The following is a 51,136-nucleotide window of genomic DNA, read 5'->3' on the forward strand; positions in this document are numbered from 1 at the left end:
GGAACTGCTGGATGGCCTGCTGGCCGAGGCGGGTATTGCTGCATCCAAAGTGAACGGTTATGAGATTGAGGAGTACACCCACTCGGCGGTGGCGGCCTATGTAGCGGCGGGAATGGCGGATGCAGGCTTCGGTGTCGAGGCAGCTGCGCAGCGTTTTGGACTTGATTTTGTGCCGCTGGCCACCGAAGACTACTTGCTGGCCTGCCACAAACGCTCCCTGAAAGAGCCTAAATTTGACGACTTTTTGCAAGCGCTGCGCAGCGCTTCCTTCCAGGAGGCGGTGCAGCGCCTGCCGGGTTATAGCCCGAGCCAGTGTGGCTGCGTGATCGAGCTTGCCAGCTTTTTATAAGGTCGCGCTGGTTGGAAGAGTGTCAGAGGTAGCTACGTTGGTGTAAGTATCATGAGTATCGCATTTAAACTATAGGCTCTCTCTTTAGCTAGAGAGGGCCTATATTTCAGCAATATCATTTAGTGGCTTGCGGTTATTCTAAAAGGTAGTGACCCACAAAATGATGTTAGGAAATAGTGTAAATACTCCTATGGCGCCAAGTAAAATAAGCCAGTAAGGCAAGGAGGCCTTTGCTGCAGATGTTAAATTAACTTCATTTTTAGAAATGGATGATAGGACAAAAAGATTGAGTCCTACGGGCGGCGTTATCATACCGATCTCTATAAGTAGCGTGACAATAATACCGAACCAGATGGGGTCGAACCCTAAGCTTGTGATCATCGGGAAGGTGATGGGGAGGGTCATGAGGAGCAGTGATATACCATCAAAGAAACAACCTAGCACGATATAGACGATGACGATCATCAGCAGTATGCCATATGGGCCTAGCCCAAAGTTGCCAATCGTTTCGACTGCAGTACGAGGAATGCCTAGTAGGCTGACGGCTTGAGAAAGGATCACTGTACCAATCAAAATCATACCGATAGCGGTAAACATGATCGAGGCGTGCTTAAACGCCTGCCATAGTCTTTTGAAGGTTAAATCGCCCCATGTTAAACCTAAAACGATACTGGCCACTACGCCCAAAGCCGCCGACTCCGTAGGCGTCGCGATCCCCAGGTAAATAGTTCCCAGCACGAAGAAAATAAGTACGGGAAGAGGCCATATCTCCTTGAGTCCAGTTATTACGTGCTTGAAGGTCACTTTCTCTTTAAACGTAGGGGTTACTGGCTCGCCAATTTTAGAGCGGATCATGATCCATGTGGAAAAGGCGGCAGCAATGAGTAAGCCTGGCAGCATACCAGCGATAAAGAGTTGGCCGATAGAGACGTTTTGAGTCGCTCCGTAGATGATCAATGCCAAGCTGGGAGGAATGAGAAGCCCAAGGGTGCCCCCTGCAGCTAACGTACCCACCACTACACTTGGCTTATACCCACGTTTTGTCAGTTCAGGATAGCCAACTGCGCCTATGGCGGCTGCGGTAGAGGTGCTTGACCCGCTAACCGCACCAAACAGCGTGCAGACGGCGATGTTGGTATGGAGTAATTGCCCTGGAACACGCGCGAACAGAGGGGTTAGGCCGTTATAAACGCGTTTTGACACGCCGCTTGCGAGAAGTATTTCACCTAAAAATATGAATAGAGGAACTGCGCTTAGCGTAAAATCCGTTAGCATGTTCCAAGTTGCGTTAATCGCCAAGGGGGTGGCGCCGTTAGCTTGAAAGTGAAGCAGGAGTAGACCCGTAAGCCCCAGCGCCGCCCCTAGGATTGCGCCACTGGTTAAAAATAGAACTAGCGCCCCGCTCAAGAGTAACCAGCTCATATCGCATCCTCCGCTGAGGCAGTGTCTGTCGTGGGCTGTTTAAAACCATGGCTGAGCTGAACCAAGATGCACAGCATCATGGAGAAAGGCATGATGGCCATCCACGGCCATAAGAGAATGCTACTGATATCCGTACGCGAATTGAGCGAGAACGAGAAGTTCATGAAATTCCAGGACTCAAAGGCGAAGATGGCGCAGAACGTGAGTAATACGACGACGCCAATAAAGTCCATTATCCTCGCGATCCCTGCTGGCATCAGGTTGACGAGTATCTCTATGCGTATGTGGCGGCCCTTATTGAGCACATAAGGTAGACAAAGGAAGGTCAATGTTAAGAACAGCAGCCCCGCCAGCTCATCGGAAAAACGCAAAGGATGACCACCCAGATAGCGCATCAAGGTGCTGACGAATATCAGTGCCGTCATCGCGATACCGCTCATGACGCCCAATAGAAAGAAGGCATAGGCGGTATGGTTCAGTACAGTGTTGATTTTTCTCATCATCACGATTAGCTCCAAAAAGAAAGAGCCAATAGGTATTGGCTCTCGATTGGTTTATGTACCCATTACTCTTCGGAGATCGCTTGGGTGACTGTCTCGTAGTAGCGTGTGCCGTCCTCGCCTGCGTTTTCCGCCATGGCTTGCCACGCCTGCCAAGCGGCGTCTACAAAGGTTTCGACGTCATCATCTGAGAAGTCGGGAAGCATGGTGATTCCCAATTCTTTACGCTCTTGACGCGCCTGCGCTTCGCGCTCTGGATCAACAGCAGTGGCGCGGGTCTCGTTCCAAATCTCTTCACCGGCTTCTTCCAGAGCCTGACGTTGGTTGTCGTTGAGGCGGGATAGCGCTTGTTTACTGATACCAAAGAGCCATGGGGAGGCTGCCCAAGGGTGTAAGCAAGACTCGTACTCGGTGACTTCTTGAAGCGAAACGGTGGGGGCCACGGTAGATAAGTAATAGGCACAATCTACAACGCCTGTTTGAAGTGCCATATACATATCGTTTTGCGGAATGACTTGAGCTGAAATGCCCAATAATTCAAAAGTATCCACAAGGTGTCTGGACCAGACGCGGACTTTTTTATCCTCTAGGTCTGCCAAGGAGTGTACCGGCTCTTTGCAGTGCAAACCTACATCGAAAATAGGAGCAACGACGCCACCAACGATTTGAATATCCCAATCTGAGAAGCCGTCTTCATAGAGTTCCCTGATTACATCAAGAATTTCGTCATGTTGGGAAGATTCCGTAATGGCGCCCTGAGCATATACAGATGCCAAGGCAGGCGCATCACGTGTGTAATATTCACCATACAGTAGTGCCATATCGACCATGCCCTGCTGCAATACTCTCAGCATGTCGGCTTCTTTAAGACCTAAGGCGCCTGCATGGTAGACTTCGATGTCAAGCTCGCCATCTGACTTTTCACTCACTAAGCTAGCGAATCTGTTGATCTGCTCTGCTTCAGGGCGAGATTGTGAAAGCCCGCTATGGAATTTCAACGAGATGTTCTCTGCCTGGACACTCCCGATGGTTGTTAAGGACAAAAGAGTTGCAGCGCCCAGAGTAACTTTTTTGCTTTTAGGATTATTCATAAGTTTATTTCTCAGAGGACAGGGGGATGGATTTTCATCTTGAATCAGTTACGACTTTCGAAAAGGTATTTTTTGCGACACTAAGGGCCTAAATAGCGACATTTGATGAACTTTTAAAAAGTACGTGGCGATGGGTATGTTTTTGTTATCTGACGAAGTAAGGCGAGAGGAAGATTCGCGCCGCGGGACGCTAGAGGCTAAGGTTGTGTTAGTAGTAGGCTCATGAGTGAAAATGACAAAGCCATCTCTACCCAGTGCGATATCGAAAAGTTCAGTGAAAGCCGACTGATGTAATACTCGATTGGCTAGTACGGCTGAAATTCGTACTTTTACTATAAGGTATTTAAATAATATAACTATTTTTTACTTTTTAACCAGCCATGTAGGGTTCGTGTAAATTGTTCAACTTGATACAAGGTTGGGCAGGTTTTACATGGTTGGGTTTGAGATCTTGTGGTGTTGGTGAATTCTAATTATCCTGATTTTATTGGTTTATTTTTCCATGGCGTGATTTTTGCTTAACAATAACTATGACTTAAAAAATTGAGGTTCATCATGAAGGATAAATTCTCAAGCATATTGAAAAATAAAAACATGGCTTACATTTCTTCGACTGACTCTTTAGGGAAGCCTAAGATAACAAAAAAAGTAGCTTTTATACTGCTAGAGAATTTTTCAATGATGGCTTTCACTGGCGCTGTGGATGCACTCGTTACAACGAATTTAATGCAATCTACTACGATGTATGAGGTCTTGGTGGTGGGTAGCGAGGCACCTGCAACGGTTTCTGACTTAGGTATTGAGGTGGCCGCGGATTATTCGTTAGACAAGTTCGATGCTACAAGCCTCAATATTGATGTGTTGATTGTATGCGGTGGCCTGCGTGTACTTCCTAAAACAACCCTCCTACTGCGCAGCAAACTGAGGCATGCCGACAGCAAAGACATGATGTTAGGAGGGTTATGGAACGGCGCCTACTTCCTTGCAGAGGCAGGATTATTGAACGGCTACCAGTGTGCTTATCATCCTGATGGCCGCGCGATGATGGCAGAGCAGTTCTGGGATGTATCGGTATCTAGCCGTAGCTTTATTGTGGATCGTAATCGTATCAGCTGTGCCGGGGCGAGTAGCTCATTGAGCATGATGCTTGAAGTAGTCAGAACTGATTGTGGCAATGAGGTGGTCAGTGCAGTTGAAGAAATGCTTAGCTGTGATAAGGGCTTAGACTCCCCAGATATTTCAACGATAGGTGTCGATCAAAACCTCACTCTGCCAGAAAAATTGAAAATATCGCTGCAATTGATGAAAAATAATATTGAAGAGCCTTTATCCATATCCGAAATAGCTAATTGGGTTAATATTTCGAGACGCCAGTTAGAACGTATGTTTGGTAATTACGTTAATGCTAGCCCTTCTCGATACTATATGGAACTTCGTCTAACGCGTGCGCGCCAGCTCCTTCAGCAAACTAACAAGCCCGTTGCCGAAGTGGCAGTTGCCACCGGTTTTGTGAGTATCTCTCATTTTCGCAGCTGTTTTTTCCAGCTCTTTGAAGTAACACCGGGACAGTTTCGAAAGTCGTGCCAAGCTGGCGAACATTCAATGTGAACTTCTTATTTGAATTCAAGATGAATGCACTGAGGCCAGATAAGCGCCACCTTAAAAAGAGAGCCAATAAGGCTCTCTTTAAAAAGTGCAAACGCTGGCTTAACCACCCGACCAACCCAACATAATCGGCACGTAAACCACTAACAGCAGCACCCCGATGAGCCCCAGCAGGTAAGGGATGATTGCGCGGGTAATGCGCTCCAGCGGTAGCTGGGTGATTGATGAGGCCACATAGAGGTTGATCGCCACCGGTGGGGTAATCATACCGATGGAGAGCCCCACCACGATAATCAAACCAAAGTGGATCGGATCAATCCCCAGCTGCAGCACCAACGGCAACAGCACCGGGGTGAGGATAATCAGCGCACTGGCGGTCTCAATAAACACCCCAGTGAGCAGAATAATCCCCACGATCAGCAGCATAATCACATAAGGGTTGGTAGAGAGCGACAGCACGGCCTGGGCAATCGCCCCCGGCACTTGCCAGCTAGACAGCGTCCAGCTCAGCACCGCCGACATGGCAATCACCAGCATAATCACCGCGGTGGTCATCGCTGAACGGATCAGCAGCTTATAAACCTGCGGCAGGGTTAGGTCACGATACACAAACAGTGATACCAGCATGGCGTAGTTCACCGCCACCACGGCCGCCTCTGAAGGGGTGAAGATGCCCGAGAAGATACCACCCAGGATAATTACCGGCGTCATCAATCCCCAACTGGCGTCTTTAAAGGTCGTCCAGATGGTTGCCAGCGAGAGTGGCGTACCTTTGGGGTACTGGCGCTTATAGGCTTGAGCAATGGCAATGGTCATTAATCCTAACCCCATCGCCAAACCCGGCAAAAAACCGTTTAAAAACAGCTTGGAAACGGACTGCTGAGCAATCACCGCGTAGATGATCATCGGCACCGAGGGCGGGATCACCACCCCGATGGTACCGCTGGCGGCGATCAAGCTGGCTGCTGAGGCCGGGTCATAGCCTTTGCGTTTTAGTTCAGGCACCAGACTGGAACCCACCGCTGCGGTGGTCGCGGCGCCAGAACCGGAGATTGCCGCAAAGAACATGCCCGCCATCACCGAGACCACCGAGAGCCCGCCGCGCATAAAACCGACCAGCGAATCGGCAAAGCTGACCAGCTTCTCGCTCACCTTACCCTGGGCCATTAAATCCCCAGCGAGGATAAACATCGGGATCGCCACCAGGGCAAAGGAGTTGATGCCCTGGAACATCTGCTGGGTGACCACCATCAGCGGCACGCCGGATTGATAGAGCGCATAGAGCGTGCTGGCGCCAATCGCAAAGGCAATTGGCACGCCCAGCAGCATAAACAGGAAGAACAGCCCAAACAGCAGCAGCGTCATAGCGACTCCTCCTGGGGTTGGGAGGTTTCACCGTTAATCAGCAGCTCGATGATATCGACCAGCGCATACCACGCCATAATCGCTGCGCAGATCGGCATCACCGCGTAGACGTAGGTCATCGAAAGCCGCAGCGAGGCGGATTTCTGAAAGCTCTGTACCTGCATATAGCGGTAGCCGATAACGATCAGCGTGATCATGAACGCCAGCACTACCAGCAGGGCGGCAATACGTGCGATTTGGCGCAGGCGGCCGGGCAGGGCATCCACCACAAAGGTCACGGCAATATGCCGCCCGCGCTGAAACGCCAAGGTGCCGGCTAAGAAGGTGATCCACACCAGCAGAAAGCGGGCGACCTCTTCAGTCCAGCCGACGGCGGTGAATAGCACACGAGAGACGATCTGCAGGGTAATCACCCCAATCAGCGCCGCCATGCCCGCAAAGACCACGGGCTGTAGAATGGCGTCCAGAAAGCGTTCAGTACGCTGTAGCAACATTACCAATGGGTGCGTGTGAGTGGGCACTTACTTCACTTCCTCCTGGATGCGTTGCAGATAGTCGCCGAACTGATCACCATACTTTTCATACACCGGGGCAACGGCTTCCTGAAATGCGGCGATATCGGGCGACTCATTAATTTCCATACCTGCCTCAGCTAATTCGGCTAACTGCTCGGCTTCCATGATGGCATTTTGTTCTCTGGCATAGCTAGAAGCTTCGCTGGCGGCGTCAAGCACGATCTCCTGAACCTCCTCTTGAAGGCCGTTCCAGGCGGGTAAACTCATAATGAAGATCGCTGGCGCATAGATATGCCGTGTCATGGTGAGGTAGTCCTGGGTTTCCGCCAGGTTAAAGGCATGGATGGCGTTAACCGGGTTTTCCTGACCATCAATCGTGCCTTGTTGCAGGGCGGTCAGCGCTTCTGTCCAGGCCATGGGCACGGCATTGGCGCCGAGTTCCCGGAACGTATCCACATAGACCTCGTTCTCGATGACGCGCAGTGTCAGGCCTTCGAGATCCTGGGGCGCATTAATCGCGTGCTGGCTATTGGTGATATTGCGAAAACCGCGCTCAGCAAACGCCAGCCCTTTAAGGTTCACATTCTCTAATTTACCCAGTATCTCCTGGCCGATCTCACCATCCAGCACCGAGTAGGCAGATTCGGCGGAAGGGAAGAGGAAAGGCAGCTCAAACACTGAGAACTCATCAACGAAGTTGGCCACGGGCCCGTTGGTGATCACGCCCATATCGACAGTGCCGATCTGCATGCCTTCCAGAATGGTGCGCTCGTCTCCCAGAGAAGCGTTGGGGAAGATCTCGACAGAGACCGCGCCGTCGGTCTGTTCGCTGACTAACTGCTGAAACCGCTCGGCGGCGATATGGTAAGTATCTTCTGTATTTACCACGGTCGCTAAGCGCAGATTGGTAGGCGTTATTTCCTCGGCGTGGGCCATTAGCGGTAAACCAAGCAGGCCAGCGCATAGCAATATCAAGTTTAACTGTTTGAATTTACTTGTATAACAGGATGCGGCGTGAGCGGTGAAGCGGGCGTTGTGATTCACATTATCTCCTAGTGGTGGCTGTTCTTATTGTCTTATTGGGCTTCATCTATATCACATCGAACTAACAGGGCAAATTACTTATTTTCATTCCGCTATTCGCGATAATAATCCAAAAAATCTTTATAGATCTGGGGCTTGAGAGTGGTGATGGTTAGCGCTAGCCTGCAAACATTACGATTGATTAAATGCCTTGGAAGGTAATTGTAAGGCTTAGTCGGTGGCTAAGTCTTGCTGCCCTTGTTCTTGCTAACCATTTTCTTACTAACCATGGCAACGCCAGCTAAAACAGGAATAACCAATGGATAAGTTGCTTAACGACCTAGTAGCGGTAGTCGGCCCAGAAGGCGTGCTGCTCGGTGAAGATGTCTCCCAGCGTAGCGTCGACTGGTTTACCGGGGCGCCCTGTCGTGCCAAAGCCATTGTAAGGCCCCGCAACACCGAACAGCTTAGCAAAGTCATGGCCTTATGCTATCAGGCCGACCAGCTGGTGGTGACCCATGGCGGCATGACCGGCATTGTGCACGGTGGGGAAGCCAGCCCTGAGGAACTGGTGGTTTCCTTGGAACTGATGAACCAGATCGAAGAGATCGACCTAGTCGGCTCTACGATTCAGGTTCAGGCTGGGGTGACGCTCCAGCGTGTGCAGGAAGCCGCGGCGGAGATCGATATGCAGTTTCCGCTCGACCTTGGCGCCCGGGGCTCGTGCACCATTGGCGGCAATATCGCCACCAATGCGGGCGGAATACGGGTCATTCGCTACGGCATGATGCGCCAGCAAGTGCTGGGGCTGGAGGCCGTACTTAGCGATGGCACCGTGGTCAGCTCGCTGAACAAAATGCTCAAGAATAACGCTGGCTATGACCTCAAACAGCTATTTATCGGTAGCGAAGGCACGCTGGGTATCGTCACCCGCGCAGTACTCCGGCTGCAGCCACATATGCCCAGCGAGCAAACCGCATTGGTTGCGGTGCCCTCCTTCGATGCCTTGACCCAGCTGTTACGCAGGGTCTCCCAAGAGCTCGCCAATAGCCTTAGCGCCTTCGAGGCGTTGTGGAATAGCCACTACAAGCTGGTGACCACCGAGAGCGGCAAGCACGCGCCCCCGCTGGCCGACGACTCGCCTTTCTACGCGATCATCGAAACCCTGGGGCTAGATGACGCCCAGGATGCGGAGCATTTCTCTGCGATTCTGCAAAAGGCGATGGAAGACGGCTTGATCACCGATGCCGTGCTAGCCAGTTCCGGTGCCCAGCGCCAGGGCATCTGGGCGATCCGGGAGGATATCGAAGTGCTGGTGCACGAGCTGAAGCCGATGTTCTCCTATGATATCAGCCTGCCGATTCCCCATATGGACGCGTACGTTGATACCCTGGAACAAAACCTCAAGGCGCAGTTTCCCCAAACAGGTAAAATGATTGTGTTCGGCCATCTTGGAGATGGCAATCTGCACATTATGATCACGGTGCGCGACGACAGCTCGCAGAGCCGCCGCCAAGTCGAGCAATTGGTTTACTCGCCTCTAAAAGAGTACGGCGGCTCGATCTCTGCCGAGCACGGCATTGGTCTCGAAAAACGCGATTACCTCAGTATTTCCCGCTCCAGCGAGGAGATCGCTTTAATGAAGCGCATGAAAGTCGCACTGGATCCCAAGCTACTGTTGAATCGAGGCAAAGTCGTGGCGGTGGAGTGAGTTTGGCGGTTTGATTAAGGGTCGCCCAGGGCGGAGGGGGCTGGTGTCATCAGCTCCCGGGTTAATTGCCGCAACCAGTGTATGCCAGAATCGTGATCCTTCCTTTCATCCCAGCACAGGCAGACTTTGAACGCCGGTACGTCCAGGGGCAGAGCGTAGAACTTCAAGCTATTGTTGCGGCAAATGACCCTGGCCGCGCTCTCTGTCACCACACAAAGCAGTGCTGTGGATGCCAATATTTCCTGCAGAGGATTGATGTAGGGCGTCTTGGCGACGATTTTCCGCTCTAACCCCAACTCCCTCAGTTTTTCATTAATTAACAGCGGGCTGTCTTCACGATGGGACAAAGCGACCTGGGGGGAGTTTAAAAAAGCCTCAAGGGTAATGGCGCTACTCTCGCCATGAAATGTCGCATCACCCACACAGCCAATCACATCGTCAAACAGGTACTCATGATGCGAGGTGAGCGGCAAGGTTTCGAACTGCACCACCGCCAGGTCGATATCGTGCTCTTGAAGGACTTGTTGAGCACCTTCTGCGCTCGCGATGCGCGTGGAGAGCATGTTGAAACACAAATCTGGCGCGTGTTCCAAGCAGTGCTGAATAAGCTTGGGTTGTAGCTGTTGGCTGACATAGTCCACCAAACTGACCCGAAACTCCCGCTTTGATGTGGCAGGCGAAAACTCGTTACTACTGTGAACTGCCTGATCAAGGTAGAACAGCCCTTTGGCTACAGCTGCATCCATCTGCCGGGCAAGCGGGGTCGGTTGCATGCCGTCCAATGTCTTGATGAAAAGCGGGTCGTCCATTAATAGGCGGAGCTTTTTCAGCGAGTGACTAACGGCCGGTTGCGTCAGGCAGAGCGCTTGTGCGGTGAGCGTCAAACTCCTTTTCCAATACAGCGTGTGAAAAACCAATAGTAAATTGAGGTTTATCTTATTGAGCCTGTTCGCTAGCTTCGTATGGGTGGTGTCAGCCATCAGGCGTGTCTCTTGATTGGAAGGGCCGTCCCGGCGCGGGAACGGCCCTCAGCCCCTGCTGTAAAAGCACTGTATCTAATGTCGGGCTTGCCTCGATGGGAAGCGAATTACTTGAGTGCTTCCTGGATGCGCGGCAGGTAATCACCGAACTGTTCGCCGTATTTCTCATATACCGGCGCAACGGCGGCTTGGAAGGCCTCCATATCGGGATCGTCGTTGATCTCCATGCCTGCATCGCGCAGGGCCTGCAGCTGTTCGCTTTCCATCTCTGCGTTCACCTGGCGCTCATGCTCCGCTGCTTCCTGTGCCGCTGCTAGCAGTACCTCTTGGGCGTTTTCAGGCAGTTGGTTCCAGGCGGGCATACCCATCACAAAAATCGCCGGGGCGTAGGTGTGGCGGGAGAGGGTCATGTAGTTCTGGGTTTCGTCCAGGTTGAACGAGTGAATGACGTTCACCGGGTTCTCCTGACCATCAATGGTGCCCTGCTGCATGGCGGTGAGGGCTTCAGTCCACGCCATGGGAATCGCGTTGGCGCCCAGCTCGCGGAAGGTGTCGGTGTAGACCGGGTTTTCCATCACGCGGATACGCAGGCCGTCCAGATCTTCCGGCGAGTTTACGGCACGCTCGCTGTTGGTCAGGTTACGGAAACCGCGTTCGGCGTAGGCCATGCCTTTCAGGTTCACCTCAGAAAGCTTATCAAGCAGCTCCTGGCCAATCGGGCCATCGAGCACTTCGTAAGCGGCTTCCGGGGAGGGGAACAGGAACGGCAGTTCGAATACCGCCATCTCTTCGACAAAGTTGGCCACCGGCCCGTTGGTAATCACGCCCATATCCACGGTGCCGATCTGCATGCCCTCTAATAGCGTGCGTTCGTCACCCAAGGTGGCGTTGGGGTAAATCTCGATATCTACCTTGCCGTCGGTGCGCTCTTCCACCAGCTCTTCAAATTTGGTGGCGGCGATATGGAAGCCATCCTGCTCATTGACCACGTGGGCCAGGCGCAGAGTGACGGGATCCATATCAGCAAAATCAGCGGCGTTCGCGGCGCTTACCAGCGCCAGTGAGATGCCCAGTGCCAGCGTGCTACGTGCAAATGTTTTCATATTATTGTGTTCCCAATGGACTAAGGTGCAGAAGTGCTCCCAAAGCATGCACCACACCAGGGAAAACGGTCAATTGACTAAAGGTACTCAAGCGCCATACGGCTGGACACAGCGCCCCGGCACAGTTACGATACGCACCCACAAGCGCCCGTAGCTCAGTTGGATAGAGTATCGGCCTCCGAAGCCGAGGGTCGCAGGTTCAAATCCTGCCGGGCGCGCCAAACATCAGAAAAAGGGCCTGCGAGAAATCGTGGGCCCTTTTTTTTGGTATTGGCTGCGATCGGCCAAAATCTGCCTTTAAGGCAATGCTGACATAAAGCCAGTGTTAATGTGCGCCGACGGAGCGCAGCGAAAGTGTCGTCAGTCGATCACTTTGTTAAAAATTTAATTGGCAAAGGGGCCACCATTTGGCAAGATTGTTCGTGGCGACCCTATGGCCCCTGAAGAGTGATGGCGTATCAGACTTATTCTGATTTTTCGCTCAAGTCTTTTCCAGCTGTAGACGGTCGCCATATTTATGCTGCCTGCATACCTCTCCGCGGCTCATATACTGAATAGAACCATACTTTCTGTTTCTCCCGATCACCATAATCTGTGTCGAGGATTCTCTGACGCTTCAGAACAACTTGAACTACCGATTGGTGTCGATGGGGGAAAGTGACATTAGCCCGAAGCCCTAAGTAGTCCACAATTCGTGTCGCGCCACTCGGTAATCGATCTACTCTTGCATGCCCCAAATAGGCTGTATTCGCATTCTGCAAGATCATCTGGCGTGCCGCACCTAATAACAGCCACGATTGAACAATGCGCTCCGGTGATCGACCTATCCGCGTGATATGCTTCCAGCCAACTCGATTCACAGCTATGAAACCGAACTCATCATGAAAACAGGCTTCATGATCTTCACGCCAACGTTTATAAAACTCCCATGCATCGCTTCGTAACGACTCATTACGTCCGAGTTGGATAGGTACTTGATCTTCTCTCTTTAGCTTGATGGTCATTAATTGGCGGTCAGAAGGCCCTGGCCCACACAACGAGTGAAAATCGCCTTTAGCATGGTGGCCAAATCTTTGGCTTTTCGGAATCATTACTAAGCCCTGATTAGTGGGTGATATGCAATCACTCCTCAAATCTACCCACCATGCAGGTGGAGCCTTTCTAGATATCGTGTCGTCCACGAAGATTAGAACAACCGGCCCTGGTACTTTTTTCCAACGAGGTAAATGTTTTTCCAGGTATCCCTTACCTAAACTTATACATAGATGATCCGGGTATTGCTTCTGATCTTGACGGTAGCCGTCACCACCGCATTTCACCTGGACAAATACCACCCCTCCAGTATCAGCCTGATGCTTGCTTCCCTTTCGCATGAGGATGATTCCGTCAACAGCATCATCATTTTGAGCAGCATATTCTTGCCATCCACTTTCCCAGTCTGTCTCGACTATTCTTTGGACAAGATTTACCCCAATTCGCTCTTTCGTTCTGTTGTTTGCCATAAGGTTTTTAACAGCTATTAGACTGCCCATTCTAAGATTGGATAAGTATTTCAGTACGTTTGTTCGACAGATACAGCCTGCGAAATTCGTTTTAAATGCATGACAGAAATAAAATTATTTTCATTAGAAATCATATTAAACAAGAGGCGCCTGCTGCATTTTACTACATTATCGAAACCAGGATATTCGTGGGGACTCATAACCCGCTATCAGCCCCAGAATGTGCTCTATGTCTTCGTCGGTGTCTAAGTCGTCCTTAATCAGGAGCGGTTCGATATGGGATATCAAAGGGTCTAGAATTGCTTGCGTCAAAATATGCAGTCGACGACCCAGCACTGAGAAAAATTTCTCGTCAAACTGCAGAACACGGCTACGATATCTACTAAGCGCTCTCACCTTCAGAGCATCTCCAGGGGTAATGACACTGCCACAATGAACGATGGAGTGACGTAGCTGCCAAAGTAACTGAAGCTCTTTGCAAGCAGAATCAGAATAAAAACAGTGTGTGGGTAGCACTGCTCTAAAGTAAGTATTCACTCGGGACGGGTCATGCCATCCTGGCATTGAATCTGCAATAACATCACCAGAGTCAGCGTCACCGTAGGCATTTCCACCGGCTAATGTTCTCAAAATGGTAACTCTGCAGCCGATCTTATCAAGAGCCCTGGCTAAGTCAGATTCGGAGTGGCACTCATACATGAACCGCCACTCAATAAGGTCGGAGAACTGACGCCTCTGGAATGTTTCGAAATGACTCATTACTAGTGCAAAAGTGGAGTTTGCAATTCGCGAATATGAATCAGCACTATCTTTTGTTAGCGCACCATTCTTTTTCCGTGAGAACGACCGCAAACAATGATTAACTGAGTCACAAAGTTCAACAACTTCCCTTAGGAAGGTTGTTCCCGGCGACTCATTGCCAATGGACGCGATGGGGAGATCGGCGGCAGGAAAGTAATCTGTCAATGGTTTTTTGAACATCACTATGTCACATTCAACAGGTGTATTAGATGGCGTGCCTTACTACTAAATGATCGCGCCATAACGTTTTTCGTATAATGACTAATAGCCAAGGCGGTTACAAGCTTATGCGCCTTGAGCTTATTAACTAACATTGGTCTATATATCCAAAATTTGAGCGCCTAGCGCTGTCCCAAAACGACCACTTTGGGTCGGTAGCAACTATGCATGAGTATCCCTGTTTCGGCCAAGAGCGGACATTTTTTTAACGCCATCGTTTTAGCCCTTATATTTCCCTGCCAGGCAAGCGAGCACAAATCAATAAGAAGCAGAGTCGGAATCATTCTTGAACACCGCAAATTTTGCGGCCATTGTGGATTTACCTTTAGTCATGTTTTAACTTCCTGAATTCATAGAATGTCGGCATAGACAGGACTCATCTATCTTGAATGACTTACTACAGTGTGGGAAGATTATTTCATGCATAGTTCTTTACCTTCCGCTTTAGTCAAGATATTTAGAAGCATCTCTGGCACGTTTCCTTGGGCTTGAAGGGTCGCCGTCCGGTATGCGAGTTGATTCTTCGCAAGGCTTATACCTGCCTCCGCTTCAACTGTTTCGCAAGCTGAAATCCATTCTGACCAGTTTGCCTGCATGAATACTTCAAGATGATCTTCAAATATAGCTACTTGATCAGTCACTTTAGAAGATGGGAAATCTTCTTCAGCTAGACCAAAGTACTTCAATGCAGCACGGTTCTGCTTTGCATTATTGTTTCGCTCGTCATCGATCTTTTTTTGGTTTTTCCCGTTCGACTTCCCTCGCGCTTCAGCTCCTCCATCAGCATCAAAAAGTGCGTAAACAGGGACGCCAAGCGAAGACAGAATTGCATGTGCGAGAGGAATAGACGTCTTAGCTCCTACTGGAACAACCGAAATGCCAGCTGCTTCAAGTGAACCGGATGCAGCCCTATCACCAATGCCATAAAAAACAGATGATTCTGTCGAACCTTCCACAAGGAATGCACGGCTCGCGAAAAGTGCTATGGAGAGTTGATCAGCTATGTTGTGGTCAAGCCTACGATCGACTACTTCAGCATCCACAATACCGTGCAGCTTGGCCTTTACATTAGCAACTGTTGCGTAATGAACAGAGACTACTGGAGTCTCATCAGAAGTCCTTGTTAACCGTCTGACTTGATGAAAGTGCCGCGCCTCAAGGAAGTAAGGACTATGAGTTGCATAAGTCACTTGAATACGTTTATCGGCGTCTTCAGTGAGTGATCGTAGTACTTTTGCGAACGCCTGCGCCTGAATGGGATGCTGGAATAGTTCAGGCTCTTCAATTGCCAAGCAGATTACTCCTTCTGCCGACGCCGAACCGGACTGCGCTAAGAGTTGGAGAGCTGATATTAAAATTGTGCGCTGAAAGCCATGGCCTTGTCGTTCTACAGCTGTCTCGGTTGCGCCATCAAGCACCGCCACCTCAAATGTGGTTCGTGGAGCTTTAAGCTCCACCTCAGAAGGAGAAATCGTGACAGCACGCCCAGGTGCGTAAGAGCTAATAACATTGTTAAGCCGTAGGGTCATATCATCCAGTTGTGTTTTAAACTTATCTGAATAGACCGCTTGCTGCTTTAACCGTGCTTCTTCTACGATCTGGGCGACTTCCTCATCCGCCGCAGTACGATCAACTGAGCGCTCTAGGATTCTCGCGATGATACTTGACTTTCCATCAATCGATTCTTCGCTCGCTCGAAGGTCAGCAGTGACTAAAACAAAGTCGAAAAGACCGCTCATCTTGCCACCACTATTGAAACCGAAAAAGTTTGTCTGTAGGGCTTCGGGAGCATCAACCAGTTGATCTGTGTGTGATGCCTCCCATGACATCATCGCCTGTTCAACAGCTGTGCCGGTAGTAGCTGCGGGTAGTTCTAACTCTGGTTTACTGCGTCGTAGTTCAGCATACAAATCCTTCTTCGCTGTGGCATTGCCAGCTGCTTTAATTACATTAAATTCTAAAAATCCCTTCGCATTGGCAGAAAGCACATCGGAACCATCAGGAGACCAGCACTTCCAAGCAGTGAAGGTAGTTACATCTTCTGGCGCGTACTTGCCAAGCGCCTCACGATCCTTCTCTGTAAGGCCATAAAATGTGACCTGAACCTCGATATCTTCGTCGATTGCGCCAAATGAGCAATCTTTATCTGTTAGCGAGCCAGACTTGCCGTTGAAAAACCAATCTAACGCACGTAGCACTGTTGATTTTCCTGCACCGTTCGGCCCAATAAAGGTCGTAACGGTGTCAAAAGGAATAGTCACGTCTTTGAGCGTGCGAAAATTCTTTATACGAACTGATTGGATTTTCATTTTTGTTTCTGCCCCTTGGACCTAATATCAATTCAATTACGAGATTCAGCTACACGTTATTGAAGATTATTTATTTGGTTTTAAATTTTTTTATTACAGCCGTCGCAGTTTTGTATTACTTCCAACCTAAAGTTGAATCATTTTTTATCAGTTAGATAAATAATTGAGGCCAGAGTAAAATTTAATGACCGCTCAGGGTCGTTTTCAGTCTTGGCTGCATAGCTATACGCTGCCTTTTAGCTTTCGGGCACGGCCCAATTCCTACTGAAATTAGCCTAGCACAAGCTGCCGAAGTAGGCTGAGGCTCGTAAGCTTTTCTTTTCAACGCTCCTTCGTGGCCTGCTGATTACGGCATACATTTTTCTAGCGTTGGCGCGACGCAGTCTTGATCAGATGGGAGCTGGGGAGCAAACACGAACCCCGCGTAAGCTCTTGAAAGCCAAAAGGCGAGGTCATGTACTTATGGTCATCACACTGTTAGCTGCCAGTATGAGGGCTGAGGGCGAGAGGAGGCTAAATGCTAGATCAAACACAAGGCTTAAGCCGACATAAAATCATTCCAGCGCCTGACCAAATAGTTATGCTCATCCATGACGGTATTCCACACCGCGATACGGCTCATTCTTGTCTGGTAGTCTCCGCCGTCGCGGATTTCGCCTCGATGAATCATATCAGCGGTGCCATCAGGGCCCGGAAGGCTCTTAGCGGCAGGTTTTCAGCTATACCAAAAGTCCCACTCTGCAGTGGATAAGTGAGGGCGGGTCAGTTCTGGGGTGGAAATGTAATAGCCTTGGCGGGCCATGATGGCGCCGGGCCATCCAGAGATCCACCAGTTCAGGTAGTCATAGTCAGCATCTAGCGTGCGACTAATCGGTAATACATAAAATAAGCAAGTCTAATATAAGCGTGCCGCAAACAGTGAGGGCGCTTCATAGGAAGCGCCCTCATGGTAACGGGAAAGAGGGTGCGTTACTTAAAACTCGACGGTCGCCGAAAGCTTGAAGGTGCGCGGTTCGCCTTGAATCAAATAATTCGCAAAGGACGTCGAGGCGCCTGACCAGTAATTTTCGTCGGTAACGTTGTCGATGCCTGCGCGCCAGATCCAATCAGCGCCACCGACCGGCGTGGTGTAGCGCAGGCCAAGATCGAGGCGTGTCCAGGAATCCAACTCCAAGTCGTTGGCTACATCGGCGTACTGCGAGCCCGTGTGCAGGACGCGACCAGTGGCAGTGAGACGCTCGACGAAGGGCGTGTCCCATTCGCCACCAAGCACAAAACGATACTCAGGAACGCCCGTGGCGTCATTTCCTTCGTTGCCATCCTGTGTTTTGGTGAGTTCGGCATCTATCCAGGTCGCGCTACTGAACAGGCGCACTCCTGTCGTCGGCTCACCGTAAAGGCTTAGCTCCAGGCCGCGATTACGCTGCTCGTTATCCAGGTTGCCGACGCCATCGACGACCGCTGCAGAGGGTAGCTCGATCTGGAACAGGCTAATGCCACCGCCTAGGTTGCCGTAGTCGAACTTAGCGCCCACCTCTTGCTGCTCGGCATGGGCAATGCCCAAGTGCTGGCCAAAGTTCAGCGCTGTGGTATCGGTGACCGTGCCGCCATCCCGCAATGCTTCGACGTAGTTGGCGTAGAGCGAGATATTATCCGTGGTCTTGAACACCGCGCCGACAGCGGGGGTTACCCGACGATCGGCATAGCGATTGCTGCTGCCGTCGTTAGGACGTTCGTCGATCTCGAGTTCCTGATAGCGTGCGCCCAGCGTCAGCAACAGTCGGTCATCGATGAATCCAAGCGTATCGCTCAGCGTGACCCCTTGGGAGCGTGTGCGCGTCACGCTACCCCCCACGAAAGGCGTGCCATCCGGGCGAGATAAATCGACAGGATCGTAGATGTTGGTCGTGCCTGCCGCGAGGAAATTCCAGTCCGTGTCGAACTTGCGATAGGCGCTAGAGTAGCCAACGGTGATGTCATGGCTAACCGGGCCGGTCAACACATACCCACGAAGCCCCGCCTGGCTGGCGACGTTGTCGATATGGTTGTTGGTCTCGAAGTCGTTGACACTGGCGTTACCCGCGTCATCGGTAAGGCGCGGAGTCGCCGACACGATGCCTTCGAGCGTGCGGTTACCCCCCAAGGCCGCGAAAGCGGTCCAGGTGTTGGTGAGGTCATATTCGCCTCTGACCATGCCGAAATTGGTTTCTAGCTCGGTTCCACCGAAAGAGGGGGTGTAGTTCAACGAGGAATCCGGCGCAGCGGGCACCTGAGTGGCCGCGCCGGTGTTGACGCTTGAACGGCCGCCATCCAGGGTGAGCTTTTGATGACCGACATCGAACAATATCCGGCCTTTATCTCCACGGTAGTCGAGCCCAACGACAAAGGAGGTATCGCGCTGGTTTTCGTCATCAATGGCGTTGTCACCACGGCCGCGCATGGCACTTACCCGTGCCCCCCATTGCTTTTGATCACCATAACGCTGGCTAGCATCGACGCCCACTTCGCCGTAGCCATCGGAGCGGTAGCCACTGGATAGATTGAGCATCGGGTCATCCCCCGCATGCTTGGGCTCGATGTTGATGGTGCCACCAATTCCGCCGCTCCCGCCGATGGGAATGCCTGACGTAAAGGCGCTGGCGCCTTTGAAGACTTCGACGCGCTCGGCAAGGTTGCTGTTGATGATTTGTCGTGGCAGTACACCGTAGAGGCCGCCATAAGCCACGTCGTCACCGTTCAGGTCAAAACCGCGCACTTTGTACGCTTCGCCATAGATGCCAAAGCCCAGCCCTACCGATACTGAGGCATCGTTCTGAAGCGTATCGCCCAGTGTTTGGGATTGTTGGTTCTCCATCAGCTCACTGGTATAACTGATAACGTTGAAAGGCACGTCCATCGCGTCCTTTTCACCGATCAGGCCCACTCGGCCACCCGCCGCGATTTGGCCACCGGCAAAAGCCGGAGGTGGCGTATCTCCATAGGTCGGTACGGAGCCCGTGACGGTGACGGTATCCAGAGACTGATTGTCAGCACTCGTTTGCGCCCAGGCGGTCGCGGGCGTAATACCCATCGCGATCAGCGTCAGCGCGCGCAGAAGCCCTGCTTTACGGCGCTTAGCCGCTGTGTTGGAGGTGTTCCCAAGAGACATAGTGTCGATCCTATCGTTTTTACAGCAGCGCCCAGCCGCCACGTTTTTATGAAACCGATGTAAGAAAGCGGAGGCTTGGCTGTCGTGCCATGGTCACCTTTCCGGTATGGCTTTATATGATAAACAAAATGAGATGTATTAACATATGCGGATGACATTTTTCCGTACTGCCTTGCAAAAAATCCGCATTGACGTCTCAATGTGATTCCTTTTTTCTGATGCTCTCGCTGCTATGTGCCACCGGTCGATGCTCTCTTTCTTGGCTCGCTGCTGTTTAACGGCCGCTTGCTTGCTGCCCTTTTCGAGTGCCCACGCGCAGTGGGCCACTATCAACTGGACCATTGCTGAAACGCTACTGGCCATTGAGGCGCCGCTGAGTGGTACCGCTCAACAAAATGGCTACCATGAGTGGGTAGGGGAGCCAAGGATCCCCGACGGCGTTGCAGATCTTGGCCTGCGATCACAGCCCAACCTCGAACTCATGGCGCAATCGCCACCGACGCAAACGTTCACTTCGCCGATGTTCGCCAGTTTGACAGAGCGTCTGGAGAGAATTGCCCCCGTCACGTCGTTCTCCCCCTATTCACCCGGCACTCATACCTGGCAAGAGATACAAACACTCACCCGGCAGCTAGGTGAGTTGACCGGCCACCGGCTGCAGGCAGCGCAGCTAATCAACGAAACGCATGCGTTGATGGACACGCTTAGCCAACAGCGCCCCGATGCACCGCCGCTACTGATGGTGCAATTCATGGATGCCCGCCATGTCAGGGTTTTTGGCGACAACAGTCTCTATAATGCGGTGCTTGAACGAATCAATTTGACCAATGCCTGGGATCGGCCCACCAACGCCTGGGGATTTTCACTCGTGGGTATCGAAGCGCTCTACGACTTTCCTGAGGCCACGCTAGTCGTTGTCGAGCCGGTGCCCGCTGGGGTCGAAGACACGCTGGCGAAAAGTGGTTTATGGCAACATTTACCCAGCGTTAAAAACGCCACTCTGTTGCGCTTACCACCGGTATGGAGTTTTGGCGCGCTGCCTTCCGCTCAACGCTTTGCTCGGGAGCTGGTTTTTGCCCTGGTGTTACGCAACCCCTTCGAGTAAGCGATTGCGCTCTTAATCCCATTTTTCGATCAGGCCAAATGCTAGATCAAGCACCGGCCTTAAGCAGACATAAAGTCATTCCAGCGCCTTACCAAATAGTTATGCTCATCCATGACGGTATTCCACACCGCGATGCGGCTCATTCTTGTCTGGTAGTCTCCGCCGTCGCGGATTTCGCCTCGATGAACCAGATCAGAAGTGCCATCGGGGCCCGGAAGGCTCTTGGCGGCAGGCTTACCGCCGTACCAAAAGTCCCACTCAGCGGTGGATAGGTGAGGGCGGGTCAGTTCAGGGGTGGAAATGTAATAGCCTTGGCGGGCCATGACGGCGCCGGGCCATCCAGAGATCCACCAGTTGAGGTAATCATAAGCCGCATCTAGCGTGCGCCCCTTCACATGGCGTGAGATTGACATGCCACCGTACCAGGCGCGATAGCCCTCTGTTGGCGCTGCCATGCGCACCTGGATGTTGCGTTTTTTGAGGTCAGTCATGGCGGGTGACCACAGGCTTTCGATGCCGACCCGGCCGCGAACCATATCTGAAGAGGCTTGATCCTGATTGCTCCAGAAGGCGCGGAAGTGTTGCTGACGCTTAAGATTGATAAGGCAATCAATCAGGCTGTCGATCTCTGCCAGGCTGAGATTACCCAGGTCTTCGAACTCAACCAGCCCTGCGGCTTTTGCTGCCAGTGCGGCGTCTATTGCGCCGATGGCGCTGTCATTTTGCAGGCTGACCATGCCTTTCCAGCGCTTGTCCAACAACCAGCTCCAGCTCTCTTTGTTGATATCCAGCCCTTTGGGGAGCATGTCTGTGCGATAACCGAAGCTGTCCACATTGTGGCTAACAGGAAGCATGGTGATATGCCCACTTGGGCGAGAACCGTAGCTGCCATCGGGTTGAACATAGAGGAGGTTGACCGGGTTACTGCCTGCGCCCAGGGGCGCGTGGGGTGTCAGCCTTCCTGTCTTGGGGAGGTCATTGATCATATCCCAGTGTTTAATGCGATCCACCTGAATGGGTTGAATCGCATTAGCGGGCCACACGAAGTCCACGTTGTGAAACCATTGGTCATAGATATCGAAGCTGTCAGGGGTTAATACCCCCGCTTGCTGTGCGGCAACACCATCGAGCACCTCAAAGGTTAGGCGAAGGCCCAAGTCTTCCCGAGCACGCTTGCGAATGCTTTCAAGCAGCGTTACCGAGGTGCCGAGCACCCTTAGGGTAACGGGGCCTCGCTGCACATAGGGCATGGCTAGCGGTTTGGGTGATGCAGCTTCATGCATGGAATATCCTGGGGCTTGGGTGGTTGCTAACGGCATTCATGAAGGTATTCAGCGAGTCTGTCACGCACTTGGCGGTGATGCCATGAGTGATGAAAATCAGCTCCGAGATGCGGTCGTCTTTAGGCCAGGCGTCTACGTGCTCGGGTGGATGAACGGTGTGCTGAACGCCATGTATGATCACCGGGCGGGTATCCCCTTTGACATGCAGCACGCCTTTGACGCGCATGATGTGACTGCCATGGCGGTTGAGCAACATCGATAGCCAAAGGCCAAAGCACGTCCAGTCCACTTCGCCGTCGAAGCAGAGGCGGAATGACTGAACATCTCCAAGATGAGCAGCCGCGTCAGGTGTTGGCGGCTTACGCCAGGGCCCAAGCCATGTTTTTACCTCTGAGTAGCTGTAGTGGTCAATATGCGGCCCACTGCCGAATAGCTCATCACTGGCCTGCTTTAAGGCTTCCTGCCCCAATTGCTGCGCTGCCGGGTTGATGGAGTCAATCAGGCTTTGAACTTCATCAAGCTGGGCTTGATCGACCAGGTCGACCTTACTGATGACGAGTTTGTCGGCGACGGCAATCTGAGATTCCCACACCGGCTGGAGCTTGCGGCTGGCAGTGGCGTTGAGGGCGTCGACCAGAGTGAGATTGGTGCCTGGGCGCAGATGGTGCCGCAGTACAGGATCAGCGGTGATCGTTGAGGCGATGGGGCCGGGGTCGGCCAGGCCAGTGGTTTCCAGGATGATGCGCTTGAAGGGCGGAATTTTGCCGTCCTGTCGCTGTGACATCAGGTGCCGTAACGCATCTGACAGCTCGCCACGAATGGTGCAGCAGACACAGCCACTGGAGAGCAGCACGGCATCTTCGGCGATTTCTCCCAGCAGGCGGTTGTCTAGGCCCACGTCGCCAAATTCGTTGATCAGTACGGCGCTGTCGCCGAAGTCTTCACTGGCCAGTACCGATTTGAGCAAGGTGGTTTTGCCACTGCCCAGAAAGCCGGATATCACGTGAACCGGTAGCAGTGGCGTCTTGTCGTTCATTGATCGGCTCCTCTCTGGGGCAAGCTAGAAACATCTAAGCATTAGCTTAACGATGCCAGAAAATTGGCATCCAACGGGTCGATATCGCGACCGGTCATCAGCTCGGCTTGGCGCCAAATGCCGCCTAGATCCTGCACGATCTCTCGCTTGCCTGTTGCGCTGGCAATCACAAAGCTGGACGCCTGAAAATCTTCGAGCACGAGGCGATGCGGCTTGAGTACGCGGTTGATCAGTTCCGCCCGATAGGCCCTGGCACGGCGACGCTCGTAATGGGCCTGCTCAGGGTCTTCGATGTGAGTGCTCCAGTGGTTTTCTCCGCCGAATACGCCGCATAATCCGCACATAACAGCTCCTTTAACAGTTGATTCAGAGTGGCAACGGGCCTATTGGGGGGCAGCCGGGAAGCCCAAGTGATCGCTGGCGGCAAGCGCTACTCTTATGAGTGCCTCATCTTCTCCGCAAGGCGCCGTTAGCTGGATGCTGGTGTGCTGCTGGTTCTCATCAACACCGCTGGGCAGTGCGATAGCGGGGGAGTCAAGCAGGCTTGCCACCATGCTCAGCCGCAACGTGGCGAGATTCACTTCAGCGAAACGCTCTGGGTTATCTTCCAAAGGGGCAAGGAGGGGTGCCGTGTGAGCAACCGTGGGTGAGAGTAGCGTCGCCCCGGCGAGTTCATGGCGCAGCTGCGCTTGAAGTGACCGGCGCTGGCGATAAAGCGTCACTATACTGTCCGGAGCCATCTTCTGCGCACTTAATAATCGCTGTCGAACCCTTGGATCCATAGCTTCTGCAGCGTCACTTTCCAACAGCTCACGGTACTCGGTGTAAGCTTCTGCGGCGCCCAGCCAGCCGTGATGTTGAATGAGCTGCAGAGTGTCGCTCACGCTGGCAAGCTTTCGTCTGACCAGGTGAAAGCCAGCATTAATAAGCTGCTTGGCGCTGCGTTCCAGGTTTTGCCGCACGGCTTCTTCGATACGCTCGTCGTCCAGATAGGCGGTATCCAGCACGATTACCGTGCGTTCGGGGTCAGCACCCTCCCGCGTTGTAACCTCTTCTCCTCGCATGACATCGTCGATGGCCAGGCAGTCTTCCAGGGACGTCGCTATTACACCGATAGTGTCCAGGCTATGGGCTAGGGGAGTGACGCCTTGCCGACTATGGCGAGCTTGGGATGGGCGATAGGATGCCAGACCATTAAAAGCGGCGGGTACACGCAGCGATCCCGCTGTATCGGTGCCTATCGCTGCAGGGACGATACCTTTGGCGACGGCTACTGCTGAGCCAGAGCTGGAGCCGCCGGGCACCCTCGGTTCTCCCTTGCCCGGCGTATGGTGAGGCGTGCCATAGTGCGGGTTCAGCCCAAGGCCTGAGTAGGCCAGTTCGGTCAGATTGGTCTTGCCCAGGCATACCATGCCAGCCGCTGTTGCATGGCGAACCGCCGTGGCATCGTACGTGGCGGGCTTTTCAACGAGCACTCGGCTGCCAGCCGTCGTCACTGCCCCAGCAATATTGAACAGATCCTTCCAGGCGATTGGGACACCATCGAGCGGCCCTAGCGAAGCGCCGTGCGCTTGGCGCTGAGCGGCGGCCTCGGCCTCGAACATGGCGCGTTCTGGAGTGAGCGATATAAACACTGAGTCACTGTCTTTAGCCGCCGCCAGGCATTGGCGCGTGAGCATGACTGGATCGAGCTTGCCATGCTGGATGGCTTCGCCAATGGCAAGGGCAGTGCTTGGGTAAGAGACCATAAAAAGGTTCCCCGAGTTGGTCGACTGGTGCTGTAGCGATGATTATTACCAGCTTAGCGATCTTCACGCTTAAGCGCAGAGGTCGGGATGTCGTCGGTTGTCAGGCGCTCGAAGCGTTTCTGCTCGGTGTAGACCCAATTAAGACCTACTGATGTCGCCAGAAAACGATCATCAAAGTTGCTCTCTAGCTCTTCTTGAGGGTAGCGACGCAGGATCCAGGTTTTCATCAGTAGCACGTACACCACCAACGCGGTGATGAAGCCAACGGCATAGGCGTACTCTAGGAATATGAGCGCCATGGCCCCGCCCGCCAGCCAAGCGATAATGCCAGCTGGATTGAAGCCATTGAAAAAACGGAATTGGCCGGCAGGATCGTACAAGGCGGGCACATTAAGACGACGGTGCCGCAAAATATAGTAATCCGCCACCATAATGCCGCCGACAGCGGAGAGTACCGCGCCATAGTAGCTAAGGAAGGTAAACAAATTGTTCAGAATCAGCCAAGGCATGGAAGCGGTGCCGATGACACCGGCGATGACCAGGGCGACAGGATAGCTAATGCGAGGTGCACCGGCATTGACGAAGGTAAGGGCGGCCGGAATCAAGTTGGCAGCATTATTGGTAGACCACTGAGCCAATATCACCATGGCTAATAGTGCCACCATGGTGAAGCCTCCTCCCTGACCTTGAATGACGGTGACAGGGTTCCAGTCACCTGCAGCGATAAAGGATACGCCACCAATCAACGCAACCCAGGCCTGGGTCGCAGGTAAGGCCAGAAACTGTGCGACGAAGACGTTGCGATTGCGGGCGAAGAAGCTGCGTTGTCCTCCAGGTGTGCGTAGGAAGCGGGTCAAGTTGGGAATATCCACCGCTAGTGCTGACCAAAAAGCCATGTTGGCGAAGAACAGCGCCAAAGGCACTACTTGTTGATCGCCAACAAACGTCCAGATATTAATGCCGTTGGTCTCAGCTAACACGTTGAGCGTGAAGTACATCCAAACTGAGATGGCGACGATGCAGGGGGCGGCGATAGAGGCGAGTAATTCTACTGCACGAATGCCGAGAGCGGTGTTTACGATCTGCACTACCGCGAAAAGCACGTACCACAATATCCAATTATCAAACCCCCATAGGTACTCCACAATGCCGTTAAGGGCCAGGGCGCCGAGGTACGTTTGTACACCGAACCAGATGGCGGCGACCACGCCCCTGGAGACCGCAGGTAGATGCGTGCCCTTGAGCCCAAAGGGAGCACGTAAGTAGACGGCAAAAGAGAGGCCGTGTTCTGTACCAATATCAGCGGTAAGACTCATGACGATGCCAAGCACAAGGTTGGCAAAGAAGATGATGGCCACGACCTGGATCAATGGTAGGCCAGCTACACCACCCGCGCCGAGTTGGAAGGTGGCAATGATGACGGCCATGCCGATCCATAACCATATAAAGCCAAAGAAACCAATCGTTCGCTGATTCAGCCAGACCGGCAAAATGGAGGCTTCCAGCAAGTTCTTGTGGCTATTGTCTGATCCAGCCGACGTTGCTGGTTCGTTGGTATCTTTTGTAAGTCCCATTGCATTGTTCCTCTGAATTATTGGTAGTCAGTTTTGGTGACAATGGCGTGATCATTTTTAAAGTTATAAAATGTAGTATGGATACAAAAAACATTATCTGGCAAGTGGTGTGCTGTAATTCTACGGCGCAGACTGGCGTTAAATAATCTAATATTTTGTTTTGCATAGAAAAAATTACACGAAATCTTGGTGAGTATCAGTTTGAGGGTGTTTGGCAGGCTGTTGCCGGTTTTGCTCGGCTCAAAAGGCAGGGAGGGAGGTGTTAGGATATAACAATTTGAATGTACCGTTGCTTTGATGGCGATAGGTAAGCAGGCTTGGTAATCACTAGGGAAGGGTAAGTTTGTGGAGGATGTGGTTCTGACCATTGACGAGAGTTCTAACAGCATTCAAGAAGGGCAAGCTCCACGCTATGCCAAGATTCAAGAATCGTTACGTGATGCCATTCTGTCTCAGCGTTTGCCGCCCAGCCTGGTGCTGCTTGAGGGGCCGCTGGCGAGAATGTATGGAACCAGTCGCGGGCCAGTGCGCAAGGCGCTTGAGCTGTTGCATCAGGAGGGGTTGATCAGTCGCTTTGAGGGGCGCGGTTTTTTGGCAACCTCAGAGCCTGAAACGGTCACGCCGGAGCGTCAGACGCTGACGCCGGAGATGTTGGGTCTCGCCTCTGATTATAAGTCCCAGATCGATGCTCGTCCGATTTCTGACCGCATATACGCCGAGGTGGAAGAGGCTGTTGCCACATGCTTAGCCTTTGGTCATTTTCGCATCGTTGAGACGACGCTTAGTGAATATTATGGCGTCAGTCGTACTGTCGCCAGGCAAGTGCTGGGACGCCTTCGTAACCAAAGGTTGGTAGAAAAAGATAATTACTCGCACTGGTTGGCGGGGCCTCTTACTGCCCAGGCAGTGGCTGAAGATTTCGAAATTCGTGCTCTGCTTGAACCGGCTGCTCTTAGGGCTTCAGGCCCTCTGCTGGATAAAGCTGAACTAGAGGCGATGAAAGCAAACACTCAGCGCTTGATTGACCATCCTGAACTACAGAGTGCGGAGTCGATCACACGCCTTGAGCAAGATTTGCATCAGCGATGCCTGCGTCATTACCGAAACCGCAAGGCTTGCGAGATGATTGCTCAGAGCCAGCTGCCGGTCATCGTAAACCGTATGTTTTTTCAAACGGTCGGTGTGCCCCCGAACGAGCCCCTTTTGAGGGAGCATCAGTTGGTTCTTGATCATCTATTGTTTGGTGCTTTCGATGCTGCCGCTTCAAGTTTGCAAGCGCATCTCCAGGCTGCCGCGGAGCGTACCCGGCGCCGGTTAAAGGTATTGTCCGTTTTTCCTGAGCCAGACCTCCCGCCTTATCTGCTCAAAATTTCTTGAGCCGCTCTCTTTGAACGCCCCTGTTGTCCTGTTGAAGCGCTAGATACTTGCGATAAGGGCAGTTTCTAGCGCTTTGGGTTCTCTTCTGAAACGTAACCTGGATTTAAAAGTCAAAAAATGCCCAATTTTGGGGCGTTTCCATAGTTTACAGCCCTCCTTCAAAAATGTGCTGCACCATGCAGTCTAGGTTTTTGCTGTCAAAATTCATGAATTTATCGAGATTATAGTCTTGTTTTCGGGCTTTTTAGCGATTTTTTGCCTTTTTGGTGCGGTTTGAAACCATGCATTGAGCATTTTTGGGTGTCGATAATACTTCATTGACAAAAATGACTGTTGTGTCCAATCTTCAATTTATGGCGTTTGGTGACAGTGATCATTCGCCTGCTGCAAGCACACCATGACCAAGTATTAATAACGAGGTGTTCAAAATGGCTAAAAAAGAGATTCTCTGCGCATTTGGTGTTGATGTTGATGCCGTCGCTGGCTGGCTGGGGTCGTATGGTGGTGAGGATTCGCCCGACGATATTTCCCGGGGTTTGTTTGCTGGTGAAGTAGGGGCGCCGCGCCTGCTTAAACTATTTGAGCGCTACAATCTAAAGACGACCTGGTTCATTCCCGGCCACAGCATTGAGACTTTTCCTGAGCAGATGAAAGCGGTTGTTGATGCTGGTCACGAGGTTGGCGTTCATGGCTATAGCCACGAAAACCCGATCGCCATGACGCGAGAGCAAGAGCGGGACGTGCTCGACTACAACATCGAGCTGGTCACCAAGCTATCCGGCAAGCGCCCAACAGGCTATGTGGCCCCGTGGTGGGAGTTTAGCCCGGTCACCAATGAGCTTTTACTTGAGCGTGGCATTAAGTATGACCACAGCTTAATGCACAATGATTTCCACCCCTATTACGTACGCGTCGGCGACTCCTGGACAAAGATTGATTACTCCAAGCCTGCAAAGGAATGGATGAAACCGCTGGTTCGCGGCGAGGAAACCGATTTGATCGAGATTCCTGCCAACTGGTATCTCGATGACCTCCCACCGATGATGTTCATCAAAAAGTCGCCTAACAGTCATGGTTTTGTTAGCCCACGCCACTTGGGTGAAATGTGGCAAGACCAGTTTGATTGGGTCTACCGCGAGAACGACTACGCGGTGTTTACCATGACCATTCACCCTGATGTTTCGGGCCGCCCTCAAGTGCTGATGATGCTTGAGCGTCTGATTGAACATATGCAGAGCCATGAGGGTGTGCGCTTCTGTACCTTCGATGAGATCGCTGATGACTTCGCTAAGCGCAGCCCGCGCAGCTAATGCCGATAAGCATTGTTAATAATACAAAACGACAATTGAAAAGAGGGTGAAGTCGATGGCTGAGCCAAATCCAATTACGACTTCCGAGGCAAGTCAGCACGCTGATGAGCCCTGGAATGCTGTCATCACCAAAAAACAGATCGGCTATGCCTCGCTGGTTTGTTTCATTGCCTGGGTGGCGTCGGTCTACGACTACACCCTGTTTGGAACCTTACTGCCCGTGATTGCCGAAGACTTTGGCTGGAGTGCTGCCAAGGCGACCGCGATTAATACTTACGCCACGATAGGGGTATTTCTTGTTTCATTGGTCGTCGGCTTTCTGATTGACCGCTATGGGCGCAAGAAGACGTTAATCATGTTGGTGATTGGCGGTGCCGTCAGTTCTGGCCTGTCGGGGGTCGCCATTGGTGCTGCTTCAATGGTGATCATCCGCGCCTTTTCTGGCTTTGCAGTTTCTGAGGAGGTGGTGAATGCCGTCTACCTTAATGAGATCTACAAGAAGGCCAAGGGACGTGGCTTTATGTATAGCCTGGTTCAGAGTGGTTGGCCGGTAGGTGCGCTGCTGGCTGCGGGGATGACGTCACTGCTGTTACCTGTGGTGGGCTGGCGTGGCAGCTTCTTTGTGGCCGCCTGTGCCTCCATCATTGTCATCGTGATGGCCGTCAGACTTCCTGAATCGCCAGTATTTGCTGCGATTAAGGAAGTCGAACGTCGTCGTAAGTCAGGAGATGCTGAAGGAGCCGCTAAGCTGGCTGCAGAGCAAGATCTTGAAGTCGATACAGGTAGTAACTTGGGGCTGAAGGGAGTTTTTGCGCCGGAATTACGTCGCCATACTATCTCTCTATCATTGGTTTGGTTGTTCAGTTGGATGGCTATTCAGGTCTTCGCTGTGCTGGGCACGACAGTGCTAGTGGAAGCGAAGGGGGTGAGTTTTGAAAACTCTCTTTACGTGTTGATCCTGGCCAACGCGGTTGGCTTTGTCGGCTACCTGAGCCATGGCTTGGTCGGAGATCGTATCGGCCGCCGCAACACCGTACTGATGGGGTTCCTGCTGGGGGGTATAGCCAGCATCATTATGTTGCTTGGCCCGGCCAATGACAGCTTTATCTACATGATGTACGCCGTCACGCTGTTTTTCCTGCTTGGCCCTTTTGCGGCAATTCTGTTCTATATGGGCGAATCTTTCCCCGCCCACGTTCGCGGTACGGGGACTAACGTGGCCCACGTAATGGCCCCGGTAGGCGCCATTATTGGTTCAGGCTTGGTCTCCATACTGCTGACGATTGGCGTCAGTATGACCTGGGCAGCGATTTTGGCGGGCTCTTTGCCATTGGTTCTCAGCGGCTTATTGATGTTCGGTACGCGCCATGTGGATCACCTCGAAAATGATCCTATAGAGGAGGCTGTGGCATGAGCGTATTAGCGCGCGACGATGGTTTGGCAGGCAAGGTGGCCATCATCTCAGGTGCCGCTAGCGGCATTGGCCAAGCCCTTGCCGTCAGCTATGCCAAAGCTGGCGTTAAGGTAGTGGCAGGTTACTACCCGAACGACCCCCACGATGTCGAGGAAACGGTTTCCGCCGTAAAAGCCATTGGTGGAGAGTGTGTAGCGGTTGCATTAGATGTTAGAGATGCTAGTCAATGCGATCACTTTGCCCAGACGGCCATCGACACCTTTGGTGCTCTACACATCGTTGTTGCCGGTGCAGGCATTCTGCGCCAGGCACCCTTAGGAGAGCTTACCGATCAAGCATGGGACGACATGCTGTCAGTAGACTTAACGGGTGTAATGAGAGTGTTCCGTAGCGCTTCCAAGTTAATGCAGGAGGGCGGCGCGATGGTGGCTATCTCCTCTATCGCCGGTGGCGTGTATGGGTGGGATAACCACGCCCATTATGCGGCAGCCAAAAGTGGCTTAGTAGGCTTAGTAAAGTCTCTGGCAGTTGAGCTTGCCCCTCGCGGCATTCGTGTTAATACCCTGATTCCAGGATTGATCGAGACGCCTCAGTCGCTTGATCCCTTTAATTCACTGGGGCCAGACGGCTTAGCGGCGGCTGGGAAATCGATTCCATTAGGGCGGGTGGGGGATGCCGAGGAAGCCGCCCGTACTGCGCGTTTTCTGAGCAGTGACGATGCAGCCTACGTAACAGGCCAGCAACTGGTGGTCGATGGCGGCTTGACCGTTCGTTGGCCGAGCTAATCGTTTGCCTATGAAGCGAGGAAACATCCTCGCTTCTTTTATTTAATAAGCTGGGTGATCCTTATGTCTAAAAAACTTCAGGGACAAGTTGCTCTTGTCGTGGGTGGCGCTAGCGGTATCGGCCGGGCTATTGCGGAGTGTTTTCATGCGGAAGGGGCCACCGTTGCTTTGGCTGATCTCAATCTTGAGGCATGTGAAGAAATAGCAGTATTACTTGGTGACAGTGCTACTCATCATGGTGTCGATGTCGCTGATGAAGCTTCTGTACAGTCGATGGTTGATGAGGTGATAAGTCATCACCAGACTATCGATGTGCTGGTCAATTGCGCGGGTATCCTGGATGAAACGCCTTTTTTGGAAATGTCTGCTGAGAAGTTCGATCGCATGATCAGCATTAACCTGCGCGGCGCTTTTTTAGTGGGGCGCTATGTTGCAGCGGAAATGGTTAAACAAAAAAGCGGTCGGATTATCAATATTTCCTCCCAGCTAGCACTCAAGGGAGGCGTGGGCCTAGCACACTACTGCTCAGCGAAGGCGGGGCTATTGGGGCTTACTAAATCGATGGCGAGAGAGTTAGCGCCTTATGGGATTCTTACCAACGCCATCGCCCCAGGCCCTATTCTAACGCCGATGCTAGAAGGGCTTAGTAAAGAGTGGGTGGCCAATAAAGAAGCCGAACTTCCTCTCGGTCGGTTTGGAACAGCAGAAGAAGTGGCGCCCACGGCTCTTATGCTCGCTGCCTCTCCCGATGGCGATCTTTACCTTGGGCAAACGCTCGGGCCTAACAGTGGCGACGTAATGTAGTGGGCTGAAAATAGACTTATGCTAAGCCTTATTCTTGTAAAGTGGCTTTCCACCACGTTAGTGGTGGTCTGCGTGTCAATTGCAGCCGTTCGCCTGGGCCCTAAGATCGGAGGTGTTTTGGCAGGTACGCCAATAGTGCTGGGCCCAGGCTACTTTTTCATGATTCGCGAGCAATCCGACTCATTCGTCGCTGATGCGGCACTGGGCTCTTTGCATGCTATGTTAGCGACGTTGATATTCTGTCTTAGCTACGTGCTGCTTGCTAAACGATTAGGGGCTTTTGCGAGTGTTGCTTGCTCTGCACTCATTTGGCTGTTTGCAGCAGCAATAGCGAATCAGCTACCAGGAGGTGTTTTCTTAGCACTGGCATTTTTTGGGGTAACGTTACTGTTTTCGCGAGCTTACATTAATTCAATGGGGCTCTCTTCCAAAGCCGTTTCGGAGCCCGTACGTTGGGGAGACTTGCTCGTTCGCGGTGTGTTAGCGGGCGGTGTTGTCTGCTTGGCGACAATTCTGTTGGTGAATGTCGATCCTGCTGTCTCGGGGATGGTGCTGAGTTTCCCCATCGGCATGTTAATGATTGCTCTGACGCTTCATCAGCGATATGGCGTTGAAGTAGCGCGTGTTACGTTAGCCAATACGCAGCTTGGAATGCTCAGCTTGGTAGCGTTTAGTGCTGTGTTGAGTGCAAGTGTAGAGTTCTTGCCTTCAAACTTTGCCTTTTGGCTTTCATTGTTTTTATCTCTTTTCGTTAGCACTTTTCTGTGGCTTTTTAGTAGATGGGAGAATAGGCGTAGATTTATTTATAAGTCCTGACTTTCTTCGTGCTTCATATTGATGTTAATGCAGCTTATTGACGAGTGAACTAATCGTCGGTGGGCCTGCCGCTTTGAAAGGCAGCGAAGACTTTGTTGCCTTAAGTGCTAATTCCTCCTAGTAAAATCATGACGCCTGGAATCCAGCCGGTAAAGATCGCGCAAAAAATGGTATAAGTTGCAACGTACCGCTGAATAGGCTTCGCTAGCGCTAATAGGTAGAAGAAACTAAGCCATAAAAGAGACCATGAAAACCAGTTAACCGTATTCCATAATTTGAAACTTGTCGTGTAGCCAGCGATTGAGTGCACACCAATAACCGCGGCGGTGATGCTTACAAAAAGACAGAACCAACCTAATCCTTTGCCATCAGATTTTAGCCACTGATTGGCACCTACCCAAAGATAGGTTATTGAAAATAAGAGCGTAAAAGCCCCTGCGCTAATCTCAACCGTGTTGTTAGGGTCTTTGAAAATTAAGTGCATGGCTATAATAAAGCTGAGCAACCCAACCAGGACGTTGATGATTGAGACTTCTTGGTTGCTGATTTTTCCCAGCAGCCAGATACCATTTATAAACAAAACAGCGCCCACATATAGCAATGTAAGACCCAGGATCATACTGTCTTGCTCCAGATGTTTATTTTTAATAAAGCCACGTGCTCGTTCCCGTGGCTTTGCTTTAACGGTAGGGTGCTTTTAGTAAGGCACTACTGTGTATCGTTAGTGGGTATTGACCGCTTGCGCCGTTAGCTGCGGTGTTGATTCATTCAGCTTAAACCGGGCGACGATGGAGTTGAGGCGTTCGGCCTCATGCTGAAGCTCGATGGCGGCCGTACTGGCTTGTTCGACCATCGCGGCATTTTGTTGAGTCGTTTGCTCCATATCGTTAGCTGCGATATTAACTTCTCGAATACCCGCGCGTTGCTCTTCGGTTGCTACGGATATCTCGTCCATTAACGTGGTGACCTGGATCACCGATGCCATGATTCGCGCCATGGTTTCGCCTGCTTTATCCGCTTGATGCGTGCCGGCTTCTACCATATTGACCGATGTTTCAATCAGCTTTCGAATATCCGTTGAAGCGCTAGCGCTGCGGGTAGCGAGCTGGCGTACTTCACTGGCCACTACCGCAAAGCCGCGGCCATGCTCTCCAGCACGTGCCGCTTCTACTGAAGCATTGAGGGCGAGAATATTGGTTTGGAAAGCAATGGAGTCAATCAGTTTGATGATGTCGGTGATTTTCTGTGAGCTTTCGCGGATGTTGTGCATATGGCTAATGACCTCCATAACCACACTACCGCCTTGATCCGCAGTGTTCGCCGCTTCACGAGCTACTTGTCTTGCTTGGATAGTGTTTTCGCTGTTGCGCTCCATTGTTGAGGTCATTTCTTCGATGCTTGACGCGGTTTCGGTTAACGAGGCTGACTGTCGTTCCGTACGCGCCGAGAGATCCTGATTACCTTTGGCGATCTCTTGGGCGCTGGTAAATACTTCGCTACTGCTTTCTCTAACCGTCATAACAGTTCCGAGTAAGCTTTGCTGCATATGACGCAGAGAGGTGAAAAGCACGCCGATTTCATTTCGACCGCGGGTTTCCACTTCTCTTGAAAGGTCGCCTTCCGCCATGCTCTTGAAATGCTCGGTAATGCGGTGCAAAGGCCGTATTAAATTAGCACCTACGCCCCAGTAAACAATCACGGTAACCATGAGCGCTATAATGAAGACGGTGATGATGGTAATAGTGGAAAGGCTGATGACAGAGTCAAAATTGGTCAGCCGGTTGTTACCTTCTTTTTCTACTTGATGAAAAAAACCAATCGCATCTTGATAGAAAGCTGCATAAGCCTGGTAAGCGGCGTCACGCTGTTCGCGGTAAGTAACTGTATCGCCTTCATACAATGCAGCTACTTGCGGCAAAAGGTGTACATCTATCATGGTGTCAAAGCTTGTTACGATAGGCGAGATGATCGCCTCATGGGCTGCGTCGGCGGGCAGTGAGATAAAATTCGAAAACACGTCTTGGGTACTATTAAGTGAGCTATGCAGCTCATTAGCTCGCTGCTGCCTCTCTTCATTGGTAAGCGTTGTTTGTGGCTCAATCAATTCCTCATAAAGGCGCGCCATGCTAAGGCGTGTGGCTTGTAGCGTAGAATTAGTTCGGTTGAGACTAGCCTGCTGGTTAACATTGACATTAGTGAGCTGCTCGATGCTTTGTTGGCTGTGATTGACGGCATAAAGCCCTGTGCCACTGAGCACAAGAAGCATAAGTAAGAATGAGAGTAGAACCAGCGTCCAGCTCATCCTTAAAGTCATATTATCTAATATACGCATTTATATTCCCAAGTTAACCTATAGAGCCATGCACCTTAACCACAAAATAGAACTGCCAGCGCACGCAGCAGTTCTATTTAATGGTGGCCAAATGGCTTCTAATTAGGTGTACATAAAACTGTTTAATTAGAGTGGGTGCTGTTTTGTGAGATTTTCTGGCTTCATTTGTCGCTGTCGGCCTTGGCCGCCTCAGCATCTGCTTTGGCGATCGCCTCTCGCTCTTTTTCCTCGTCGGTTAGTGATTTGTTAGGTAAGGCTATGTTAAGCGTGAAGGCTGTTATCGCAGCAACTACAAGAGGCGCACCACCAATCAGGTCTCTCAACACCGTCGGAAACTGCTCAATGGCTGAGGGGACAGAAGCGATCCCTAGGCTCAATGCTAAAGCGAGCCCCACGATCGTCATATTTCGAGCGGACATTTCATCTTTTACCAACAGCTGAATCCCCGTCATGGTGATCATGCCGAATACGGTAATGGTTGCTCCACCCAATACGGGATAAGGAATGGTGGTCATGATTGCCCCAAACTTTGGGCTAAGGCCGGCCAGAATCATCATGATGCCCGCCAGCGCCAGAACATAACGGCTAATAACCTTGGTCATCGCCACAATGCCTACGTTCTGGCTGAAGGTGGAGGTAGGTAATGCACCGAAGAAAGAGCTCAGGGTGGTAGTCAGGCCATTGCCCAGTAAACCTCCCGTCAACTCGCGAGTCTTCAGCTCGCGATTCATGCCGCCGACGGTTGTTGCGGACAAATCGCCGATAGTTTGTACGGAATTGATGATGCAGATAACGACCATAGAGGCGATAGCGGCCGCGTGAAATTCCATCTCGAAAGGCATTACCTTGGGTATGGCCACCCAGGAAGCATTGGACACGCTATCGAAATTGACCATGCCAAGGGCGAGCGAGAGCAAGTAACCCACGACGATGCCAACAATGATTGCGGAAAGCTTCACCACGCCTTTACCGAACTGAGCGGCAATCAATACTGTGAGTAGCGTTACCACCGCCACGACCCAATTAATCGGATCGCCAAAATTGGGTGCGTTTACGTTGCCACTGCCCGCCATGTAACGAATAGCAATATCGTAAAGTGATAAGCCAATGACCAATACCACTGTGCCTGCGACAACAGGCGGAAAGAGGTGGCGGATATACTGGATGAAATAGCCCACTATCACCATGGTCATACCGCCGATTAACTGGGCGCCAAGAATCCCTTCAATACCATACTGAGCTCCTACTGCGACCAGGGTTGGTACATAGGCAAAGCCTACGCCAAAGATGGCGGGCAAGCGGGCGCCAAATTTCCAAACACCGTAAAGGTGGAAAACAGTACATACCCCTGATGCCAGCACGGCAATCTGAATAAGCAGGAGTTTTTCTTCTATGCTCGCCCCGACAACACCGGCAACGATAATAGGCGGAGTGATGACGCCAGCGATCATGGCCAATAGATGCTGAAGAGATAGAGGCAAAGCCTTTGAAAACCGCGGTTTTCCATAGAAATCAAACAGAGAGGTGTTCTTTTCGCTCACGCGTTTCCGATCTTCGGAAGAGGCTAATGCATCATTCATAGATGAGTCTCCATTGTTATTGTATTCAGTGCTATTAATTTTTTGTTTATCTGATTTGATCATACTGTACACAAAAATAAATCAGAAAATAAATAATTTTGCAGCCATCCTTCAACCCCATATCAGCAATGTGCGTTTTTTCCGGATAACTATACCTAGAAAATAATACTGGTATGCCCAGTTTCTTCTAACAGGAATTTAATTAAATTTATTAAATAACAATTACTTACATTTGTATTGCCTGTTTTACATCTACCTGCTGTAGCCGATCTTTCTAAAGATAAATTCCCTTAAGGAATGCCTACTAAAGTCGCATTCGCTGACGTTGGTCATCAAAATATTCCAAAAATGTATACAGAAAATATTTGAAATGTGTCCATTAAAGAGCTAAAAATGTTGACTATAACCACATGAACGCTTTTTAGACTGTGCTAATACTGCGTTGCCAATGATGAGCTAGCGGCACAGGATTCGCGGAAAATCAGAGGAGAGAGGTGATGGGAAAACTGACAACACATGTTTTGGATACAGCCCAAGGCTGCCCTGGTGAAGGAATTAAAATAGAGGTATTCCGTTTAGATGGGGGGCTACGCCAGCTTCTTAAAATAGTTAAGACCAATGACGATGGTCGTTGTGATGCTCCAATACTTGAAGGAAGTGAATTAGTAAAGGGCAATTATGAAATGGTGTTCCATGCAGGTGACTACTTGATGCGCCAAGGCTTAAAAGCGCCAGAGCCGAGCTTTTTGGACATCATACCACTCCGTTTCGGGGTTAATGATGCGGCGCAGCACTATCATGTGCCGTTATTGCTAACGCCATATGCCTATTCGACTTATCGCGGCAGCTGAACATCCATTTTGAGCGTCAATGTACGTTTTGTAGTTAGCCACCCAACAATAATCAAATGAGGCGAGGTTCCCCTAATGGAAGCCTATTTACTTGAATTTGGAAACTTTATGCTGCGCTGGCTGCATGTCATCGCGGCCATCGCTTGGATAGGCGAATCCATCTATTTTGTGATGCTGGACAACGGCCTCAAAACACCTAAAGACGAAAACTGCCGCCAAAAAGGGGTGTTTGGTGAAATGTGGGCTGTACATGGTGGTGGTTTCTATCACAACCAGAAATATGCAACGAGTCCAGAAAAACTACCGGATGATCTGCACTGGTCGTTCTGGAAGTCTTACACCACATGGCTGTCCGGTTTTGCCCTGTTCATCATTTTGTATATGGTTAACCCAAGCTTCTACTTGGTGAACCCCAACAGTAACTGGGAGTGGGCGGCTAACCTTGCTGGTTGGGAAGCTAATATCCTGGCGCTGGCCTTCCTGCTACTAGGGTGGGTTGTTTATAACGAGATGTGTAAGCGTATCAGCCCGAACATGGAGCGTGATGGTCTCTTGAGTATCGGCGTAGCGGTCATGATGATCGTAGTTGCCTACTTGAGTACTCAAATGTTTTCGGGGCGCGCGGCTTTCCTGTTAACAGGGGCTGTGATGGCTACTGCGATGTCGGCGAATGTGTTCTTTTGGATTATTCCTGGTCAGCGTCGCATGGTAAAGGCGATGAAGGCTGGCGCAACACCCAATCCGCTTGATGGTAAGCGTGGTAAGCAGCGCTCGGTTCATAACACCTATTTCACCCTGCCCGTCGTATTGTTGATGATCAGCAATCATTACTCCTTTGCTTACACTCATGAGCATGCATGGGTGCTGATGACACTCTTTATCTTTGCGGGTGCATTGATTCGTCAATACTTTGTCTTAATGCATGCGGGTAAAATTCAGCCAATTTATCCCATTGCTGGTGTTGCTCTTCTCTTAATAGCTTTTTGGGTGGCTATGCCTGCGCAAAGCTCGAGTCAATCTGGTGCTCAGGCAGCAGAAAAGGGGTCAGATATCACCGAGATCGGTGCCGTCATAGAGCAACGTTGTGTCGCTTGCCACTCACAAACGCCGACACAGCCAGGCTTTTCTGCTCCTCCTGCTGGTTTTGCATATGACGAAATCGAGCAAATCATTAAACAACAAGAGAGCATTAAGCGAGTAGTAGCGAGCAGCTATATGCCGCTTGGCAATATGACGAATATGACGGAGGAAGAACGTGCATTGATTGAGGAGTGGGAAGAGTAAGCGTCTAAATAATTCGTACGTATTTAACGTCAGTGCTATTTAAAGCCTGCCTTATGGTGGGCTGTATCTTTCGCTATGTACATTTTTATTGTTTTTAAACACTCATTAGATCGCTGTTTTATAACAAGGAACTTGCATCATGCATTCGCCCAATTATCCTCGTGACTTGGTCGGCTATGGCTGTAATCCCCCTCAGGCCAATTGGCCTGGCAAGGCGAAAATTGCTGTGCAATTCGTGCTGAACTATGAAGAGGGTGCAGAGAACTCGGTACTACACGGCGATACCGGTTCCGAGCAGTTCCTTTCCGAGATAGTCGGTGCGCCTGCTTTTTCCAATCGCCACCTGAGCATGGAATCCATTTATGAGTATGGCTCCCGGGCAGGGGTATGGCGAATCTTGCGTGAATTCGAACGACGTGGTTTGCCGCTGACCATTTTCGGTGTGGCCATGGCGCTGGAGCGTAACCCCGAGGTGGCTCATGCCTTTCAGGAGTTGGGTCATGAAATTGCGTGTCACGGCTATCGTTGGATCAATTATCAGGAAGTGCCAGAAGCGCTGGAACGCCAGCACATGGAGCGTGCTATCGAAGTGTTTCAGAACCTTTACGGCGCGCAGCCGCTGGGTTGGTATACCGGCCGTGACAGCCCCAATACGCGTCGTCTGATATTGGATCAAGGCGGTTTTTTGTACGACAGCGACTACTACGGTGATGACTTACCGTTCTGGACACGCGAGAAGGACAGCCAGGGCCATACGCACTCTCATCTAGTAGTGCCTTATACACTGGACTCTAATGATATGCGCTTTGCCTCGCCACAGGGTTTTAATACCGCTGATCATTTCTTTAGCTATCTGCGTGATGCTTTTGATGTGTTATACGCGGAGGGAGCAGAAGTGCCAAAAATGCTCTCTATCGGCTTGCATTGCCGCCTGATAGGACGCCCTGGCCGTTTTATCGCACTCCAGCGTTTTCTTGATCATATTGAAGCGCATGACCGTGTCTGGGTCAGTCGGCGCGTGGATATCGCCCGGCATTGGGTAAAGCACCATCCCGCCTACTGAGCTTATCGATGCAGGTCTAAAGAAATATTTATTAGTAATTTCTTATCTACTAAGGTCCCTTTTTTTTGTTCGCCTAAAAGCGATAACCCTGAAGCGAGTGAACGAGCCATGAGTGACAAGGATAACAAAAAACATCTGATACCCGCGCTTGAACGAGGGCTAATGATCTTAATGGAGCTCAATCGTCATCACCGAGAGATGAGCTTTTCCGAGCTTGTTAAGCGAGTGGGTTATCCACAAGCAACTTCGCATCGAGCGGTTCAGACCTTGGAGCACATGGGGTTTCTACGCCATCACCCCGTCACCGGTTTATATTCCCTGGGGGTCAATGTATTGCGCCTAGGCTTTGAGTACGTCGCTTCGCTGGATGTCGTACAGATTGGACAGCCGGTTATTGAGTCTTTGTGTGAGCAAACCGGTTGTTCAAGCCATATCGCTATTCGAGATGGTCGTGATGCCGTCTATGTGGCGAGAGTTGGGGCATCGAACGCTACTATTCGCCGTGTGAGTGTTGGAACCCGCTTACCGTTGCATTGCACTTCTTTGGGACGAATGCTGCTAACCGATCTATCACGAGAGGAATTCGAAACTCTTTATCCACCAGATTACCTTTTAGATAAGGAACCGGGTGCTCCAGCCAACCGAGATGTTCTCTGGGATTTAGTGCAGGAAGACCGGCAGCGTGGATATGTTATTGCGGACTCCTATTATCACTTTGGTATCTCTTCTGTTGTCTATCCCCTCTATAACCATGATGGCTCTATGGAAGGCGTTATCAGCATTATGGTGCCCGTACATGAAGTCCCTGCCGAAAAGCGTGATCGTTTACAGAGCTGCGTGGCTGAAGCTGCCGCAACCATTTCCGCTATGTTGGGTTACGGATAAATTTCTTGATCCCTTTTATATATAAAAAAACCAAACGATAAAATGACCACAATAAAGGAAAGATGATGGCCAAGCGTAACTATTATGCCCCCAAGGGAGGGTTGCCAGCACAGACACAACTGCTGTCGGATCGCGCCGTGTTTACCGAAGCCTATGCAGTGATACCTAAAGGGGTCATGCGTGACATTGTGACCAGTAATTTACCGTTTTGGGATAAAACCCGCTTATGGGTATTGTCTCGTCCACTGTCTGGCTTTGCCGAAACGTTTTCACAATACATTATGGAAGTATCTCCAGGCGGTGGCAGCGAAAAGCCGGAACTAGATCCGGCAGCCGAGGGGGTGCTGTTCATCGTTGAAGGCGAACTGACTCTCACCCTGGCGGGTGAAACACACCTTATGCAGCCCGGCGGCTATGCTTTTTTACCCCCAGGTATTAGCTGGCAGGCGCATAACAGGGCTGACGAGCCGGTTCGTTTTCATTGGGTGCGCAAGGCTTACGAATATGTTGAAGGCATTAAAGCACCTGCGCCTTTCGTCACTAACGAAAACGCAATTGAACCATCGGCCATGCCGGGTACCGATGAAAAATGGGTGACTACACGCTTCGTCGAACCGGATGACGTCCGCCATGACATGCATGTCAATATCGTCACTCTGCAACCTGGAGCCGTCATCCCTTTCGATGAAACCCATGTCATGGAGCACGGGCTTTACGTGCTCGAAGGTAAGGCTGTTTATCACTTGAATCAGAGTTGGGTTGAAGTCGAGGCTGGCGACTTTATGTGGTTGCGCGCGTTCTGCCCGCAGGCCTGTTATGCCGGCGGCCCAGGGCCGTTCCGCTATCTGCTCTACAAAGACGTTAATCGCCATATGAAACTGGGTTGCGTGGGGGCACGCTGAGGCGTTACCTGGCACGAGTTGAAGCCGAGGGTGATGGCGATGACGTATACACTCTGATCAATAGCTTTATTAGCCAGTTGGAATGCCTTTGGCGCTAAATTTTCTCGAATGTCATCTGCTATCTCTTAAGGTTTTTATAGGCTAACAGCCAAGGCTGTTGGTCTATTAGTTGTGCCTGAATTTCCCTCCTTGGTTCTACGATTCCACCTCCGCACTATGTGCATTTTTCTGTAGCTTTTATTTTAATAACCTTCTGTTTATTAAGGAAATATTTCGGAGTTAAATTTTTTATGGAAATATTTTCCATAAAAAATTGACACTCATCGAGTAGGCGCCTATTTTTGAATACAAGAACAAATCGAAAATGAATACAGCAATTGTATTCAATTGTTGAGGAGAAATTGTAATGGCTAAAATGACAGCTGCGGAAGCCGCCATTCACGTTCTGAAGAAAGAGGGTATCGACGTTGCCTTTGGGTTGCCGGGGGCCGCAATCAATCCTTTTTACGCTGCCATGCGTAAGGTGGGTGGAGTCGATCACATTCTGGCACGCCATGTTGAAGGGGCGTCGCACATGGCCGAGGGTTATACCCGAACCAAAGCGGGGAACATCGGGGTATGTATCGGTACTTCTGGTCCCGCCGGCACCGACATGATCACCGGGCTGTATTCCGCCAGCGCCGACTCCATACCGATTCTGTGCATCACTGGTCAAGCGCCACGGGCCAAGTTGCACAAGGAAGACTTCCAGGCCGTGGATATTCAGACCATTGCCGGGCCGGTCACAAAATGGGCGATTACCGTGATGGAACCGGCCCAAGTGCCGCGGGCCTTCCAGAAAGCCTTTCAACTCATGCGCTCAAGCCGCCCCGGCCCGGTGTTGATCGATCTGCCGATCGACGTTCAGATGAGCGAAATCGAGTTTGATCCGGATACCTACGAATCACTTCCGGCCTATAAGCCGTCTGCTTCGCGTGCCCAGATTGAAAAAGCGTTGACCATGCTCAACGAGTCCGAAAAGCCGCTGTTGGTCGCGGGGGGCGGGATCATCAATGCAGATGCCGCAGAACAACTTGTCGAGTTTGCCGAACTTACCGGCGTGCCGGTCATTCCGACGCTGATGGGCTGGGGTACGATTCCCGACGATCACCCGCTGATGGCGGGCATGGTGGGCTTGCAGACATCTCATCGATACGGCAACGCAACCATGCTTGCCTCGGATTTCGTGATGGGCATCGGCAACCGTTGGGCCAATCGCCACACCGGTAACGTCGAAACATATACCAAAGACCGTAAGTTTGTTCACGTCGACATCGAGCCGACGCAGATCGGGCGTATCTTCGGCCCTGATTACGGCATCGTTTCTGATGCCAAGCTGGCATTGGCACTTTTCCTTGATGTGGCTCGGGAAATGAAGGCGAAGGGCAAGCTCAAGGATCGCAGTGCCTGGGCCGCGGAGTGCCAGGAGCGCAAACGCACGCTGTTGCGCAAGACGCACTTCGATAACGTGCCGGTCAAACCCCAGCGTGTTTATGAAGAAATGAACAAGGTGTTCGGCAAGAATGCCCGCTATATCAGCACCATCGGTCTGTCCCAGATTGCGGGCGCTCAGTTCCTGCACGTTTACAAGCCGCGTCACTGGATCAACTGTGGCCAGGCGGGGCCGCTAGGCTGGACCATTCCAGCGGCGTTGGGCGTTTGCCGTGCTGATCCTGAAGCTGAAGTGGTGGCACTTTCCGGTGACTACGATTTCCAGTTCATGGTCGAAGAGCTGGCGGTCGGGGCGCAATTCAACTTGCCCTATATTCATGTGCTGGTGAACAACTCCTATCTCGGGTTGATTCGTCAGGCCCAGCGCGGCTTCGACATGGATTACTGCGTGCAGCTCTCTTTCAAAAACATTAACTACACCGACGAAGAGGCTGAATTAGCTGAATACGGTGTAGACCATATTGCTGTTGCCGAAGGCCTGGGTTGTAAAGCGCTGCGCGTACTAAAGCCTGAGGATATCGCTCCGGCATTTGAAAAGGCCCGCGAACTGATGCGTGAACATCGCGTACCTGTAGTCGTTGAGATCATTCTTGAGCGCATCACCAATATCTCAATGGGTACCGACCTTGATGGCGTCAATGAATTCGAGGAACTGGCTGAAAACTTGACGGATGCGCCTAGCTCCATCGCCAGTTTGACCTAAGCTTGGCCCTGGTGACCACCGAGGTTCGGCACCAGGGCAATTATTATCACTAGGATAAAAACAAGGAGACTTGCATGCCCAAATTTGCCGCGAATCTCAGCATGATGTTCACCGAAGTAGACTTCCTCGATCGTTTTCAGGCCGCCGCCGAGGCTGGGTTCGAGGGGGTTGAATACCTATTTCCCTACGATTACACGGCGGCGGAAATCAAAGAGCGTTTATTAGCCAACGGCCTTACCCAGGTATTGCACAATTTGCCTGCGGGCGATTGGGCAGCGGGTGAACGCGGCATCGCTTGTCACCCGGATCGGGTGGAAGAATTCCGGATCGGCGTTGATCGTGCCATCGAATATGCCACTGCTTTGGGGTGCAAACAGGTGAACTGCCTGGCGGGCATTAAGCCTCAAGGTGTAAGTGATGACGAGGCACGCAGCACGCTGATTGAAAATCTGCGCTATGCCGCTGAAAAGCTCGAGTCGGTTGGCATTTTACTGTTGGCGGAGCCGATCAACACTCGTGATATCCCAGGCTTTTTCCTCAACCGCACCGAGCAGGCTCTGGCGCTGTTCGACGAGGTCGGTAGTGACAATCTGAAGCTGCAATACGACATCTACCACATGCAGATCATGGAGGGGGATCTAGCGCCCACGATAGAAAAGCATCTGGGCTGTATCGCGCATGTGCAACTGGCGGATAACCCGGGCCGTCATGAGCCGGGTACCGGTGAGATCAACTACCCTTTTCTGTTCTCACAGCTTGACCACCTAGGTTACGACGGCTGGGTTGGCTGCGAATACAAGCCCAAGACGTCGACGTCGGAAGGGCTGGTTTGGTTAGAGGCGGTGCGCTGAACATCCCAAGTATGAATAAGTACAAATTGCGTTAGTTTGAAGGAGAAAGAGGATGAGCAAGATTGGTTTTATCGGTTTAGGCATTATGGGACGCCCAATGGCAGGCCACCTGCTCGATGCGGGCCACTCTTTGGTGACCGTCAAACGCGGCCCCTTGGACGCAACGCTTGCCGATAAGGGCATGCAAGAGGCGGCTAATCCAAAAGCGGTTGCCCAGGCGTCCGATGTCATTATCACCATGGTGCCGGATACGCCAGATGTAGAGAGCGTACTGTTCGGTGAGGACGGCGTGATAGAGGGCCTCAAGCCCGGCACCTTGGTCATCGACATGAGCTCCATTGCCCCAATGCAGACCCAGGCATTCGCCAAGCGCATTACTGAAGCCGGTGGTGAGTTTGTTGATGCCCCTGTTTCCGGTGGTGAAGGCGGTGCGATCAATGCCGCGCTGACCATTATGGTAGGGGCGACGGACAAAGGCTTTGAAAGGGCTAAGCCGCTGCTTGAAGTCGTCGGCAAGGTCATTACGCACATTGGGGGTCACGGAGCAGGCCAGACCTGCAAGGTCGCCAACCAGATCGTTGTTGCACTGACTATTGAGGCCGTTGCAGAAGGGCTGCTGTTCGCCTCCAAGGCCGGTGCCGATGTCGCCAAGGTGCGTGAATCCCTGTTGGGCGGCCTCGCTCAGTCGAAAATTCTGGATGTGCATGGCGAGCGTATGATTAAGCGTACCTTTGACCCTGGCTTTCGCATCCGCCTGCATCAGAAAGATCTCAACTTGGCATTGGAGGGTGCACGTAGCCTTAACCTCTCTTTACCGGGTACGGCAAATGCCCAACAGCTGTTCCAGGCATGTGCCGCTAATGGCGGTGCCGATTGGGACCATGCGGGAATCCTGCGTGCCCTGGAAAAACTGGCGAATTATGAAATTGGCCAGTAATGCCTTTTATGGCGCGACTGACTGATTGACGGAGGTTTCATTATTGTTTTACGGCGGGCATCGTTCTGCGGCCCGCCCTTGTTATTGTATGTGACTCGTTGCCTTTTCCCGGTGCAAGACCTCCGTTCCGTTATGTGTCTTTCACCGGTTTTTTTGCCCCTTTTTTCTATTCCCCCCGGCCCTTGCCTGTGGAGTCTACCGATGAATGCCCTTTTTCGCTTAGCACCCTTTACTAGTGAAGAGGCCTCGCGCCAGTGGTTAGTGCACCTGGCTGAAACGGCCATCGCTGCGGTGCATCCTTTCAGCTTACTGCCAGACCAACTACCAGAAAAACCGGCCGGACGAACCATTGTCGTCGGTGCTGGAAAAGCCGCCGCTGCTATGGCAAGCGCACTAGAGTTAGCTTGGGTTGAGCGTGCACGTAACAACGATGAAGCAATTGACTTGGACGGAGTGGTGGTGACTCGCTATAAACACGGTGCTGATTGCCAATATATCGAAGTGTTAGAAGCCTCCCATCCCATGCCCGATGCTCTTGGTGAGCAAGCCGCCAAACGTATGCTTGAAGCGGTGAAAGACCTCAGCGAAGACGATCAAGTGATTGCTTTGATCTCTGGGGGCGGCTCTGCATTGATGACGCTACCCGCCGCAGGTATCAGTTTGAAGGACAAGCAGGCTGTTAACAAAGCGTTGCTGCGCTGTGGCGCACCGATCCGCGAAATCAATACGGTGCGGCGTCACTTGTCTGGGATCAAGGGTGGTCGTTTGGCTGCTCACGCTCACCCAGCTCGGGTGGTGACCTACCTTATTTCTGATGTGCCGGGTGATGATCCTACACTGATTGCTTCAGGTCCCACCCTGCCAGATAACTCAAAACCGCTTGATGCCCTGGAGATTCTCGAACGCCACGCCATCGAGGTTTCTGATAACGTGCGTCAACATTTGATGGCCAATCACGACGCGCCTCAAGCCTCTAGCCCTGAGTTTGCACGCGACCAGTCCATAATCCTGGCGCGAGCCAGTGATGCCCTTGAGGCTGCTCGACTCAGTGCCGAAAAAAGTGCGGTCGACATCAGAGTGCTGGGCGATGATTTGGAAGGTGAAGCTCGTGATTTAGGTATTGCTCAAGCGCGTATGGTGCGCAAACTGCAAAGTGAAATTAAACGTCCACTGCTGGTGCTCTCCGGTGGTGAGACCAGCGTCACTGTGCGTGGCGATGGGCGTGGCGGGCGCAATGTCGAATATCTATTAGGGCTTTTCGACACACTTGAGGGTGCAGAGGGCGTTTATGCACTCGCTGTCGATACCGATGGCATTGATGGTTCTGAGGACAACGCCGGTGCTGTATTCGGCCCCGAGAGCTGGCAACGTGCAAAAGCCTTGCAGTTGTCAGCAAAGGATTATCTGAACCGTAACGATGCTTACAGTTTTTTTGCTGCTATTAACGACCTGGTTGTGACCGGTCCGACCCGAACTAATGTCAATGATTTTCGAGCTATTCTTGTTCTCCCGAGGCCAGCATGAAACCAACCGCTTATACCCCCATTCGTCGCACCAAAATAGTGGCAACCTTAGGCCCCGCCAGCGACCGTGAAGGTGTACTGGAAGGTATGCTGCGGGCAGGTGTGGATGTCGTTCGACTCAATTTCTCCCATGGTTCGGCTGATGATCATCGCCGTCGGCTAGTCGAAGTGCGTGAGATTTCTCAACGTCTAGGCCGAAGCGTCGCGGTGTTAGCTGATTTGCAAGGCCCTAAAATTCGTATCGCTCGCTTCAAGGACGATTCGGTTTTGCTTGGAGAAGGCCAGCCCTTCGTGCTTGATATGTTGTTGGATAGCAATGCCGGCGATATCACACGCGTCGGTTGTGATTACAAGACGTTGGCGGGCGATGTCATCGTGGGTGACCGCCTCCTGCTTGACGATGGTCGTTTGGTGCTCGAAGTCAGTGCCATTGAGGGCCAAGAAATCCATACTCGGGTTGTTGTTGGAGGTAAGCTTTCCAACAACAAGGGCATCAATAAGGAGGGAGGCGGGTTGTCTGCGGCCGCTCTTACCGAGAAGGATAAACGAGACATTAAGACCGCCGTCGAAATAGGTGTTGACTACCTTGCGGTATCTTTTCCACGTAGCGCTGCTGACATGCAGGAAGCTCGCAAGCTGCTGGGTGAGGAGGGTAAAGAAATCGGTCTTGTAGCGAAGATTGAGCGTGCCGAAGCGGTGGCGGATGATGAAATTTTAGATGGCATTATTAAGGCATCCGAAGTAGTCATGGTGGCACGGGGTGATCTGGGGGTAGAAATCGGGGATGCTCAGTTGATCGGCGTGCAAAAACGCATGATCAAGCGCGCGCGTAGCCTCAACCGTGCGGTGATCACCGCCACGCAGATGATGGAGACGATGATTAGTGCGCCGCTGCCAACGCGTGCTGAGGTTTTCGATGTTGCTAATGCCGTTCTTGATGGCACGGATGCGGTGATGCTATCCGCTGAAACCGCAGCTGGGGACTTTCCTGTAGAAACCGTGAAGGCAATGGATCGTTTATGCCTGGGGGCCGAACGTGAGCGGAGCGCTCAGGAGTCTGGCCATCGCATCCATCAAGATTTTTTGCAGGTCGATGAAACGGTCGCTCTTTCTGCCATGTACGCTGCGAACCATCTCGCTGGAGTCACCGCTATTGCCTGTATGACGTCTAGTGGTTTTACGGCGTTGATCGCCTCACGCATACACTCTGGATTGCCCATTATCGGTTTAGCGCAAAGTGAAATTTCTCAACGGCGTATGGCACTGTATCGCGGTGTGGTCTCTCTGGCCTTTGATACAACAAGTATGAAAGCCGAAGAACTCAATGATAAAGCAATAGAATTACTGGTATCTAAAGGAATTGTTTCCCAAAATGATCATGTCATTCTTACCCGTGGCAACCATATGAATGCACACGGAGGTACTAACACCATGAAAATTCTTGCTGTAAACCAGAGCATAAGATGATCGGAAACGCTACAAAAAATGCTTGAGTTAGCTCTCAATAAACAACCATCTTCAACGGTAAAGCATTGATCTTATGTTGGTTGTATTGGGGGATACATGTTAAGTTCCAGCGAGGATCGTTAGAGACAAAGAATATGAACCTCGGCTGGCATAAAAATCGCTTTAATAAACCCAAAGAAGGTCGCGTCGGCGACCAGGACATCGTTGACCACATCCGGTCGGCTGTGCTGATGCAACGTTTGACTCCCAATACTAAATTGCCTGAGATAACGCTAGGTGAAGTATTTGGAGTCAGTCGCTCGGTGGTGCGTAAGGCATTAACACGGCTTGATGCCGAGCATGTCATTGATCAACGCCCCAATCAGGTCGCTCGCGTGCGTGCTCCTTCAATCGAAGAAACTCGTGAGACCTTTTCTGCACGCAGGTTAGTCGAAGGTGAAATTGTTGCACTGCTAGCAGGCAAGTTGGAGACTAGCGCTAAGAAAGCATTGCAACAGCAAGTCGTACTTGAAAAGGAGGCTTATGAAAATAATAATGAACCAGCACGCATTGAACACTCTCTGAATATTCATCACCTTCTTGCCGAATGCTCACCTAATAGTATCATGGGTGCGATGCTTACTGATTTGGTACTACGCACTTCTATCGTTATTGCACTTTATAAACCACCGAGTTTATTGTCTTGTTATTTAGAGGGAGACCATGCTCAACTACTTTCGCATCTTGTAAATGGCGATGCTGAAGCAGCTCGGAACTCCGTATATACACACCTCAATAGCTTAGAATCCTTGCTTGTACTCACCTCCAGAGAACCTGATGCAGATCTTATGGCCATTTTAGGTGGTAATTAAATTAACAACGTAAAGTTTTTATTTAAATAAATGGCGCCTATCAAGGCGCCATTTTTAAGTCCTTTTTAATCGTTGATTACAACAGTAAGCGACGAATGTCGGTGAGCACATCGGCCAGGAAGGCAGTAAAGCGTGCCGCGTCGGCGCCGTTGATCGCGCGGTGGTCGTAGGAGAGCGACAGCGGCATCATCAGGCGCGGCTGGAAGGCACTGCCATCCCAAACCGGCTTTATCTGGGCTTTGGACACGCCCAGAATGGCCACTTCCGGCGCGTTGACGATCGGTGTAAACGCCGTGCCACCAATCGAACCGAGGCTCGAAATGGTGAAGCAACCACCGGTCATCTCGTCGCGCTTGAGCTTTTTGGTCTGGGCTTTCTTGCCTAGCTCCGCCATCTCCTTGGCAATCTCGATCAAGGATTTGTTATCGGCGTTGCGCACCACCGGCACCATCAAGCCATCGGGCGTATCCACGGCAATACCGATATGGACGTAGTTCTTCCATACCAGGGTTTCACCGTCACCCTTCAAGCTAACGTTGAACTGCGGGAATTTACGCAGCGCAAAGGCGCAGGCTTTAACCATAAACGGCAGCGGCGTCAGCTTGGCACCCTGGGCTTCCGCTTCGGCCTTCATCGCCTTGCGGAAAGCTTCCAGCTCGGTGATGTCCGCTTCGTCGAACTGCGTGACGTGGGGCACATTGAGCCAACTGCGATGCAGGTTGGTCGCGCCCATCTTGAGCAGACGCCCCATCGGCTTCTCTTCCACTTCACCAAACTGGCTGAAGTCGACTTCCGGAATGGGCGGAATACCCGCGCCGCCGGTGCCTGCAGCTGCCGCGCCTGGCTGAGCTTTACCCTGATTGGCAATCGCCTGCTTCACATAGGACTGTACGTCCTCTTTGAGCACGCGATCCTTCGGGCCGCTGGGCTTAACGAGTCCCAAGTCGACACCCAGCTCACGGGCCAGCATGCGAACCGCAGGGCCGGCGTGCACCAACTTGCCATCCCGGGGCTTATAGGCGGCCATCTGGGCTTCCGGGCTGGGGGTACCGGCCGGAGATTCCGCAGGCTTGCTCGGCTGAGCTTGTTCAGGCGGAGTTTTTTCAGACAAGGCTTTGCCTGATGGATCTTGTTCGGGAGCAGCCTTTTCCTGCGCGTCTTCGCTGTCGTCGCCGCCTTCTCCAGCAATCTCCATCTGGCCGATCACATCGCCTTCAGACACCGTGTCGCCCTCTTTCACGGTAAAGCTGACGATCTTACCGCTATAGGGGCTAGGTACGTCCATGGAGGCTTTGTCAGACTCCAACGTGATCAAGGTGTCTTCGGCCTCAACCTCATCGCCTTCGCTGACCGCGACGTCGATAATTTCGACGCTGTCCGAGCCGCCGAGATCAGGCACTTTGATATCCACCGTCTGCTTACCGCCGGCTGACTTTTTAGCCGCAGGCTTCTGCTCTTGAGACGGCTCTTTGGGTTTTTCTTGCTTCGCTGGGGCCTCTTCAGGCTGGCTGTCAGACGAGC

At 51.7% G+C, this 51,136-nt stretch carries 42 protein-coding genes and 1 tRNA gene (1 of these 43 only partly in view); 22 read left to right on the plus strand and 21 right to left on the minus strand.

Translation table 11 applies throughout. The annotated features are described in order from the left end of the window. Nucleotides 1-349: the final stretch of a substrate-binding domain-containing protein gene (locus tag ACW17M_RS02150; RefSeq protein ID WP_457546828.1), read on the plus strand. The gene continues 707 nt to the left of window position 1, outside the view; only the last 349 of its 1,056 coding nucleotides appear in the window; its start codon lies beyond the left edge, outside the window; the stop codon is at nucleotides 347-349. A gap of 138 nt (nucleotides 350-487) precedes the next feature. Here the strand turns inward: ACW17M_RS02150 and ACW17M_RS02155 are convergent, their stop codons facing one another. From ACW17M_RS02155 to dctP, 3 genes are all read right to left on the minus strand, one after another. Further along, a complete protein-coding gene (locus ACW17M_RS02155) occupies nucleotides 488-1,771 on the minus strand; it encodes a TRAP transporter large permease (protein ID WP_009286147.1) in 1,284 nt (427 codons plus the stop codon). Further along, the gene (locus ACW17M_RS02160) at nucleotides 1,768-2,274 is read right to left on the minus strand and encodes a TRAP transporter small permease (protein ID WP_457546857.1); all 507 of its coding nucleotides are present in this window, start codon (nucleotides 2,272-2,274) and stop codon (nucleotides 1,768-1,770) included. The genes ACW17M_RS02155 and ACW17M_RS02160 overlap by 4 nt, the downstream gene beginning before the upstream one ends. 62 nt (nucleotides 2,275-2,336) lie before the next feature. Beyond that, nucleotides 2,337-3,362, minus strand: a complete 1,026-nt coding sequence (dctP, locus tag ACW17M_RS02165) for a TRAP transporter substrate-binding protein DctP (protein WP_457546829.1) — start codon at nucleotides 3,360-3,362, stop codon at nucleotides 2,337-2,339. Between the two features lie 555 nt (nucleotides 3,363-3,917). Here dctP and ACW17M_RS02170 point away from each other — a divergent pair. Further along, nucleotides 3,918-4,970 carry a GlxA family transcriptional regulator gene (locus ACW17M_RS02170; protein WP_400669517.1) on the plus strand — a complete coding sequence of 351 codons (1,053 nt, stop codon included), beginning with the start codon at nucleotides 3,918-3,920 and terminating at the stop codon, nucleotides 4,968-4,970. 99 nt (nucleotides 4,971-5,069) lie between these two features. Here the strand turns inward: ACW17M_RS02170 and ACW17M_RS02175 are convergent, their stop codons facing one another. From ACW17M_RS02175 to ACW17M_RS02185, 3 genes are read right to left on the minus strand one after another with little or no spacing between them, the layout of a single operon-like run. Beyond that, nucleotides 5,070-6,332, minus strand: a complete 1,263-nt coding sequence (locus ACW17M_RS02175) for a TRAP transporter large permease (RefSeq protein ID WP_457546830.1) — start codon at nucleotides 6,330-6,332, stop codon at nucleotides 5,070-5,072. After that, the gene (locus ACW17M_RS02180; protein WP_141441498.1) at nucleotides 6,329-6,826 is read right to left on the minus strand and encodes a TRAP transporter small permease; all 498 of its coding nucleotides are present in this window, start codon (nucleotides 6,824-6,826) and stop codon (nucleotides 6,329-6,331) included. The genes ACW17M_RS02175 and ACW17M_RS02180 overlap by 4 nt, the downstream gene beginning before the upstream one ends. 27 nt (nucleotides 6,827-6,853) lie before the next feature. Next, complete coding sequence (locus ACW17M_RS02185; RefSeq protein WP_190374341.1) at nucleotides 6,854-7,891, minus strand: TRAP transporter substrate-binding protein; 1,038 nt, start codon at nucleotides 7,889-7,891, stop codon at nucleotides 6,854-6,856. 298 nt (nucleotides 7,892-8,189) lie between these two features. On the opposite strand from ACW17M_RS02185, the gene ACW17M_RS02190 reads away from it, so the two are divergent. Then, entirely contained in the window at nucleotides 8,190-9,581 is a 1,392-nt protein-coding gene (locus ACW17M_RS02190; protein ID WP_457546831.1) for an FAD-binding oxidoreductase, read from the plus strand. A gap of 14 nt (nucleotides 9,582-9,595) precedes the next feature. Here the strand turns inward: ACW17M_RS02190 and ACW17M_RS02195 are convergent, their stop codons facing one another. Then, nucleotides 9,596-10,561, minus strand: a complete 966-nt coding sequence (locus ACW17M_RS02195; protein WP_457546832.1) for a LysR family transcriptional regulator — start codon at nucleotides 10,559-10,561, stop codon at nucleotides 9,596-9,598. Nucleotides 10,562-10,668: 107 nt separating this feature from the next. Beyond that, nucleotides 10,669-11,664, minus strand: a complete 996-nt coding sequence (locus ACW17M_RS02200; RefSeq protein WP_022521381.1) for a TRAP transporter substrate-binding protein — start codon at nucleotides 11,662-11,664, stop codon at nucleotides 10,669-10,671. A gap of 144 nt (nucleotides 11,665-11,808) precedes the next feature. Here ACW17M_RS02200 and ACW17M_RS02205 point away from each other — a divergent pair. Further along, nucleotides 11,809-11,885: transfer RNA gene (locus tag ACW17M_RS02205), tRNA-Arg, on the plus strand. Nucleotides 11,886-12,179: 294 nt separating this feature from the next. Here the strand turns inward: ACW17M_RS02205 and ACW17M_RS02210 are convergent. The 4 genes from ACW17M_RS02210 to ACW17M_RS02225 form a co-directional block, all read right to left on the minus strand. After that, nucleotides 12,180-13,166, minus strand: coding sequence for a DUF4365 domain-containing protein (locus tag ACW17M_RS02210; RefSeq protein WP_457546833.1), 987 nt, complete (start codon nucleotides 13,164-13,166; stop codon nucleotides 12,180-12,182). Between the two features lie 1,433 nt (nucleotides 13,167-14,599). Further along, a complete protein-coding gene (locus ACW17M_RS02215; protein WP_457546834.1) occupies nucleotides 14,600-16,495 on the minus strand; it encodes an ATP-dependent nuclease in 1,896 nt (631 codons plus the stop codon). Nucleotides 16,496-17,033: 538 nt separating this feature from the next. Continuing rightward, complete coding sequence (locus tag ACW17M_RS02220; protein WP_457546835.1) at nucleotides 17,034-17,165, minus strand: hypothetical protein; 132 nt, start codon at nucleotides 17,163-17,165, stop codon at nucleotides 17,034-17,036. Between the two features lie 303 nt (nucleotides 17,166-17,468). Next, on the minus strand, nucleotides 17,469-19,643 hold the full coding sequence (locus ACW17M_RS02225; protein ID WP_457546836.1) for a TonB-dependent receptor: 2,175 nt from the start codon (nucleotides 19,641-19,643) through the stop codon (nucleotides 17,469-17,471). Nucleotides 19,644-19,890: 247 nt separating this feature from the next. On the opposite strand from ACW17M_RS02225, the gene ACW17M_RS02230 reads away from it, so the two are divergent. Then, nucleotides 19,891-20,748 carry an ABC transporter substrate-binding protein gene (locus ACW17M_RS02230; protein ID WP_457546837.1) on the plus strand — a complete coding sequence of 286 codons (858 nt, stop codon included), beginning with the start codon at nucleotides 19,891-19,893 and terminating at the stop codon, nucleotides 20,746-20,748. A gap of 59 nt (nucleotides 20,749-20,807) precedes the next feature. Here ACW17M_RS02230 and ACW17M_RS02235 read toward each other — a convergent pair whose 3' ends face one another. The 5 genes from ACW17M_RS02235 to ACW17M_RS02255 are packed head-to-tail and all read right to left on the minus strand — an operon-like array spanning nucleotide 20,808 to nucleotide 26,389. Next, nucleotides 20,808-22,031, minus strand: coding sequence for an ABC transporter substrate-binding protein (locus tag ACW17M_RS02235; protein ID WP_457546838.1), 1,224 nt, complete (start codon nucleotides 22,029-22,031; stop codon nucleotides 20,808-20,810). After that, nucleotides 22,024-23,067 carry a CobW family GTP-binding protein gene (locus ACW17M_RS02240; RefSeq protein WP_457546839.1) on the minus strand — a complete coding sequence of 348 codons (1,044 nt, stop codon included), beginning with the start codon at nucleotides 23,065-23,067 and terminating at the stop codon, nucleotides 22,024-22,026. The genes ACW17M_RS02235 and ACW17M_RS02240 overlap by 8 nt, the downstream gene beginning before the upstream one ends. Before the next feature lie 41 nt (nucleotides 23,068-23,108). Beyond that, the gene (locus ACW17M_RS02245; RefSeq protein ID WP_035581522.1) at nucleotides 23,109-23,411 is read right to left on the minus strand and encodes a hypothetical protein; all 303 of its coding nucleotides are present in this window, start codon (nucleotides 23,409-23,411) and stop codon (nucleotides 23,109-23,111) included. A 39-nt stretch (nucleotides 23,412-23,450) separates the two neighbouring features. Then, on the minus strand, nucleotides 23,451-24,815 hold the full coding sequence (locus ACW17M_RS02250) for an amidase family protein (protein WP_457546840.1): 1,365 nt from the start codon (nucleotides 24,813-24,815) through the stop codon (nucleotides 23,451-23,453). Nucleotides 24,816-24,868: 53 nt separating this feature from the next. Continuing rightward, a complete protein-coding gene (locus tag ACW17M_RS02255; protein ID WP_457546841.1) occupies nucleotides 24,869-26,389 on the minus strand; it encodes an NCS1 family transporter in 1,521 nt (506 codons plus the stop codon). Nucleotides 26,390-26,734: 345 nt separating this feature from the next. Here ACW17M_RS02255 and ACW17M_RS02260 point away from each other — a divergent pair, with 345 nt between their 5' ends. The 6 genes from ACW17M_RS02260 (at nucleotide 26,735) to ACW17M_RS02285 (ending at nucleotide 32,895) form a co-directional block, all read left to right on the plus strand. Beyond that, nucleotides 26,735-27,766, plus strand: coding sequence for a GntR family transcriptional regulator (locus ACW17M_RS02260; RefSeq protein ID WP_457546842.1), 1,032 nt, complete (start codon nucleotides 26,735-26,737; stop codon nucleotides 27,764-27,766). Nucleotides 27,767-28,194: 428 nt separating this feature from the next. Next, a complete protein-coding gene (locus ACW17M_RS02265) occupies nucleotides 28,195-29,076 on the plus strand; it encodes a polysaccharide deacetylase family protein (RefSeq protein WP_027957865.1) in 882 nt (293 codons plus the stop codon). A gap of 55 nt (nucleotides 29,077-29,131) precedes the next feature. Further along, a complete protein-coding gene (locus ACW17M_RS02270; protein ID WP_457546843.1) occupies nucleotides 29,132-30,490 on the plus strand; it encodes an MFS transporter in 1,359 nt (452 codons plus the stop codon). Continuing rightward, nucleotides 30,487-31,275, plus strand: a complete 789-nt coding sequence (locus ACW17M_RS02275; protein ID WP_457546844.1) for an SDR family NAD(P)-dependent oxidoreductase — start codon at nucleotides 30,487-30,489, stop codon at nucleotides 31,273-31,275. The genes ACW17M_RS02270 and ACW17M_RS02275 overlap by 4 nt, the downstream gene beginning before the upstream one ends. Before the next feature lie 63 nt (nucleotides 31,276-31,338). After that, a complete protein-coding gene (locus tag ACW17M_RS02280) occupies nucleotides 31,339-32,079 on the plus strand; it encodes an SDR family NAD(P)-dependent oxidoreductase (protein WP_457546845.1) in 741 nt (246 codons plus the stop codon). Nucleotides 32,080-32,151: 72 nt separating this feature from the next. Further along, the gene (locus ACW17M_RS02285) at nucleotides 32,152-32,895 is read left to right on the plus strand and encodes a hypothetical protein (protein WP_457546846.1); all 744 of its coding nucleotides are present in this window, start codon (nucleotides 32,152-32,154) and stop codon (nucleotides 32,893-32,895) included. A 100-nt stretch (nucleotides 32,896-32,995) separates the two neighbouring features. On the opposite strand, the gene ACW17M_RS02290 is transcribed toward ACW17M_RS02285, so the two are convergent. The 3 genes from ACW17M_RS02290 to ACW17M_RS02300 form a co-directional block, all read right to left on the minus strand. Further along, complete coding sequence (locus tag ACW17M_RS02290; protein ID WP_457546847.1) at nucleotides 32,996-33,514, minus strand: AmiS/UreI family transporter; 519 nt, start codon at nucleotides 33,512-33,514, stop codon at nucleotides 32,996-32,998. Nucleotides 33,515-33,616: 102 nt separating this feature from the next. Further along, nucleotides 33,617-35,227: a methyl-accepting chemotaxis protein gene (locus ACW17M_RS02295; protein WP_457546848.1), complete on the minus strand. Its 1,611-nt coding sequence runs from the start codon at nucleotides 35,225-35,227 to the stop codon at nucleotides 33,617-33,619. A 161-nt stretch (nucleotides 35,228-35,388) separates the two neighbouring features. Beyond that, nucleotides 35,389-36,807 carry a uracil-xanthine permease family protein gene (locus tag ACW17M_RS02300; protein WP_457546849.1) on the minus strand — a complete coding sequence of 473 codons (1,419 nt, stop codon included), beginning with the start codon at nucleotides 36,805-36,807 and terminating at the stop codon, nucleotides 35,389-35,391. 497 nt (nucleotides 36,808-37,304) lie between these two features. On the opposite strand from ACW17M_RS02300, the gene uraH reads away from it, so the two are divergent. From uraH to ACW17M_RS02355, 11 genes are all read left to right on the plus strand, one after another. Continuing rightward, nucleotides 37,305-37,658: a hydroxyisourate hydrolase gene (uraH, locus tag ACW17M_RS02305; RefSeq protein ID WP_027957841.1), complete on the plus strand. Its 354-nt coding sequence runs from the start codon at nucleotides 37,305-37,307 to the stop codon at nucleotides 37,656-37,658. 75 nt (nucleotides 37,659-37,733) lie between these two features. Beyond that, a complete protein-coding gene (locus ACW17M_RS02310; RefSeq protein ID WP_457546850.1) occupies nucleotides 37,734-38,942 on the plus strand; it encodes a urate hydroxylase PuuD in 1,209 nt (402 codons plus the stop codon). A gap of 139 nt (nucleotides 38,943-39,081) precedes the next feature. Next, nucleotides 39,082-40,005, plus strand: coding sequence for an allantoinase PuuE (puuE, locus tag ACW17M_RS02315; protein WP_027957839.1), 924 nt, complete (start codon nucleotides 39,082-39,084; stop codon nucleotides 40,003-40,005). Nucleotides 40,006-40,113: 108 nt separating this feature from the next. Next, nucleotides 40,114-40,890, plus strand: coding sequence for an IclR family transcriptional regulator (locus ACW17M_RS02320; protein ID WP_041157476.1), 777 nt, complete (start codon nucleotides 40,114-40,116; stop codon nucleotides 40,888-40,890). A gap of 65 nt (nucleotides 40,891-40,955) precedes the next feature. Continuing rightward, entirely contained in the window at nucleotides 40,956-41,792 is an 837-nt protein-coding gene (locus ACW17M_RS02325) for a bifunctional allantoicase/(S)-ureidoglycine aminohydrolase (RefSeq protein WP_342585119.1), read from the plus strand. Between the two features lie 406 nt (nucleotides 41,793-42,198). After that, nucleotides 42,199-43,986 carry a glyoxylate carboligase gene (gcl, locus tag ACW17M_RS02330; protein ID WP_027957836.1) on the plus strand — a complete coding sequence of 596 codons (1,788 nt, stop codon included), beginning with the start codon at nucleotides 42,199-42,201 and terminating at the stop codon, nucleotides 43,984-43,986. A 74-nt stretch (nucleotides 43,987-44,060) separates the two neighbouring features. Beyond that, entirely contained in the window at nucleotides 44,061-44,837 is a 777-nt protein-coding gene (gene hyi, locus ACW17M_RS02335; RefSeq protein ID WP_457546851.1) for a hydroxypyruvate isomerase, read from the plus strand. Nucleotides 44,838-44,889: 52 nt separating this feature from the next. Continuing rightward, a complete protein-coding gene (locus ACW17M_RS02340; RefSeq protein WP_027957834.1) occupies nucleotides 44,890-45,774 on the plus strand; it encodes a 2-hydroxy-3-oxopropionate reductase in 885 nt (294 codons plus the stop codon). 201 nt (nucleotides 45,775-45,975) lie between these two features. After that, the gene (locus ACW17M_RS02345; protein ID WP_457546852.1) at nucleotides 45,976-47,298 is read left to right on the plus strand and encodes a glycerate kinase type-2 family protein; all 1,323 of its coding nucleotides are present in this window, start codon (nucleotides 45,976-45,978) and stop codon (nucleotides 47,296-47,298) included. Beyond that, on the plus strand, nucleotides 47,295-48,764 hold the full coding sequence (pyk, locus tag ACW17M_RS02350) for a pyruvate kinase (RefSeq protein ID WP_457546853.1): 1,470 nt from the start codon (nucleotides 47,295-47,297) through the stop codon (nucleotides 48,762-48,764). The genes ACW17M_RS02345 and pyk overlap by 4 nt, the downstream gene beginning before the upstream one ends. A 134-nt stretch (nucleotides 48,765-48,898) precedes the next feature. After that, nucleotides 48,899-49,615 (plus strand): GntR family transcriptional regulator, encoded by a 717-nt coding sequence (locus tag ACW17M_RS02355; RefSeq protein WP_027957831.1) that lies wholly within the window; start codon nucleotides 48,899-48,901, stop codon nucleotides 49,613-49,615. A 76-nt stretch (nucleotides 49,616-49,691) separates the two neighbouring features. Here ACW17M_RS02355 and aceF read toward each other — a convergent pair. Further along, nucleotides 49,692-51,136: dihydrolipoyllysine-residue acetyltransferase (gene aceF, locus ACW17M_RS02360; protein WP_457546854.1), on the minus strand; the 1,445-nt coding region annotated here is incomplete at its 5' end.

It is taken from the genome of Vreelandella sp. 2A-K22 (assembly GCF_054065485.1).

Excerpts from the sequence above, each read along its gene's own strand:
- ACW17M_RS02275 (WP_457546844.1), top strand. The coding sequence starts at position 30,487 with ATGAGCGTATTAGCGCGCGACGATGGTTTGGCAGGCAAGGTGGCCATC.
- ACW17M_RS02340 (WP_027957834.1), top strand. The coding sequence starts at position 44,890 with ATGAGCAAGATTGGTTTTATCGGTTTAGGCATTATGGGACGCCCAATG.
- ACW17M_RS02215 (WP_457546834.1), bottom strand. The coding sequence starts at position 16,495 with ATGAAAATCCAATCAGTTCGTATAAAGAATTTTCGCACGCTCAAAGAC.
- dctP (WP_457546829.1), bottom strand. The coding sequence starts at position 3,362 with ATGAATAATCCTAAAAGCAAAAAAGTTACTCTGGGCGCTGCAACTCTT.
- ACW17M_RS02250 (WP_457546840.1), bottom strand. The coding sequence starts at position 24,815 with ATGGTCTCTTACCCAAGCACTGCCCTTGCCATTGGCGAAGCCATCCAG.
- ACW17M_RS02300 (WP_457546849.1), bottom strand. The coding sequence starts at position 36,807 with ATGAATGATGCATTAGCCTCTTCCGAAGATCGGAAACGCGTGAGCGAA.
- ACW17M_RS02230 (WP_457546837.1), top strand. The coding sequence starts at position 19,891 with ATGCTCTCTTTCTTGGCTCGCTGCTGTTTAACGGCCGCTTGCTTGCTG.
- ACW17M_RS02200 (WP_022521381.1), bottom strand. The coding sequence starts at position 11,664 with ATGAAAACATTTGCACGTAGCACGCTGGCACTGGGCATCTCACTGGCG.
- ACW17M_RS02245 (WP_035581522.1), bottom strand. The coding sequence starts at position 23,411 with ATGTGCGGATTATGCGGCGTATTCGGCGGAGAAAACCACTGGAGCACT.
- ACW17M_RS02265 (WP_027957865.1), top strand. The coding sequence starts at position 28,195 with ATGGCTAAAAAAGAGATTCTCTGCGCATTTGGTGTTGATGTTGATGCC.
- ACW17M_RS02310 (WP_457546850.1), top strand. The coding sequence starts at position 37,734 with ATGGAAGCCTATTTACTTGAATTTGGAAACTTTATGCTGCGCTGGCTG.
- ACW17M_RS02195 (WP_457546832.1), bottom strand. The coding sequence starts at position 10,561 with ATGGCTGACACCACCCATACGAAGCTAGCGAACAGGCTCAATAAGATA.
- ACW17M_RS02325 (WP_342585119.1), top strand. The coding sequence starts at position 40,956 with ATGGCCAAGCGTAACTATTATGCCCCCAAGGGAGGGTTGCCAGCACAG.
- ACW17M_RS02355 (WP_027957831.1), top strand. The coding sequence starts at position 48,899 with ATGAACCTCGGCTGGCATAAAAATCGCTTTAATAAACCCAAAGAAGGT.
- ACW17M_RS02295 (WP_457546848.1), bottom strand. The coding sequence starts at position 35,227 with ATGCGTATATTAGATAATATGACTTTAAGGATGAGCTGGACGCTGGTT.
- ACW17M_RS02255 (WP_457546841.1), bottom strand. The coding sequence starts at position 26,389 with ATGGGACTTACAAAAGATACCAACGAACCAGCAACGTCGGCTGGATCA.
- ACW17M_RS02235 (WP_457546838.1), bottom strand. The coding sequence starts at position 22,031 with ATGCATGAAGCTGCATCACCCAAACCGCTAGCCATGCCCTATGTGCAG.
- ACW17M_RS02160 (WP_457546857.1), bottom strand. The coding sequence starts at position 2,274 with ATGATGAGAAAAATCAACACTGTACTGAACCATACCGCCTATGCCTTC.
- pyk (WP_457546853.1), top strand. The coding sequence starts at position 47,295 with ATGAAACCAACCGCTTATACCCCCATTCGTCGCACCAAAATAGTGGCA.
- ACW17M_RS02280 (WP_457546845.1), top strand. The coding sequence starts at position 31,339 with ATGTCTAAAAAACTTCAGGGACAAGTTGCTCTTGTCGTGGGTGGCGCT.
- puuE (WP_027957839.1), top strand. The coding sequence starts at position 39,082 with ATGCATTCGCCCAATTATCCTCGTGACTTGGTCGGCTATGGCTGTAAT.
- ACW17M_RS02170 (WP_400669517.1), top strand. The coding sequence starts at position 3,918 with ATGAAGGATAAATTCTCAAGCATATTGAAAAATAAAAACATGGCTTAC.
- ACW17M_RS02225 (WP_457546836.1), bottom strand. The coding sequence starts at position 19,643 with ATGTCTCTTGGGAACACCTCCAACACAGCGGCTAAGCGCCGTAAAGCA.
- ACW17M_RS02210 (WP_457546833.1), bottom strand. The coding sequence starts at position 13,166 with ATGGCAAACAACAGAACGAAAGAGCGAATTGGGGTAAATCTTGTCCAA.
- hyi (WP_457546851.1), top strand. The coding sequence starts at position 44,061 with ATGCCCAAATTTGCCGCGAATCTCAGCATGATGTTCACCGAAGTAGAC.
- ACW17M_RS02320 (WP_041157476.1), top strand. The coding sequence starts at position 40,114 with ATGAGTGACAAGGATAACAAAAAACATCTGATACCCGCGCTTGAACGA.
- ACW17M_RS02345 (WP_457546852.1), top strand. The coding sequence starts at position 45,976 with ATGAATGCCCTTTTTCGCTTAGCACCCTTTACTAGTGAAGAGGCCTCG.
- ACW17M_RS02155 (WP_009286147.1), bottom strand. The coding sequence starts at position 1,771 with ATGAGCTGGTTACTCTTGAGCGGGGCGCTAGTTCTATTTTTAACCAGT.
- gcl (WP_027957836.1), top strand. The coding sequence starts at position 42,199 with ATGGCTAAAATGACAGCTGCGGAAGCCGCCATTCACGTTCTGAAGAAA.
- ACW17M_RS02175 (WP_457546830.1), bottom strand. The coding sequence starts at position 6,332 with ATGACGCTGCTGCTGTTTGGGCTGTTCTTCCTGTTTATGCTGCTGGGC.
- uraH (WP_027957841.1), top strand. The coding sequence starts at position 37,305 with ATGGGAAAACTGACAACACATGTTTTGGATACAGCCCAAGGCTGCCCT.
- ACW17M_RS02190 (WP_457546831.1), top strand. The coding sequence starts at position 8,190 with ATGGATAAGTTGCTTAACGACCTAGTAGCGGTAGTCGGCCCAGAAGGC.
- ACW17M_RS02180 (WP_141441498.1), bottom strand. The coding sequence starts at position 6,826 with ATGTTGCTACAGCGTACTGAACGCTTTCTGGACGCCATTCTACAGCCC.
- ACW17M_RS02240 (WP_457546839.1), bottom strand. The coding sequence starts at position 23,067 with ATGAACGACAAGACGCCACTGCTACCGGTTCACGTGATATCCGGCTTT.
- ACW17M_RS02290 (WP_457546847.1), bottom strand. The coding sequence starts at position 33,514 with ATGATCCTGGGTCTTACATTGCTATATGTGGGCGCTGTTTTGTTTATA.
- ACW17M_RS02270 (WP_457546843.1), top strand. The coding sequence starts at position 29,132 with ATGGCTGAGCCAAATCCAATTACGACTTCCGAGGCAAGTCAGCACGCT.
- ACW17M_RS02220 (WP_457546835.1), bottom strand. The coding sequence starts at position 17,165 with ATGATTCATCGAGGCGAAATCCGCGACGGCGGAGACTACCAGACAAGA.